The organism is Fluoribacter dumoffii NY 23 (assembly GCF_000236165.1).
GTDB classification, from domain to species: Bacteria; Pseudomonadota; Gammaproteobacteria; order Legionellales; family Legionellaceae; genus Legionella; species Legionella dumoffii.
This window is the reverse complement of sequence record NZ_CM001373.1, coordinates 3076383-3134053: the sequence shown is the minus strand read 5'-3', so window position 1 is coordinate 3134053 and position 57671 is coordinate 3076383. Positions and strand designations below refer to the sequence as shown.

The following is a 57671-nucleotide window of genomic DNA, read 5'->3' as shown; positions in this document are numbered from 1 at the left end:
CGCTTACCGGATTATTTTTCAATTCCTCAAGCTGATTAAGAAGACTGCTTTGCAAGTCATTAATTGTATGGCTTTGGTTGGGCGAACCATAAACAATAAACTGAGTTTGATACCGGGTGTAGGGGTTATAGTAGGCATCTGCATCATTCGCGATGTGCTTGCCACGAATCAGATTTTTAGAAAAACGCGCACTGTCACCTGCGTCCAAAATTCCGGAGATGACCTCCAAAGCATAAGGTTCATATGATTCTTTTGCGGTGTTTACGCTGGGAACTGAGTAACCTATCATCAGTAAAGGTAATTTTGCCGCAGCTTGGATATGAACAATTTTTTCCCCTAACTCCGGTGGTTCTCTTTTAAGTTTTCGCTCCGGAACAGGTTGTTTGGGCAACGCGCCAAAATAATTTTCTGCCAAAGCACGAACCTGTTCGGGATTCACATCACCGACAACAACTAAAGTCGCATTGTTTGGGGCATAATATTTTTTATACCATTCTCTCACATCCTCAACTTTCATTTGTTTCAAATCATTCATCCAACCAATGACCGGATGATGATAAGGGGCGCTTAAATGGGCAGTAGCCAAAAAACGTTCAAAAGCGAGAGCTTGAGGGTTATCGTCCGTCCGTAGGCGCCGTTCCTCCTGAATGACTTTAATTTCTTTGGCAAATTCGTTAGCATCAAGAAGTAAATGATTCATGCGGTCTGCTTCCAGTTCAAAGCTGGTAGCTAGTTTTGAAGCGTCGATTTTTTCAAAAAAAGCAGTATAGTCATTATTGGTAAATGCATTGGCTTGTGCACCCATTTCAGCTATAGTTTTGGAAAAGACGCCTAAAGGAAATTTTTCAGTGCCTTTAAACATCATGTGCTCTATCGCATGGGATACACCGGTAATTCCGCCGGGTTCATCTGCAGAGCCGACGTTATACCAAATCATCGATACGGCAATTGGAGCTCGATGATCTTCTTTGACCAATATTTTTAAACCATTATTCAAAATAAACTCTTGAACTTGGCTAAAGGTCTGGCAAGATAGTACCATGAGTAAAGTAAAGAGTATTTTGCGCACAACTTAACCTCAAAGTAAAAAAGATGATAGAATTTCATATTTTTCAGGATTTGTATACTCTATGATTAAATGGTTTAAACGAAATCATGATTCTACCTCCGCAGAGGCCGATCATTCACCAAGAGCTACTGACTCGTTGCCTGCTGCTCCTGTCGAAATAGCAGAACAACAGCAAGAGCCTGTAAAAGAAGGTATTTTTGCCCGGTTCAGGAAAGGATTAAGTAAAACACGCCATCAATTGGGTGATGGAATTGGCCGTTTGCTGTTAGGAAAAAAAGAAATCAGCCAGGATTTATTGGATGAGTTGGAAACTCTTTTAATCAGTGCGGATTTGGGGATGGAGACCACCCAGATAGTATTGAAACAGTTAACAGATAGCCTGGCCCGTAATCAATTATCCGATGGTAATGCTGTTTATGAGGCATTGAAATCGCACTTGCAAGCAATTTTAAGCCGTAACGATCAAGAGCTGACCTTAGAAACTGCAGACCATTCTCCATTTGTAATCTTGATGGTAGGAGTGAATGGCGCAGGAAAAACAACTACTATAGGAAAACTGGCAAAACAATTTCAGCAGCAGGGCAAGAAAGTAATGCTTGCTGCGGGAGATACTTTTAGAGCTGCTGCAGTGGAGCAATTACATGTCTGGGGTGAGCGCAATGACATCCCGGTGATTGCGCAGCAAACCGGCGCCGACAGCGCCTCGGTTATTTTTGATGCCTTGCAAGCTGCAAAAGCACGTAAAATAGATGTTTTAATTGCTGATACCGCAGGTCGGCTGCATACTCAAGGCAATTTGATGGACGAGTTAAAAAAGGTAAAACGTGTACTCCATAAACTGTGTCCTGAAGCTCCTCACGAGACGATGTTGATACTGGATGCAAGCATCGGGCAAAATGCTTTGGTTCAGGCACGCCAATTTCATGAAGCTGTAGGTTTGACAGGAATTACCATGACTAAATTGGACGGTACCGCTAAAGGTGGAATTTTATTTGCCATAGCAAATGAATTAGGCATACCCTTTCGTTATATAGGGATTGGTGAAGGGATAGAGGATTTACGCCCCTTTGATGCAGCGCAATTTGTTGGTGCACTTTTCAATGATCACATTTGACCAAGTAACTAAACGTTATCCAGGGGGTTTTGAAGCATTAAGTCAGGTGAACTTTTCCTTGCAAAAAGGAGAAATGGCCTTTCTTACCGGGCATTCAGGAGCAGGAAAAAGCACCTTGCTTAAATTGATCGCTCTTTTAGAATGGCCTACCTCAGGTCAATTAACCGTTAATGGTTTGCGTTTGAATCATTTAAAAAAACGCGATGTTGCTGCCCATCGCAGCCAGTTGGGAATTACCTTTCAATCCCCTTACTTGCTCAATGACCGTACAGTATTTGATAACGTTGCTCTCCCTTTGCAAATTCAGGGGATGTCCTACCCCATGATTGCCAAACGAGTACATGCTGCCTTGGATATGGTGGGGTTATTAAGTAAGGAAAGGATGCTGCCTGTGCATTTGTCAGGTGGTGAGCAACAACGGGTGGGAATTGCACGTGCTGTAGTGCATAAGCCTGCTTTACTATTGGCTGATGAGCCTACCGGTAATCTTGACCCCAAACTTTCGGCAGAAATCATGGCTATTTTTGAACAATTTAACCAAGTGGGGGTTAGCATATTGATTGCCACCCATGATTTGGCACTGATTGCAGGAATGAAGCACCGGATTGTGATGCTTAAAGGAGGACGAATGTGTTAAAACAGGCACAAGCAATCCTTTCTTATCATCTGCAGGCGGCAGTGCAAAGCTTAAACTCGTTATGTCGTAAACCTTTGGCCTCGATGATGACATCTCTGGTTATCGCTATTACCCTGGCTTTACCGGCTCTGTTTTGGGTGTTTTCAGATAACGTCGCTAAATTAACGGCAACTTGGCAGCGCGGCGGGCATGTTTCTTTATACCTAAAACCAGGATTATCTGAAGCAGAACAACAGCTTGTACTGCAAAAAGTCCGGGAAACGGATGGGGTCGCCCAGGTTTCTTTAAAATCCTCCACCGATGGTTTGGCAGAATTAACTCAGCAAGAGGGGATGCAAGATATCATGCATTATCTTCCTGAGAACCCTTTGCCGGCTTTAATAGATGTCGTCCCGGCTTTAACCATTGATTCACCCGCAAAATTGGACTTATTGGCACGCCAGTTACAAACGGTCGCACAAATAGAAAATGCAAAAGTAGATATGGAGTGGATAAGCCGCTTGCATGCCCTTTTAGGATTTGCAGCTAAATTTGCAGATGCTTTGCTGGCATTACTGGCAATGGCTGTAATTATGATTGTGGGAACTACTTTGCGCTTGGCGCTGCATAGCCGACAAGAGGAAATTCAGGTCCTGAAACTCATTGGGGCAAAAGATCAGTTTATTCTCAGGCCTTTTTTGTATGCCGGGGTATGGTATGGTGCCTTAGGTGCGGTTTTTGCTATATTTATGGTTAATATTTTTATTTTTAGCTTGGGTGCGGCGGTAAATCAGCTGGCGGTTGCTTATCAAATGCACTATCCGTTAACAGGATTGTCAATGCGACAGATCTTGCTACTTGTTTTGTTTGCAATTATACTTGGATGGATGGGGGCGCGTTTATCTGTAAAACGCCAACTGGCTTCCATTGAACCACAATTATGAGTAGTTGTCTTACATTCACCTAATTTGTACAGAGAAATTTTAGAGGAAGGAAGCATGAGTCAATATTTGCAACTTGCCGAAATGAATTTACCTGTGGGCAGTCTTGATTCTTACATTCACAGGGTTAATCAAATTCCTATGTTGTCTTTAGAGGAAGAGATTGCCTATGCTGAGCGTTTTCATACGGAAGGGGATCTTGATGCTGCACGCTGTTTGGTTCTTGCTCATTTACGCTATGTTGTCCGGGTAGCTCGTGGCTATTTAGGTTATGGTTTACCTCTGAATGACTTGATTCAGGAAGGTAATATTGGCTTGATGAAGGCGGTAAAACGTTTTGATCCCAAGATGGGCGTACGCCTTGTTTCTTTTGCCGTGCATTGGATAAAAGCGGAAATCCATGAATATGTTCTTCGCAACTGGCGTATTGTTAAAATTGCGACAACTAAAGCACAGCGTAAGTTATTTTTTAATCTCCGCCAAATGAAAAATCGTTTGGGGTGGATGAGTCCGGAAGAAGTAAGTGCTGTAGCCAACGATTTGGGCGTAAGCTGTGAAGATGTTCTTGTCATGGAACAGCGTTTGAATGCAATGGATACGCCTTACGATGCTCCTGATGCAGATGATCATGATGAATTTTATACAGCACCTGAACGCTATTTGTTTAATGCGAATGATGATCCTTCTGTATTACTGGAAAAAGAAAATGCCGGAGAGCATGGCCATGAAAAGCTGATGCTTGCTCTGGAGCAATTAGATGCGCGCAGCCAGGATATTTTACAACAACGCTGGTTAGCTGAAGACAAACTGACATTACATGATTTGGCCAAAAAGTATGGCGTGTCCGCCGAGCGGGTTCGACAGCTTGAAAAAAATGCAATGAAAAAATTGCGGCAATATATAGAAACTGAATAATGTCTTACAGGATCCTGGATGAAGTAAAGTAATCCGGGATTCTGATTTTAAACCAATTATCATAGAGCCCACTTTTTTTACGATACAGCTCCTCTCCCTTCCAAAAAATCACAAACCAAATGTTCTACTCGTTCATCAAGCAAAACGCTCACATGATTTGCCTCAGGGAGAAGACAAAGCTTTGCATTAGGGTATTTTTTACAAAATTCAATTGATTCCTTGGTACTGATCGTTTTATCAAGCTCCCCATGAATGCATAAAAAAGAAATATCTGGGGATTGGGAAATGAAATGGTGTAAACGAACCAGCTTGATATCAAAGCGTGCTTGCTGTTTCATTACCTGGCGCAAATACAAATAACCATGGCCGCTCAATTTGAATTTTTTTGCAATTCGGTTAACAGGACTGCGCATTTGCGTGGGTGAGGCAATCAGAATTGCTCGTTCCGGTTTATGGGCTAATTGCCATTCGGGAAGTTGGCCCGCAACATTCAAGGTATTAAGGAGCATAGAGCCGCCGAAAGAATGTCCAATAACAGCATAAAAAGGTCCATGCTCATTAATGGTATCCTTTAAAATAGCAACTGCATCCGTCCAGGGTAACTGCAACCCCTTTGCTTCGCCATGTGCGGGAAAATCAAGAGCATATACTTCATATCCTTGCTGATGCAGCGCATGGATTAAACGGGCCATGTATGCTGCCCGGGATATCCATCCATGAGTGATAAGTATTTTCTTCCCTTTTGAATTTTTTTGTGGGGCAAAACGATGCAACACATGGTGGCGTGGAAGTTCTTTATGAATTACCTCAGTACGCTTTCCCTCAATAAATTCACAAGCAAGTTTGGCGAAATCTCTATATTCCTTTTCCAAAGGAAGAAAGATAGGCGTTATAAACGCCTGATAACACAATTGAGCATGTAAAATATCTCGTACGTGGATTAATGATGAAGTAATCATGATTATATTCCCTTCAGAGTTTATTTTAATTTTAGCCTAAAACGGAACATATTATTGTTTCTTTGCTCTTCTAATCATTGACTACTATGGAGTAATGTCAAGTTAGAGTGTGAATAAAAAAAGACACTCTCTGGCAAAGGAATTAGGGGACTGGGGTTTATTCACTTCATTGGCTTTATCTCTTGGTCTCAATTTTATAAACTAGGGTCCGTTTAGGGAGTTCTAATTCGGCTGGTTTATTTTTAGGAGAGCTTGAGATGCACACATCAAATCATATTTATCATGATAACGGTCAGGAACTTAATGGCTTTATGGCTTATGATGAGTCCCTTGTCGGCTCTCGTCCTGCCGTTTTGGTCGTTCATGACTGGAGTGGCCGTAATGAGTTTGCATGTGAAAAAGCAAAATTACTGGCGCAGCTGGGTTACGTTGGTTTTGCTGTAGATATGTACGGTCATGCTCAACTGGGTTCTACTGTAGAAGAAAAGCAAGCTCTTATGAATCCCTTGGTAGCTGATCAAAGTTTATTACGCCGGCGGATTCAAGCAGGATTGGCCGCTGCATGTTCTTTATCTGAAGTCGATAGCAAGCGGGTTGCCATTATTGGTTTTTGTTTCGGGGGCATGTGTGCCCTTGAATTGGCCCGTTCCGGTGCCGAACTCAAAGGTGTAGTCAGTTTTCATGGTTTGCTGCATAAACCAGGCGAGCTAAAATCTGCGCCAATTAAAGCCAAAATTCTCGCTTTACATGGTTATGATGATCCTATGGTGCAACCTGACACGGTGCATGCATTTTGTAAGGAAATGACCGAAGCCCATGTTGATTGGCAAATGCATATGTATGGACATGTGCAACATGCTTTTACAAATCCACTTGCCCATGACCTGAAATTGGGTACGGTTTATAATGAAATTGCTGCTGAACGCTCCTGGCAAGCCATGACCCATTTTTTGCAAGAAATTTTTAGTAAATAATGGATAAACATGCTAAATCAGGTAAATGAAGCACATTTCAATAGAGCTTCATTTCGCATGGCTTTTCATGGGTTTCAAGACGGGTGGGAAGCCTGATTCTGATTAAAATCATAAAAAATTATCCTAAAGAGGCTCGATTGTAATGCGACAAACAATTATAATCTTTCGTAAAATAATCTTGCTTCTGTGTTTTTTTCCATAAGACTATTACTATTGATGCTAATTTAATATGAAAATAGCATTTTTTTGCTCGTTCGTTTGTTAAAAACAAACTTTGGAAAAAATGACGCAATGAGTAGGAGCCAACCAACTTGAGTTCTTCACCCGGTTTTAACACTATGCAATTGCATCATTTCTTCGAGCAATCCGTGGATAATTATCCAAGTAATATTGCTTTGATTTGCGATAATGTATTTATTTCCTATCAGGAATTGGAAAATCGCGCCAATCAATTAGCCCATTTTCTCTCTGAAAACCAGATATCGAAAGGGAGTATAGTAGGCATTTTATTAGAACGTTCTGTAGAAAGTTATGTTGCCATTCTTGCTACTTTAAAAGCGGGTGCTGCTTATGTACCTATTGAAGCAGATTATCCAGACGAACGCATTAACTATATCTTTTCCGATTTGCCTTTTAACGCTGTTTTAACATCTTCCATGCAATTGGAACAAAAAAACCTGTCATGGCCTACTGCCTACGCGCTTGACCTCCTTGCGGAAGAAATTTCTAAACGTCCTGCACACAGAGTAATTTTTCAAGAGAATTTAAGCGCTGCGGATTTGTGTTACATCATTTACACTTCAGGCTCTACAGGAAAGCCTAAAGGTGTGGAAATTACTCAACGCAGTATTTGCCACTATGTTGATGCTGCGAGCAAGTTATATGAGATCAGCAGCAATGATAAGGTATACCAGGGCTTTTCATTGGCTTTTGATGCTTCTTTGGAAGAGCTTTGGATGGCTTTTGCAAATGGGGCCTCGCTTATTGCGTGTACCTCAAAAGAGGTGCGCTCAGGTTTAGGTCTTATTTCTTTTTTACAACAACACCGAGTTAGTGTTTTCTCAACCGTACCTACTTTATTGTCCTCTTTGGAGGGACAACTGCCTGATTTACGCCTTTTAATTTTGGGCGGGGAAAGCTGTCCGCCCACTTTAGTTAAACGCTGGAGCAGAGAGGGATTGCGGATACTCAATACCTATGGTCCCACTGAGGCAACGATTATTGCAACTTATGCAGAATGCCATCCAGAAAAAGAAATCACTATTGGTAAACCCCTGCCCGGGTATGAGGTACTTGTTGTAAATGAGCAATTACAAGAAGTTTCAGAGGGTGAAGAAGGTGAATTGTGTATTGGGGGGATTGCTCTGGCTCGCGGTTATGTCAATCGGCCTGAACACACAGCAGAAAAATTTGTTTTAAACCCCGCAGATAACAGTCAACGCTTATATAGAACGGGTGATTTGGTTTCCAAAGATGCGCAGGGTAACCTTCGTTTTGCCGGACGTGTAGATGATCAAATTAAATTGCGCGGATTTCGCATTGAATTGAATGAAATTGAAACGGTCATCATGCACTATGCGGGAATAAAGCAGGCAGTCGCTGCTCTACAAATTCTGGAGCAACCTACGCTGGTTGCCTATTTAATTCTGGATAAAAATAGCGGATTTGACGTGAATGAACTTAAAGTTTTTTTAAGATCGCGTTTACCCGACTATATGGTGCCGGCCCTGATAGAGGTTTTAGAATCCTTTCCAGTGTTGGCGAGTGGAAAAGTCAATCGGAAAGAACTTCCTAAACCTGTACAAAAAATAGAAACTACTTTTAAGGCACCGGAGTCAGAGCTGGCTCAAAAAATTGCTCATGCCTGGGAACATGTATTTGATTGCAAAAATATTTCCATAACAGCAAACTTTTTTTATGATTTAGGCGGGCATTCTTTGCATGCTGCTAGAGTTATTTCCAATTTACGTCAAATCCCCGCCTTAAAAAATATTTCGATTCTGGATTTATATAAAAATCCTACAATAATCCAACTCGAAGAAAAATTTAGTGATTCGGATGACAATTTACAAGTAAGCGAAAATTCCCCTAGGCAAAAATACAAGCCGCCGCAGTGGAAATATTATTTATGCGGGATTGGCCAATTCTTTGGATGCTTATTGCAATATGCCGTAGGTACCTTACAGCTGCTCGCTGTGGTTTTGTGCTACAGCTGGGTAAGTTCTGAGTATTCAATTATTTCCAGGGAATCACAGCTTGCTTTTCTGGCTTTGTTTTTATCCATGCCTATCATTTCATTATTTATCACCATCTCTTTGAAATGGATATTGCTTGGGCGGGTGAAACCAGGAGAATATCCACTTTGGGGGTGGTTTTATTTTCGTTGGTGGTTGGTGCAAAGGCTGCTCAAGAATTTGTTTTTAGCCAAATTTTTAGTCGGTTCCCCCTTGGCTCCTATCTATTATCGCTTATTGGGTGCAAAAATAGGGAAAAATTGCTTTTTGGGATCCATGCAAGTTTCTGCCCATGATTTGTTAACTGTTGGTGATAACACTTCCATAGGTGCTGATGCCAGACTGAATGGGTATATAGTTGAAGACGGCTGGTTAAAAATTGGGACTATCAACATTGGCGATAATTGTTACATTGGTGCGCGTGCGGTTGTTGGTTTAAATACCCAAATCGAAGATAAGGGCATTTTGGATGAAATGTCCATGCTGCCTGATCAAGGGTTAATTCCTCAAGGAACTTATTTTGCCGGTTCGCCTGCACTACCAGGTCCCGTTCCTGCTGATCATATAACCAGGAAAAAAATAGCAATTGAAGAGTCTACTATGCTGGAAAATACCCTTTTTGGTATTTTGCATTATTTAGGTATTGTCTTTGTCATGATGGTGTATTATTTATGTTTAATCCCATCCATTTCTTTGATCAGTTATTACTATGATCAAAGCCATTATCTAACTACCATGTTTTTTGCCATCCCCCTGGGAGCAATTCTCTTTTTGGGATTGTATTATTTATGCATCGTTTTTTGTAAAAAGATCATCCTTGATAAAATAAAACCTGGCGAATATCCCATAAAGAGTTTTTATTATTTCCGCCATTGGATTCTGGTGAAATTACTGGATGGTGATGAAATATCAGTTATGGCAGATACTTTGTTTTTACCACTGTTTTTACGCTTACTCGGTGCAAAATTGGGTAAAGGGGTAGAAATGGGCGAAACGCCTCATATTATCCCTGATCTGGTGACCATTGAAGAGGGCGGTTTTACTGCCAGTTCAGTTGCTTTGGCGTGGCCTGGTGTGTGCAATGGTTTTATTTCATTTGCTCCGGTAACTATTGGACGCAGGGCTTTTGTAGGTAATGTAAGTTTATTATCTGGTGGAAAATCAATTGGTGAAGGAACCTTATTAGGATGTTTATCGGTGACGCCTCCAGGAGACAAAGCCAAGGAGCCATTCTCTGCCTGGTTGGGTTCTCCTGCTGTTTTTCTTCCCAAACGGGAATTATTTGTCGGGTATTCTGATAAAGAGACGTTTTATCCCTCTAAAAAACTCTATTTCACGCGCCTAGTCATCGAGTTTATCCGTATTATTTTGCCCTCGACATTTTCCTTGATTGCATTATTCAATCTGCTTTATGTACTGGACTATATGTTGAGCGAATACTCCTGGGGTATTACGGCCCTGGTCTTGCCTCCAGCGGAAATGTTCTTTACGGTTTGTCTGGTGGGGGTATTGGCTGCTCTTAAATGGCTAATGCTAGGTAAATTAAAACCCTTAACCAAACCGATCTGGGATCCATTTATTTGGAAAAATGATGTTATTGAGTATTCGTACAACTACTATACGAATCCTCATTTAACCAATAAAGTTTTAGGAACACCTTTCGCACTGTGGATACACCGGTGTTTAGGAACTAAAGCCGGTAAAAGGGTTTTTACCGATAGTGCTGAATTTTCAGAGTTCGACTTGATTACCATAGGTAATGATGTATGCATTAATGCCGAGACCATCATTCAAACCCATCTTTATGAAGATAGGATATTCAAAGTTTCTAACGTTACGATAGGTTCGGGTTGCAATGTTGGGGTAGGCTCAATTGTTCTCTACAATACCTTAATGGAAGAGAATTCTTCTTTGGGAAGCTTGTCATTATTGATGAAAGGCGAACGTTTACCCGCAAATACTCACTGGGCAGGTATTCCCGCACAATCCACAGCGCTCGGAGCTCTGTACCCACAAGTTGCGGATCAAACTGCGGCTGCAAAAGAGGCTCCAGAGGAAGCAATACCAGAGTTATTGTAAGGAGTGCCGGGTTAGGAGAGAAACCCCTAACCCGGTAACGGAAGCAGGTCGAGAACTGCCTGCATTTTCGGATAAATCACCCTAAAAATAGAGTTTATCCTAATAAATAATTATCAATTAACCGGATCTCCCCAATCCGTACTGCGGCAAACCGACGCCCCTGATGCTCTTCTACATATTCTACCGTAATCTCTTTTGCCGTTAACTGCGCGACGATTTGCTCACAAGTTAAATCTTTTTGTTGAAAAAGTGTAGCAAATTCTTCTGCTAAAGCTTTTTGTTCTTTATTGAGTCGATTATTGCGTGAACTGAAAGCCAAACCACTTGTTTCGCGAATGGTGGGACAGGCTTTAATTTCTATGTCCATAAAAAATGCCTTCGCCATCCCCTCAATTAACAGGTATTGTTGATAATCCTTTTCTCCAAAATAAGCACGCTGCGGCTTCACCAGGTTAAATAACTTCATAACCACAGTTAAAACCCCGTTAAAGTGCCCTGGTCGGTGTTTTCCTTCCATTAATTGACACAGATGCTTTTCAAGAACCTGATACTTGTATTGATCTGCGTACATTGATTTTTCATCTGGAAGAATGCAAAAATCAACACCGCAGTTCTTCATAATTTCAAGATCTGCCTCCAGGGTTCTTGGATAATTTTTAAAGTCATCCGCTTGATTAAATTGGGTTGGATTAACAAACAAACTTGCAACCGTATGGGAGTTTTCTTGTTGGCTTGCTAGAAATAAGGATGCGTGTCCTGCATGTAAATTACCCATTGTGGGGGCAAAACCCAAGGTTAGTTCGGAGGATAAAGTTTTACGAAACCTAATCCATTCGTTCAAATCATGAAAGATGTGCATCAGTTACGGCTCCTAAGAATAATGGCTGAATAGTAAAAAATTGGCTGTTCCCATCAAATACTGCAGCGGCAGAATGCAAAGCTGCATCCAGGGGCACTGTGCCAGGATGCAACTTATGTGTTCCATGGAAATCCCTTTAAAACAGTTGTGTTTGCTGGTCAACTGGGGAAATTATTCTGCCCCCTTGCTTAAAATGAGTGTTCAGCAGTGGGAAAACTCATTTGCTGAACCTGTTGTGCATAAGCATTTAATGCATTCAACAGAATTTCTTTGCCTTGGGCATAACGTTTGACAAACTTTGGATTAAAATCAGTTTGTAGACCCAGCATATCATGCCAAACCAGAACCTGCCCGTCTGTAGAAGAACCGGCACCAATCCCGATAGTGGGTATCGTCAAGGATTGGGTTACCGTTTGGGCTAACTGTTGGGGCACGCATTCAATGACCAGCGCAAAGCAGCCGGCAGCTTCCAAAGATAATGCTTGCTGGATCAGTTTTTCTGCTTGTTCCTGATTTTTTCCTTGTACTCTAAAACCACCCAATTGATGTATCGATTGGGGGGTTAAACCGATATGACCTATAACAGGAACCCCTGAATTGACTAAATAGGAAATAGTTTGGCAAGTATCTGCATCAGCTCCTTCAATTTTCACTGCATGGGCGCCTGCCTGTAAGAGATTTTTTACATTTTCTACAGTTTGGGCCAGGGAGGTTTTATGGCATAAAAAAGGGAGATCACTGATCAGAAATTGCTGTTTTAATCCCCGTGCTACAGCTTGGGTATGAAGTATCATCATCTCCATGGTTGCCATGATTGTCGTTTCATGGCCATGCACTGCCATAGCCACGGAATCTCCGACAAGAACACAATCAATATTGGATTCAGCAACTATGCAGGCCGAAGGATAATCGTAACAAGTAATCATGGAGATTTTTTGTTGTTCTTCTTTTTTACGTTTGAAATCATGAATTTTCATAGGGCCTTACTCCTTAATAAGATGAAGCAAGGATTATGGGGAAAAAAGGGAAGCACTACAGGTACCTGTCGCATGGATCAAGTCCTCCAAAAAAAGTTGAAAAAAAAGTCACTGCCAGCTTGGGTCAGTGCATTAGGCCTTTACCTGCTTAGCAAGTTTGGGTCTAAACGGAGCAGGCATTGGGCTTACTCACAGGAGCTATCATATTTCAAATTCAGGAAGTTGAGAAGTGCTTGCTTTTTTGGAAGGCGGCCTAAGTAAAAATAAAAGAGGAAAAGCAAATAATACTACCCACATCATCAAACGAAAGTCTTGCAGGTAAGCAAGTAATACCGCCTGCTGGGTCACGGTTGCATCAAGAAGGGCAAGTCCGTGGCTTGAATGTAAATTAAAGGCTCCTGATTGGCTGGCTTGATTTAAATTAATGTTAAACGGGGTAATAAAATGCGCGAAGGCTGAATGATTTGCTTGAGTATTTTGAGCAAGTTTGGTCATGACAATAGAAATACCAATGCTGCTGCCTATATTGCGGAGCAAACTAAACAATGAGGTGCCATCATTCCGATATTGTGGCGGTAATGTGGCAAATGTGAGTGTTGATAATGGAACAAAAATAAAACCTAACCCTAGACCCTGGATAATTCCTGAGGAAATGATGTCGCTGCTGCAAATCTCCGCATTGAATAATGTCATCGACCATAACGAGTAATCGGTCAGAATCAACCCTAAGCCAATTTGATAACGGGCATCAATCTTTCCGGATAACTTGCCGACAATCATCATCGCGGTCATCGTGCCTATTCCTCGGGGAGCCAGGAGTAAACCTACGTCAATTATTGGGTAATTCATTAAACTTTGCATGTAAGGGGGTAGCAGTGCCATGGTAGCCAGCAAAATAATGCCGATAATAAAAATGAAAATAAGGCCAATGCTGAAATTACGGTCTTTAAACATGGATGGGTCGATAAAAGGATTTTTTGTCGTGAGGATATGAGCAACAAACAAATACAAACAGCCCAGGGCAACGATTCCTTCAATAATTATTTCACTGCTATTAAGCCAATCCAGCGATTCGCCCCGATCCAGGAATAGCTGGAATGCACCTATCGCAATACTTAAAAAGGCAAAACCCATTAAATCAAAATGTTTTTCGGTTTTTAGTTTATTTTCCCCAAGAAACAAGGTTAAACCGATCCTGGCAAGTACTCCAAAAGGCAGGTTAATGTAAAAAACCCATCGCCAATTGTAGTATTCAGTAAGCCATCCCCCCAGAGAGGGGCCAAGTATTGGTCCCACCATGACCCCCATGCCCCAAATAGCCATGGCAGAACCATGTTTTTCCGGAGGATTAGAATCCAGGAGTATGGATTGGGAGATAGGAATCAGACTTGCGCCGCAAATTCCCTGCAGTAAACGGAATAAGACAATTTGCGGCAAACTCTGGGCCGCGCCACATAACATGGAGGCCACGGTAAATCCAATAACTGACCCGATAAAAATTCGTTTTCTTCCAAAGCAATCACCTAAAAACCCAGTCAAAGGGGTAAATATTGCTGCTGCCACAATATATGAGGTAAGTACCCAGGAAGTTTGTTCCTGAGTTGCTCCCATACTCCCTTGCATGTGGGGTAGGGCCACATTGGCAATGGTGGTATCCAATGATTGCATCACTGTGGCAAGCATCACAGATAAAGTAATAAACACTCTTTCTGAACCTTTAGGTGGTTGATATGTTTTTAGCATCGATTGCACTCGTTTATCCAAAGGTTAAAAGCACACAAGAATATATAAGGTTTCCTCATCCCCCTATACGGCTTGACTGCGGTATAGTGTATCAGGAAGATTTCGTCTAATCCCCTGACAAGCCGCAAGGGCTCCTCAAGGGCCGCTATGAGGTTTAACCCTCCCCGACTTTGGGAAAGGAGGAGTTATGAAAAGAATATCGTTTATGTTTGGTATCTATTTTTACCCAGGAGCTAAGCCCAGAACGTAGTAAAGGACTGTCTGATTCGGGATCCAATTGAATTCGTACCGCAACTCGCTGGGCGATTTTAACCCAATTTCCTGTCGCATTTTGTGCCGGAATGATTGAGAATTCGGAACCGGTTGCAGGACTTAGGCTTTGGACTGTCCCTTTCCATTTTTTTCCTGGATAAATATCAATGGTGGCAATTACCTTTTGTCCCGGGCGGACATAGGTCAACTCTTTCTCAGTAAAGTTTGCTTCAATCCAGGGATGCTCATTGGCAACCAAGGTCATGGTAATCGCGCCTCTACTTACAAATTGTCCTTTTTTGGGAGGGGCGCTGATGGTTCCTGACAAGGGCGCTTTGATTTCAGTATGCGCCAAGTCCAGTTTTGCTTGTTCATATTCGGCCTTGGCCATTAAATAGGAAGGGTGTTTCTCCACTGGCTCATCAATACTCCCCGCTAGAGACGCGGCTAACCCTTGCAGGTTATGTTCTGAAGTAACGATTTGTTGGGCGGCAAGTTCGGCACCTTCATTGGCATCATCCAGGCTCGAAAGAGAGGCGAAATGCTTTGCCGCAAGATCCATTTGGCGCTTTTTATTGCGCAGGGAAAAATTATATTTAGTACGGACAAGCTCCAATTCCGCCTGTTTTTCCCGGTAATTTGCTTTCATTGCTAAAATATCAATGCGGACTTGAGCTAATTTGGATTCAGCTTTAGTCAAGGCGACTTGAAAGGGAGTGGCATCAATACGATAAAGAAGCTGATTTTTTTTTACATGTTGATTTTCAGTAACAAAAACCTCTTGTACCACCCCAGCTACTTGTGGGCTCAGGGGGATCATATCTGCCTTGACGTAGGCATTATCGGTGGCCACATAACGGCCGCCAAGCAGATAAAAAATGGTGCCGATTATCACCAAAATAACCGGGATAACAACTAAAAGAATAAAGCGGCGGGAAAATGGAAGAGGTTTTGATATTGGCATTGGCTCTTTTTGCTCTTTATGCATTTTGTTCATCTATAATTCGAGTTATCATTTATGCTTCATGCAAGAGCCTTCTTTTGCAGAACGCTCAGAGTTATTGCTTGAAATAGATACTATGATAACAGGTTTTTTATGCAAATCACTGAAAAATTAGCGCTCCCAGGAGAACATCCTTTATTATTACAGGGGGCTGTGGGGAGGTTGGAAGCTGTTCTAACTGTCCCGGAACAAAATCATTCTGCTTTCATTGCCTTTTTGGGGCATCCGCATTCGCTGCAAGGCGGTTCAATGAGTAATAAAGTAGTGACTACTTTGGCACGTGTTTTCAGGGAGTTGGGCATTCCTTCTCTCCGCTTTAACTTTCGCGGCGTAGGCCACTCAGAGGGCAGCTATGATGCGGGGCTGGGTGAAAGTGAAGATATGCTTGTTTTAGTTCGTGAATGGCAAAAGGAACAGCCTGAGAAGAAACTTATTTTTGCCGGCTTTTCATTTGGCTCCTATGTGGCTTATCGCGCAGCTGCCCAATCTGATGCACATTTGTTGATTACAGTGGCGCCTGCAGTAAATCATTATAACTATTCTGAATTTGTCCCACCACCTCACCCCTGGCTCATTGTGCAAGGTGATGAAGACGAGGTGGTGCCTTCCAATCAGGTTTTCGAGTTTGCAACCCAGGCTGTTCCCGAAATCCCGGTGCTTCCCTTTGCCAACACGGGCCATTTTTTTCATGGGAAATTGATTGAACTGAAAGCAAAACTTATAGAATACATTCATTCCCAGGCTGTTTTATGATGGATTTGATTACCCAATATGAGGCTGCACTTGCCCGCGGTGAGATCGATGATGATCGGTTGCAGAGAGAAATATTGACTCATATGCAAAACCTCGCTAATGAGGTAAGTAAATCCAACTCCTCCTGGCTGTTTCCCTTTATTAAACCCCGGATAAAGGGAATATATCTTTATGGCCCTGTGGGTGTTGGGAAAACTTATTTAATTGATTTGTTTTATGATGGTCTTGAAGAAAAAAAGAAAGCGCGTTTTCACTTCCATCACTTTATGCAACAAGTTGATTTTCAGCTAAGGCGGTTGCAAGGACAAAAAAATCCGCTGCACAAAATTGCTAAAGAATTGGCAAAATCAACAAAAGTCCTCTGTTTTGATGAATTTATGGTCCATGACGTTGCTTATGCCATGATCTTGGCGGAATTATTGCAAGCCTTGCTGGCCAATGGGGTAATTTTAGTTATTTCTTCGAATATACCTCCAGATGATTTGTATAAAAGCGGTGTGCATCGAAAAAGGTTTTTACCTGCCATTGCGGCTATCAAAGAACACTGTAAGATCTTGCATTTAAATGAGCAAAGAGATTATCGGGTAGGGCGAGCTCCTTTGTTCGATGCTTATTTATTTCCTTTAAATGCCAATACAGCTTCTACCATGGAAACACAGTTCTCACTTTTAGCCAGCGAATATCAGGAAAATGGTTTTATTACAATACAAAATCGTGAAATCCCTTTTCTCAAACTTGCTGAAAATACGGTTTGGTTTTCTTTTGATATTTTATGTAATTTGCCCCGCAGTCAACTGGATTATTTGGAACTTGCAGAAAAGTTTGACACCATTTTTTTAAGCGACATCCCTGCATTAACAGTTAATCATACGTTACAGGCAATTATGTTCATTCACTTTATCGATGTGATGTATGATCGCGGCATTAATATTATTATTTCCGCAGAAGTGGCCGTTGAAGAGTTATATCTTGAAGGAGAAATGAAAGATACTTTTAAGCGTACTTACAGCCGCTTGCTGGAAATGCAGTCAGTTGATTATTTGGCACGCCATCCTAAAAGAGAGCTTAAAGAATTCATCACGGGCAATCCCTAGTTGAACTTGATGGCATAATAAACGAGCTGTAAGTTGATTCAAAATTGAAATAATGTATAATTTTTCTCTTAATTGAGAATGATTCTCGATTTCATTTGTGCTAAAATCATAATAATTTCACTATTTGCTGTTAGGACATGATCAAAATTACAGAATTAGTAGCAGGCGATAGAGTAAGGTTAACCAGTTTTGGTGCTACAGATATGCAATATAGACGCAGGCTTTTGTCTTTAGGTGTTACCTGTGGGACTGAGCTTTTGGTTGTTCGCACTGCTCCTTTAGGATGTCCTATACAAATTGAAGTCAGAGGAACTGCTTTGACCTTGCGTAAAGAAGAAGCGGGCCAATTGCTTTTGGAGCGTATATGACTCATGTGTTGTTGGTAGGCAATCCTAATTGCGGCAAAACCACCTTGTTCAATGCATTAACCGGAGACAACCAGCGGATAGGGAATTGGCCCGGAGTTACGGTTGAAAAGAAAACAGGAGAGTTTTTTGCAAGTCATCAACGCATCGAAGTGACTGATTTACCCGGGGTTTATTCGTTAGTAGCCCATGCAGAAGGCATGAGTCAGGATGAGCATATTGCTGCGCATTCCGTGGCCACTATGAAAGCTGATTGCATTATTAATGTGATTGATGCTTGTCATCTGGAACGGCATTTATATTTAACCACCCAAATTTTGGAATTAGGTAAACCCGTACTGCTTGTATTGAACATGATGGATATTGCCGAGCAACGAGGTATCTCCATAGATATAAATGCATTGTCCCAACAATTGGGGTGTCCTGTTATCCCTATCCAGGCGCACAAAAAGATAGGTATTCCGCAATTAATACACTCAATAACCCAACCTCAAAAGCATATCCCCTGGAAACTTCCTGTTCCCAAGCTGGTGCAATCTACATTAATGAGTTTGGAAAATATCCTGGTTCAAAAAGGGTATAGCCAATCCCTGGCTTATTATTACGCACGCCGAGTCGTCGAGGGAGATGAGTTGCTACTCGATGAGGCACTCACCAAAGATTTGACCTTACTCAATGAAACCGAGTCGGGCCTTGATATCCTATTAGCTGATGCCCGCTATCAGAAAATACACGAGGTGGTGAGGGCGGTACAAAAAAAACAAAGTGATGCCAGCGAGGATTTTACGGCAAAGCTTGATAAAATTATGTTGCATCGTTTTTTTGCCTTACCTATTTTTTTTGCGATGATGTATTTGATGTTCTTGTTCGCGATTAATATAGGGGGCGCGTTCCAGGACTTTTTTGATATCAGTACCGACACCATATTTGTTCAGGGTACTGCCTGGTTATTACAACAGCTTCATGCCCCTAATTGGCTGATTGCTTTATTGGCAAATGGTGTGGGGAAAGGCATTAATACTACCCTGACTTTTATTCCGGTCATTGCGGCTATGTTTTTCTTTTTATCTTTACTTGAGACATCGGGCTATATGGCGCGGGCAGCCTTTGTTGTTGATAAAGCGATGCGTACGCTGGGACTTCCTGGCAAATCTTTTGTGCCAATGATTGTTGGTTTTGGCTGCAATGTTCCAGCGATCATGGCTGCCCGGACATTGGATTCAGAGCGTGATCGCTTACTCACCGTGATGATGAGTCCTTTCATGTCATGCAGTGCGCGTCTGGCGATTTATGCAGTTTTTGTTGCTGCTTTTTTCCCGACGGGCGGACAAAACATTGTATTTTCATTATACCTGATTGGCATTTTAATGGCGGTATTTACAGGGTTCCTCTTGCGCAAATCTGCTTTAAAAGGCCATGCTTCACCCCTGATTTTGGAGTTGCCTGCTTATCATAAGCCCGCCCTGAAGCGGTTATTTAAAGAAACCTTCATGCGATTACGCTTTTTTGTAGTGCGGGCAGGAAAGTTAATTGTTCCTATTTGTATTATTTTAGGTGGTTTAAATGCCATAACGGTGGAGGGAGGAATAAACTCCGGTGAAGCAAGTACCCAATCGTTGCTTTCTTTAATGGGGCAATGGATTACTCCTCTGTTTACCCCCATGGGAATTCATCAAGACAATTGGCCTGCAACCGTAGGATTATTAACAGGTATGCTTGCTAAAGAAGTGGTAGTGGGTACGCTGAACTCCCTTTATGCCCAGGCTGCGCATGTGGGAGAAATTGCCGCGGCCCACTTTGATTTTTGGGCAGGCATCAAGGCCGCTTTTTGGTCTGTTCCTCAAAATTTATCCCAATTGGGTTCTGCTTTGGCCAACCCTATTTTGGCTAGTGCAGCGGATAATCCTGTGTCTCAAACGGTATATGGAATTATGGCGCAGCGTTTTGATGGTAAGATAGGTGCCTATGCATATCTTTTGTTTGTGCTTCTTTACATTCCATGTGTCTCGACAATGGCGGTAATTCGTCAAGAAGCAAATAAAAAGTTTATGTGGATTTCAGTTATTTGGTCTTTTGTTATTGCCTATGTTACAGCAGTTTTATTTTATCAAGGTGCTAAATGGATTCAGAATTCTGAACACAGTGTTTTGGGGATTTGTTTGTTTCTAACGATTTTATTAGGCGGTGTAGGGTTACATCATTTTATGAAACGAGCCATACGGAGGAATAATGCTGTTGCAAATACGTGATTACATTGGTCGTGCAGGAGTGGTTAGCACTCAGCAATTGACTCGAGAATTTCGTTTGGATCTGCCGGCATTGCAGCCTATGCTTGATTTATGGATTGGTAAAGGTGTAATCGGTAAATGCCAGGGACGCACCAATTGTCAAAGTACATGCTTTAAGTGTCGTTCGGATGCCCCAGAATATTATCAATATCTTCTTTAAGGACAAGGTGTTACAACCCTGATTCCCTAATTTTTAATGCCGTTATGCAGACTCGCCACTTTTCCTGGCGTTGACTTTTTTGCTGCAACTGGTGATTTGCAATACCTTTGGTTTAGCATTCCTCCAACTTTTACAGGTTTTTTACTTAAGTGAATTAACTTTCGTGCTCATTCATTAAATTTGGGCTAATATAATCGTATAGGCTTGATTTACATGTGGTACGCAAATGGCTGATGATTCCGATTTCCCTACTACTGATGAGATACCAAAATTTATCGAGGCCGTCGACAATCTCGATAACAGTATGGATTTGCGCAAGTTGCAAATGGAAGAGGATTTAAATGATCCGGTGACTTTAGTTGAGCGGGTTTATCAAATCTGGTGGCATTGGGCTGACTTCCAGCTTTATATTGTGTCTCCACCCATTGATCCAGTTTCACCTCCGAAAATCATCAAACCTGAACCCATCCCAGGAACAAATGACTTGGAGTTTGTATATCCCATTCTCGACTCCGGCTCCAAACTATCTACTTCCAAAAGTGAGGAGATGTTATCTGCCGGGATGTCCATGTATAAACTCTATATGACAATTGAAAAAATGATTTATATATTGGTTGAGCGTTTAAAGGAAGGAGGCATTGATAAGGAAACTGAAGTACAAGTCTCTTTTGGCGGACATTTACTCCCGCAAAGAAAGGCTTTTGAATCGATAATCAATTTACCTTACAACGTAGTAGTAACTAATTTTGATCCCGGTGCCTGGGGCGAACGGTATTTACAAATTGTCAAACAAAATGCCGAAAAATACGGATATCCGCTGGAGGCACCCCGAGATACGTATAAACAACCCAGAACCTCTTCTGTACGACCCAAATAAAAACCCTCTAAGAGGGTTTTATTTTATTAATCCTTTGGGTTTCAATGAATGAGATTCCTCGCTGTTAGCATAACGATCTGCAATATAGTCTACGCAACCGCGTAACTCTTTGTTGCTTCCCATCACTTTACGTAAAGACTCGATTACAGCAAATATAATTTGCGCGTTATCTCCATGTCCGTGCGCTAATTCACTCTTTATGCGGGAAAGAATTTTGTTCACCTCTTTTACTTGAGTTCCAAATAAACTACTTCCTGGAAATGAGTTATCCACAAAATTCTGCAGAATGGCCTTTGTAAGTGCCAAAGGTTTTTTGTTCAAATTATTTTGATGCAAGAGTTCACATGAAAGGTAACTTGCAATTTCAGGGTGTCCACTTTTTTTTGCTTCCTTCACGGCTCTTTTAATGCCGCTTACTCCAGGAACATTTTCTTGGGATAAATTGCAAAGCTGTCTGACCGCATCCATTTGCCCTGCTTTTACTGACATCATGAGTAATTGACCTGCCATTCTCCAGTCAGGCTGTTGATAACTCAATAGCTGGGCAAAGTTCTTCCACAACTTGTCTGCTGCGGCAGCTCTTAAAAAGTACCCTATAATAGCCTGGTTTGGTATCACCTTATTTTTTTCTATAAAATCAAAAATAGTGTTCCAATCATTTACATTCATCTTTTGGTTGGGTATTAACGTAATAAGGATTTCATTTAAGTGCTTCTGTAATTCTGTTTCTAGAAATTTGAGAGCAGGTTCAGCGGGTTTTCCCCATAACTTACATAAAAGGTTAAGAATTTCTTTCCGTTTTGTAATTTGTTCGATTGATAATTTTCCGGATTTTGCTGCTATTACGATGCTTTCTATCGCTTGGTCAACTGCCTCCGGCTGAATTTTTTCCCGGTCATCCTCATCCCTTACCATGGTATGTATTGTTCTAACAAGTCCTTTCGAGACACAATAGAGAAGGCGCTCATTTGGATTTTTAGATATAGGCATAATTACAACCTTGATGAGTAAAATATAAATTAATTATACCATAAGGAGTCATGTTGAATAAAAACAAACCAACCCAATTCATTCAGCTAGTCACAAGTTATAAATAGTTTTATATTATGGTGCTTCCGTAAAGAATCGAATCGGGGAAAGAATTCAATTGGATGCGGGATGAAAATTAAATTTTGCTCAGATTCCATATCTTGTTCATCTTGCACGATAGAAACAGAGTGCTATACTTCGCATTTGTGCTTTATTTAAATAACTTTTCTAATTAAGGAAGAAACTCACAGTGAACAAAAAAAGACCCGTTAATCTGGATTTGGGTAGTTTAAAATATCCCCCTATGGCAATAGCTTCCATTTTGCATAGGATTTCAGGGGTAGTTTTATTTTTACTGTTACCCATAATGCTATATATTTTTGGCCAATCAATACAATCGGAAGAAACCTTTATCCAAGTGAAAGGTTTGTTGGCTCAGCCTGCTTATAAAATGATTCTATGGGCATTTGGAGCTGCAATGATATATCACTTGCTTGCAGGGATTAGGCATCTTTTAATGGATATGGGATTTGGTGAGCATCTTGATGCGGGTCGGCGTTCTGCTGTTATAGTCATTATTCTTGCCGTTATTTTGTCAATTTTTCTAGGAATCTGGATATGGTAAATAATGTCACCAGTTTAACAGGTAATGGTTTAAAAGATTGGTTGGTTCAACGGGTCACAGCAGTTTATTTTGCTGCTTATTCTTTTTTTATTATTGGATTTTTATTATTGCATCCTGAACTTGGTTTTGCCCAATGGCATGCTCTTTTTTCCAATACTTTATTTCGGATCGCGTCACTTATTGCCTTGTTTGCGCTTTCATTGCATGCATGGGTAGGCATTTGGACAGTGACTACAGATTATATGAAATGTACTGTTCTGCGTTTATCAGTACAAATGTTAGTCCTTTTATGGCTCCTGAGTCAATTTATCTGGGGCTTAATGATCCTTTGGGGGCAGTAGCATGGCAATTGCACGTAACAAATTTGATGCAGTAATTATTGGAGCAGGCGGGGCTGGAATGCGTGCGGCACTGCAAATGGCAAATTCAGGTTTAAAAGTCGCGCTTTTATCTAAAGTGTTTCCAACCCGTTCACATACAGTATCAGCTCAAGGCGGAATTACTTGTGCCCTGGGTAATGCGCACGAAGATGATTGGCGCTGGCACATGTATGATACAGTGAAGGGTGCCGATTATATTGGTGATCAGGATTCAATCGAATATTTGTGTAAAACAGGTCCTGAAGCAGTATATGAACTCGAACACATGGGATTGCCTTTCTCTCGTATGGATAATGGAAGGATCTATCAGCGTCAGTTTGGGGGCCAATCCAAAAATTATGGTGGAGAACAGGCTGCCCGCACTTGCGCCGCCGCAGATCGAACCGGGCATGCTTTATTGCATACGCTGTATCAGCAAAATCTGAAAGCAAAGACCCACGTATTTAGTGAATGGTATGCCCTTGATCTCGTTAAAGACGCTCATGGCCATATATCCGGTGTGACTGCCATGTGCATTGAGACTGGAGAAGTAGTATTTTTCCAATCAAGAGTATGTATTCTGGCAACAGGTGGTGCAGGTCGTATTTACCAGTCCACCACCAACGCATTCATCAATACAGGTGACGGCTTTGGTATGGCGCTTAGAGCCGGGATTCCTTTACAAGACATGGAAATGTGGCAATTTCATCCCACCGGCATTGCGGGAGCAGGGGTTTTAGTTACTGAAGGATGCCGTGGTGAGGGCGGTTATTTGATTAACAAGGATGGCGAGCGGTTCATGGAACGCTATGCTCCGCGCGTTAAGGATTTAGCTTCCCGAGATGTGGTTGCTCGTTCGATGGCTCTTGAAATACGTGCCGGTAAGGGTTTTGATCCCAAAGGTATTGATCACGTTAAGTTAAAATTGGATCATTTAGGCGCTGATCTTATTAAGTCACGTTTGCCGGGGATTCGTGAACTATCCATAAAATTTGCTGGAGTGGATCCCATTGTTGAGCCAATCCCGGTAGTTCCTACGTGCCATTACAGTATGGGCGGGATACCCACGAATATGCATGGCCAGGTCCTCACCAAAACCAATGGTGTAGAACATGTTGTTAATGGCTTGTATGCAGTAGGGGAATGTGCTTGTGTTTCTGTACATGGAGCGAATCGTTTAGGCGGTAACTCATTACTTGACCTGGTAGTTTTTGGTCGTGCAGCCGGGTTGCATGTTGAGCACTTGTGGCAGTCAAATGAATTGCCTGATATGAGCTACATTAGTGATGATGATATTGCTCCATCATTACAGCGATATAATCGATGGAATGACTCGGCAGAAGGTGAAAGCCCCGCTGTAATTCATGATGAAATGCAACGTGTAATGCAAGAGGACTTTGGCGTATTTCGTACAGGTGAAGTCATGGCCTCTGGCTTAAAGCGGTTACAGGCTTTACGTGAGCGGCTGGCCCATGCCAAATTGGCAGATAAAAGCAAAGTGTTCAATACAGAACGCGTCAGTGCATTGGAGCTGGATAACTTAATGGCAACTGCCTATGCTACTGCACATTCTGCTATTGTTCGCACAGAAAGCCGTGGTGCCCACAGTCGTGAAGATTATCCAAAACGCGATGATGAGAATTGGATTAAACATACGCTTTATTTTGAGGAAGGTGAGAAAATTGATTTTCGTCCGGTTAATGCATCACCTAAGCATGTCGAGCCCTTTGCGCCGAAAGAACGCGTTTACTAAAGAGGATAGATTACATGGCAGATAGTAGAAAATTGACCTTATCAATATATCGCTATAATCCTGAGGTGGATGCTAAGCCTTATATGAAAGATTACGAATTAGAGATCCCGGTAAAAAGCGATCCCATGCTGCTCACCTTGCTTGAGCGTTTGAAGGCAGAACAGGATCCTTCCATAACCTACAGACGTTCTTGTCGTGAAGGGGTATGTGGCTCAGACGGTATGAATATTAACGGGACTAATGGCTTGGCGTGCATTACCCATGTTTCCCAGCTGAAGACTGACAAAATAGTGATTCGCCCTTTACCCGGATTTCCGGTAATTCGTGATTTGGCTGTTGATATGTCGCAATTCTATCAACAATATGAGCGGATAGAGCCTTATTTACAAAATGATGAAGTTCCTCCTGCTCGCGAGCGGTTGCAATCTCCGGAAGAGCGGTCACAGCTTGATGGGTTATATGAATGTATTTTATGTGCGTGTTGCACGAGTTCATGTCCTTCATTCTGGTGGAATCCGGATAAATTTGTGGGCCCCGCTGGATTATTGCAGGCAAGACGCTTTTTAGCAGACAGTCGGGATACAGCGACAACACATCGCCTGGATAAACTACAGGATCCGTTCAGTGTGTTCCGTTGCCGAACCATTATGAATTGCACCAATGTATGTCCGAAAGGCCTCAATCCCTCGAAAGCGATTGGGGAAATTCGCCTACAAATGTTGGGACAAGAAACCTAAGTGTTTTTCTTTTAGTTTTGGTAGCTGGTAAAAGCCCTAAGCTTGGACAATTGAATTTCCCTCTGGGGGAATCCTATCCTGAAGTGAGCTTAAAACCAGCATAAGGATGAATCCCCGCTATTGCGGGGATAGCTGTTTTATCCACGGGGATGAGTGGAATAGCCAATTTAATGGTGTTAGTGATTAATACCCCTTTGGAGAGAATGAAAATGAGCAGTTCCGATCTGCAAAAAGAATGGGCTTCTTCCTATTTATCTGGCGGAAGTATGGCATATGTGGATAGTCTCTATGAAGATTATCTGGCTGATCCAAGTTCGGTTTCATCCGATTGGCGTGCAGTCTTCAGTGCTTTACCCAAAGTTAATGATGCTGAAAAGGAACGTTCACATAGAGAGATCCGCGAATATTTTTTACAGAATGCGGATAAAAAAGTAATCCCTGTAGTGCAATCTTCAGATAGCCAGCAATTTCGCATTGCCGATCTCATCAATTCATATCGCTCTTTAGGGCATCATGCCGCTAAGCTCGATCCCCTCGAAATGACAGCGCGTACTCCTGTCCCGGCGTTGGAATTGGATTATCACCACTTATCTGATGCAGACAGAAACCGGAAATTTTTTGCCGGCACGACCTTTAATGGTCCTGAAATGACTTTGGATGAGATTCATCAAGCCTTGCTGGAAACATATTGCGGCAGTATTGGTATAGAATACATGCATATTTCTAATACCGAAGAAGTGGAATGGCTGCAAGAGCGGATGGAGTCTGTACGTGGGCGGCTCAAACTGGATGCAAGCAAAAAGCTACAGATTTTAAAAGACTTAATTGCAGCAGACGGTTTAGAGCGTTACCTGGGCACGAAGTATGTGGGACAAAAACGATTCTCTTTGGAAGGTGGGGATGCCCTAATTCCCATGATGAAAGAAATTATTGATTGTGCTGGACGAGATAACGTTAAGGAAGTGGTCATTGGAATGGCGCATCGAGGCCGTTTAAATGTACTCGTTAATGTGTTGGGCAAAGAACCTAATCAGCTTTTTCAGGAATTCGAAGGAAAAATAAAATACGAGCGCACAGGCGACGTTAAATATCATTTAGGTTTTTCTTCAGATATAAGAACAGGTGCAGGTTCAGTAGTACACCTGGCTTTGGCATTTAATCCCTCACATCTGGAAATTATTGGGCCAGTAGTAGAGGGCTCGGTTCGCTCCCGCTTGGGTCGGCGCAATGATCTGGTTAAAAAGGAAAAAGTTGTCCCTGTTGTGATTCATGGTGATGCTGCATTTGCCGGACAGGGAGTGGTGATGGAAACCTTCAATTTCTCCCAGGCTCGCGGCTACAGTACCGGGGGTACAGTTCACATCGTGATTAATAACCAAATAGGGTTTACCACCAGTAATCCACTGGATTCACGCTCAACCCTGTATTGTACCGATGTTGCGAAAATGGTGCAGGCGCCTGTTCTCCATGTAAATGGAGACGATCCTGAGGCTGTGGTGTTTGCGACCAAATTGGCATTTGATTTCAGAATGAAATTTAAACGCGACGTGGTTGTTGATCTGGTGTGTTACCGACGTCATGGCCATAATGAGGCAGATGAGCCGGCAGTGACTCAACCTTCCATGTATCGAAAAATTAAATCCATGCGTCCATTACGCGAAATCTATGCAGAGCGCCTAGTCCAGGAAGGAATACTGACCAGTAAAGATTCTGAGAAACTAGTCGATGCCTATCGTGATTCTTTGGATCAGGGCAAAGCCGTGGTGGATTTGGTCCATGGTGATTATGAAGGTAAATATGCTGTTGACTGGACCCCTTATGTAAATGCCAAATGGACAGATAAAGTTGATACCACTATCACTAAAGAAAACTTAAAAAAACTAGCATACCAATTAAATCAATTGCCGGAAGGATTTACCTTACATCCAGTAGTTCAGCGTTTGTTAAATGAACGGGATAAAATGACAGCCGGTGAATTACCAATGAACTGGGGTTATGCTGAAACGATGGCATATGCCAGTTTAATTCAGGAAGGTTATGGGGTACGTTTGTCCGGTCAGGACTCCGGAAGAGGAACTTTTGCTCATCGTCATGCAGTATTGCATGATGCGGAAACAGGTGAAACCTTTGTGCCTCTGGAGCAAATAAAAAATGAATTGAACCGACCTTTCTCTGTCATCGATTCAGTGCTTTCAGAAGAAGCAGTTTTAGCGTTTGAATATGGTTTTGCTGCCTCCGCCCCAAATTTTCTGGTACTTTGGGAAGCCCAATTTGGCGATTTTGCGAATGGTGCCCAGGTAGTAATTGATCAATTCATTAGTTCCGGTGAACAAAAATGGGGACGTCTTTGTGGTTTAGTAATGCTGTTACCGCATGGATATGAAGGACAAGGCCCAGAGCATTCCTCTGCGCGCCTGGAGCGTTACATGCAGCTGTGTGCCCAGCATAACATGCAAGTTTGTACGCCCACTACCCCAGCCCAAATTTTCCATTTGTTAAGAAGACAAGTGATTCGTAATTTCAGGAAACCATTGATTGTCATGACTCCCAAGAGTCTTTTGCGTCATAAATTGGCTGTTTCTCCTTTAGATGATTTATTTAAAGGAAAATTCCATAATATTATCCCTGAAATTGATGCCCTGGATGCCAAGAAAGTCACCAAAGTGGTACTGTGTTGTGGAAAAGTTTATTATGATCTATTGCAAATGCGTCGTGATAAAGAGCTGAACCACATTGCTATAGTGCGGATTGAGCAATTGTATCCCTTCCCCAAAAAGGCACTTACGACTGAGTTAAATAAATATCCTCAGGCCAAGAAAGTAATTTGGTGCCAGGAAGAACCGCAGAACCAGGGAGTATGGTTCTCTTCTCAGCATAATATAATTGATTGTTTACTACCTGAACAAACCTTACACTATGCCGGAAGAGAGTTTGCCGCTGCACCTGCTGTAGGAAGCCCTGCGCTGCATGCACAGCAACAACAAGCTTTAGTAGAGCAAGCTTTATTGGACTGAATTTAAATTTATCGTAGCCTGGGAATGGACATGTTTTACCTCAGGCTGCAATGTGTTAACGAAATTAATAAAATAAGAAGGTATAACCATGTCTATCGAAGTCAAAGTACCTGTTTTGCCTGAATCCGTTGCTGATGCGACTGTAGCTGCATGGCATAAAAAAGTAGGTGATAAAGTTACCCGGGATGAAAATTTACTGGATTTGGAAACAGATAAAGTTGTGTTGGAAGTTCCAGCTCCAGCTGATGGGATATTGGAAGAAATCAAATTCCAAGAGGGGGATACGGTACATTCAGGCCAACTATTGGCAATAATTAAAGAAGGTTCTGGTTCTGAGGTCAAAGAAGAAAAGAAAGCGGCAGCTACAAAACCCAGCGAAGAAGAAAGTGATAAAGTAAGTGCCAAGGAAGATAAGTCAACGAGCCCTGTAGTACGCCGAATGATGGCAGAACATGATCTGCAACCAGGACAAATTCAGGGTAGCGGTAAAGATGGCCGAATTACTAAAGAAGACGTACTTGCCTACATTGAATCCAATAGAGAGAAATCGTCTAAATCTGCTGAGAGCCAAAAAGAGCAGCCACAAAAAGCGCCAATGGGTTTACGTGAAGAGCGCAGAGTTCCCATGACCCGTTTAAGAGCTAAAATTGCAGAGCGTTTATTGGAAGCCCAGCATAATGCAGCGATGTTGACGACCTTTAATGAAGTCAACTTGAAAGCGGTAATGGACATGCGCGCCCAGTACAAAGACAGTTTTGAGAAAAAGCATGGAGTAAAACTCGGATTTATGTCCTTTTTTACTAAAGCGGTTGTTGAATCATTAAAGCGTTTCCCTGCCGTAAATGCTTCAATCGATGGACAAGATGTCGTCTATCACGGTTTTTATGACATAGGAATAGCCGTTTCTACTGAGCGGGGATTGGTCGTCCCGGTAATTCGTGATGCGGATCAAATGAGCATGGCTGAAATTGAAATGGCCATAAATGATGCCGCATTAAAAGCACGACAAGGCAAATTAGCAATGGAAGACATGCAAGGAGGAACATTTACTATTACTAATGGCGGTGTGTTCGGTTCTTTATTGGCTACTCCGATTATCAATCCCCCGCAAACCGGAATTTTGGGAATGCATAAAATTGAAGAGAGACCTGTAGTAGAGAAAGGGCAAATTGTTATCCGTCCAATGATGTATGTGGCTTTGTCTTATGATCATCGATTGATTGATGGAAAAGATTCAGTACAGTTTTTGGTAAGCGTTAAAGAGTTATTGGAAGATCCTGCGCGTCTTTTACTTAATGTTTAATGTAATGTAACAGCAAAGTTCGTGCGGACGAATTTTGCTTTTTTAGAAAGGTAATTGCAATGAATTTACATGAATACCAGGCTAAACAATTGTTTGCCAGCTACAATTTACCAGTTCCTAAAGGTGAGGTTGCCTATAATGTCGAAGACGCAATCCAAGTCGCGTCACAATTATCTACTGCTCGTTGGGTAGTCAAGGCACAAGTTCATGCCGGGGGTAGAGGAAAAGCCGGTGGTGTAAAATTAGTATCGAACAAAGATGAATTGGCACAGGCGGTAAAATCATTATTGGGTACACGCCTGGTTACCTACCAAACTGATGCTCATGGCCAGCCCGTCAACGCTGTATTGATCGAAGAAACCTGTGATATTGGCAGAGAGTTATATCTGGGCGCCGTTGTTGATCGTGCTACTCGACGCGTAGTATTCATGGCTTCCACTGAAGGTGGTGTTGAAATAGAAAAAGTAGCTGAAGAGACACCCGAGAAAATTTTTAAGATTATAGTAGACCCGTTAGTTGGTGTCATGCCGTTTCAATGCCGTGATGTAGGTTTTAAATTGGGTCTGCAAGATGAGCAAATGAAGCAATTTACGCATTTGATGATGGGATTGGGTAAAATGTTTGTTGATTGTGATCTGAGCCTTCTGGAAATTAATCCTTTGGTTGTCACCAAGCAGGGCCAATTAATTTGTCTGGATGGAAAGATCAACATTGATGGTAATGCATTATATCGACAACCCAAATTGAAAAGCATGCGCGACACATCTCAAGAAGACGAGCGAGAAAATCGCGCCAGTGACTGGGAATTAAATTATATTCCTTTAGATGGAACCATTGGATGTATGGTAAATGGTGCCGGATTGGCAATGGCGACTATGGATGTAATCAAGTTACATGGTGGCGAACCGGCTAACTTCCTTGACGTAGGGGGTGGTGCTACCAAGGAACGAGTCAGTGAAGCATTAAAAATTATTGTTTCTGATGAAAAAGTTAAAGGTATTTTAGTAAACATATTTGGTGGTATCGTTCGTTGCGACCTCATTGCCGATGGTATTCTTGCTGCAGTGAAAGAAGTGGATGTGAAAATCCCTGTAGTAGTACGCCTTGAGGGTAATAATGCGCAACTGGGTGCTGAGATTTTAAATAAAAGTGATTTGAATGTAATTGCTGCAACCAGTTTAACTGATGCTGCGAAAAAAATTGTGGCAGCTGTTGCTTAATTACTAAATTTCGAGGTTAATAATGAGTGTATTGGTAAATAAAAATACTAAAGTACTGTGCCAGGGTTTTACGGGAAAACAAGGCACTTATCATTCAGAACAAGCGATAGCTTATGGTACGCGTATGGTTGGTGGGGTTACACCAGGAAAGGGCGGGCAAAAACATCTGGGCTTACCGGTTTTCAACACCATGCGTGAAGCAGTGGAAGAAACTCAAGCCGAAGCCAGTGTGATTTACGTTCCAGCGCCATTTTGCAAGGATTCCATTCTGGAAGCTGCAGATGCCGGAATTCAATTAATTGTTTGTATCACCGAGGGTGTTCCTGTACTGGATATGTTGCAGGTAAAAGTCTATTTGGAAAACAATACTCAGGCTCGTCTCATTGGTCCAAACTGTCCCGGAATTATCACCCCTGGCGAGTGTAAAATAGGTATTATGCCCGGTTCCATCCATTTGCCTGGAAAAGTAGGTATTGTTTCACGTTCAGGTACTTTAACTTATGAGGCTGTGAAACAAACTACAGACAAAGGTTTTGGCCAAAGTACCTGTATTGGTATTGGAGGCGACCCTATTCCTGGAACCAGTTTCATTGATGCTTTAGCTTTATTTGAGCAAGACTCCCAAACTCAGGCTATTATCATGGTAGGTGAAATCGGTGGATCTGCAGAAGAAGAAGCTGCGGAATACATCAAATCGCACGTGAGCAAACCTGTAGTGTCCTATATTGCCGGGGTTACAGCACCCGCTGGAAAACGCATGGGACATGCAGGGGCGATTATTTCCGGAGGTAAAGGGACTGCGGCTGAAAAATATAAAGCTTTAGAGGCTGCCGGGGTTAAAACAGTACGTTCACCAGCTGATTTGGGTGATGCAATTGCCGAAGTAACAGGCTGGTAAACCCTAGATACTCTGTGAGGGCAAAATTGCACTGCCCAAGCAAAGAATAAATAATAAGCCTCGTCCTGCGGACAAGCCGCAGGACCTATCCTGCATAACAATTCTTTTTAATGGTATTTCATGACAAATTTTCGAAGCATAGCGGACATACGACGAGAATATGGGGAACTGAATCTAAGTGAAAAATCACTTCCGGAAGATCCACTTGTTCAATTTAAGCTTTGGTTTGAAGATGTATTAAAAAATGAAAAAAATGACCCCACTGCCATGGTTCTTTCTACAGTGGATAAACGGGGTTACCCAGACTCCAGGGTTGTGCTGTTAAAAGGATTGGATGAGGGAAGTTTTGTTTTTTATACCAATTATAACAGTACGAAATCAAAACAAATTCAAAACAATCCTCATGTGGCGTTAAATTTTTATTGGCCACAAATGGCAAGACAAGTACGTGTACGCGGGCAAATCCAGAAAGTAAATGAGAAGCAATCGGATGAATATTTTTCCTCAAGACCAATAAAAAGCCAGTTCAGCGCTATAGTTTCTCCCCAAAGTCATGAAATTCAAGGAAGGGAATTATTGGAAAAAGCCCTGAATGATTTAATTCAAGAACATGGGCAAGAACCGGTATTACGGCCAACTTTTTGGGGCGGCTATAAGGTACTTCCTGATGAGATTGAGTTCTGGCAAGGACGGGATAATCGTTTGCATGATAGAATTCATTACTACCAGCATGATGGGCAGTGGATGTATCATCGTCTAGCCCCATAAATCATAGGCTAAAAACGTGCGGCAAAATTTGCCGGCAAAAAGTTATGTTCTGCCATAATTTTGCTTTTTTTCTCTCTTTGTGTCCTTACTCTATTTTTTTTGTTTTTTAAAAAGACAAAAAATATATTGGCATAGTAATTGCTTAATATAATTATAGAAATAAACAACCAAAACGATTTTTTCAAAGTTATATTTCTGTGTTAGAGAAATTTGTCAAGAATTAGTAAATGTTTTTATTTGGTAAATAAGCGTTAACTTAAAGTCGTAAAATTAACATTAATGTTGAAATTATTAACAGTATGAAAATTGAAGATACTGTATATAAATATAGAGGGTAAAATCATGAACGACATAACAGCCTTACTACCACATATTAAATTACGCTTTAACATCGAACATCCAACTTATGAAGACAGCTATGCATACGGTTATGAGTGTGCGCTTGCTGATGTTGCGGAAGAGGATAACCCTTTCCAAAAAGGGACTCAACAAGCAGAGCATTGGCTGGAAGGTTGGTGGGATGCGATTGAGGGTGAAGCTCCCTTGTTTGAATTAAATCCCCTGGATAAAGAAGAGGTCGCAGCAACCGCAGAAAGGGCTGCAAATGACCAAGAGTATTGCCAAAAGCACAGTTTTTTATCACTGGTTATTGAAATCAGTGGGGCAATAGCCGCTTCGGCAATAGTTGGCTATCAATTGTTTGAATTAGTAGCCTAGAAAGTTGGAGCGCTATTAACGTCACCTGGTTGTTAGTTGATGCCTGCTATGACCCTCAATACTTCCTTCTCCCCGTATGGGGGAGGGAAGTTCAAAATGTTTAATCTTTGAAAAATTTCAAAACCATTGAGCGCATTCGCGCGATCTCTGAGGGGTTAAATTCCTTGTAGAGGGCACTGCCTATATTGAGACACACCGTTACGTGTTCACCAAGTCCCTTGAGTAAATCGACTCCTGATAATTTAAGAAGATTGATTTCATCTGCAATATCGCAAGCCCATGCATCAAGATAGGTCATTTCAGAGAAGACCGGGAGAAAAATCGAACCTTGTTCTTGTAAATACAATACCCGCGGTTGTTCATCTCCAGAATTTTTTTCTACGGGGACAATAAAGTTTGCTTTTATAAACTCGAGATAGGCTTTGTTCGCTTCTTTGTTGTTTCCTGCAGAATCAAGCGCTTCTTTTATTGCAAGGTCAAGGGCATTCATTCTAGGCCTTAGTAAATTTTGATCAAATAGTTGGCAGCATGCTTTTGTAATACACAAGAAAATCGTGTTTGCACTCATGCTGATGGATTGCATCCAATTATAACCATTTTCTGAACCTATGAAAATGAAATCAAACTATGTGTTGAAATAAATGACAACACCAGTATAATGTAGGTTTTGTTTTGCAGATTTATTGCCCATTTTTTGATTAAGTATGTTAGGGTTTGATTCCATTTCATACCGTTAATGAGGTACTGGTGAACTCGGAATATAAATTGAAATGCTAACGACCTCTATTCTGGAGGTTTGTTTTTATCCCTTCAATTAAACAAAGCCAATTAGGATTATTATTAGCGTAGAGAGTTTATGAACAAAATACATGAGTCTAGGGTAGAGATTTATAACCGTAAAAGTTATTTAGGATTTGCTTGGTTAGTATGGGGGTTGGCAGCTGCCTTCTATTTTTCTGATTATATGGCTCGTGTTGCACCCGGCGTAATGCACCGTTACTTGCAAATTGATTTTGGAATTAATGAAGCTGGTTTTGGTATTTTAACTGCATCTTTCTATATTCCCTATATATTTATGCAAATTCCAGTTGGACTCACAGTGGACCGTTTAAGTATCCGTTGGTTACTCACGGTAATGTCTTTGGTCACCGCCTTTGGTTGTTGTGTTTTTGGTCTGGCAGACGGTTTGCTCATGGGCTCAATAGGAAGAATGCTCATTGGTTTCAGTGCTGCTTTCGCTTTTGTTTGCTCCCTAAGATTGGCCACTTCCTGGTTCCCACCCACCATGTTGGGTTTACTCGCTGGTTTAACCCAAGCGTTGGGAATGTTAGGTGCAGCTGCTGGAGAAGCACCGGTATCCTTTTTGGTTACTAATGTAGGATGGCGCCACAGTATGCTGATTATCGCCTTCCTATTCATTGCTCTTGCAGCATTACTGTATCAATTTGTCCAAGATAAACCCGGTGAACACCGTAGCGAAGTACGCTCCGTTAATCAGCTCAGCATTCTGCAAAGTTTAAAGGTTATATTATCTTGCAGACAAACCTGGCTTAATGCGTTGTATGCTGGATTTTTATTTGGGCCAACCGCGGTGATCGGTGAAGCAATTGGACCTGCATACTTGCAATTTGGCAGGGGACTTGGGGCTCATGCTGCTGCTTTTGCCACCGGATTGATTTTTATTGGTTGGGGAATCAGTGGGCCTTTATCCGGGTGGCTTTCCGACAAAATGGGACGCCGTAAGCCGTTAATGATCCTTTCTGCAATGTTTGGGATTATCTTTACCTCTTTATATGTATTTAGTCCTACTCTCAGTCAAAATTACGCTTACCTTCTCTTCTTCCTTTTTGGATTAACGAACACCGGTGTTGCTATTGCTTATGCTGTATCAACTGAAATACATGATAGAAATGTGATTGGAACCTCTATTGCATTTACCAATATGATATCAATTTTTGTAGGTGCTTTATTGCAACCTCTGGTTGGACGGTTGGTCGATATGGTCTCGGGAGCTCGTGCGTATAATGTTGAAACTTTATTGCTCTCTGATTTTCAGGCTGGATTGAAGTTGTTGCCGTTGTGCTCGGTCGTTGCCTTAATATTGGCTTTCACAGTGAAGGAAACGTATTGCAAGCCAATCAACCATGCCTAATGGATTAATATTTTGGCGATATTACTCATAGATATTACTGTTTTTTTATAAGCTTATCGCACTCTGATGTTATTTGCTGTTATACTTTCAGCTGCAGTTTTGCTGCATGCGTATTAATAACATGGAGAACAGAATGAAAAAATTTACAGGATTAGTAATTATCCTGGCCGTTCTAATTCTAGGCGGGTATTATGGCATGGGAGTTCTTACTGAAAAAACAATCAGGAAGAACATAGAAGTAATTGACCAGTCTAATGGACTATATGCTGAAATTCAGAAATATAATAAGGGATTGTTTAGTTCTGAAGCCCAAATTAAATGGAATTTACATATTCCAGAACGCGTAGTAAAAGATGAAAATGGTCAGCCTAAAACTCTTCCTGCCCAAGATTTTACTATGGAAATGCCCTTAACAATCCACCATGGTCCTGTTATTTTCACCAACAAACGCGTCCATTTTGGATTGGGATATGCTGAAGCTGTTTTCCCATTTCCTCCACAATATAACGAGCAATTTAATGCTCAATTTACCCCGGATTCAGTTAAGCCCCAGTTGGATTTAAGTATTTTTGTGAATTATCTGAATGAAAGTACTGTAAATTTCCAGGTACCCAATTTTAAATTAATGGCTAAAGATGGTACAGGCAATTTCGAATGGCTGGGTATGGACTCAAGCACAACCATGTCATCCGGAATGCGTAAGGTTGAAGGTAAAATCAAGCTCAATGGTTTGAATGCGACTAAAGACGATACTAAAATCATGTTAAGCAAAGTATCGAGTGACTATGATTTGCATGAAACACCTGCTGGATTGTACTTGGGGGATGCGAATTTCTCATTACCCATTTTTGATGTTTTCGTTAAAGATCAAAAAATGTTTGAAATCCTTGATCTGAGTATTAAGTCAGATAGTGATATTGAGCAACATCTGTTTAACACACATTTTAATGTCACCGTTAAATCTATATTAGCCAACGGTCAGAATTATGGCCCGGGGGATTTGGAGGTTGCTTTAAGAAATCTGGATGCTGATGTGTTAGCTAAAATAAATCAGCAAACCACTGAAATGCAAAATGGTAATGATATTCAACGCCAACAAGCGATGCTTGCCCTTCTTCCTGAACTGCCCAAATTATTCAATAAGGGTGCTGAATTTGAAATTTCCAAACTCAGCCTCAGAATTCCTCAGGGACAGATTGAAGGAAATCTATTTATTAACTTGCCAAAAGGCGAGAACGCCAATCCTTTTGAAATGATGCAAAAAATTCAAGGGAAAGCGAAATTGCAAGTTCCTGCAGAAGCAGTAAAAGCGATTATGAAGCAATCAGTAATCCAACAAATTGCTAAAAAGCCGGAATTACAACAAACCCTGACTGAACAATTGCAAGCTAATCAAACTGCTGCTCAGACAACTCAGCCTGCTCCAACGGTTGAGCAATTAGCTGAAATGCAAGCTACCAAACAGGTCAATGCTTTACAACAAAGTGGTTTGATTACTGTCCAGGGAACTGACTATGTTATTGAAGTCAGTCTGGATCAAGGCAAATTCACAATCAATGGCAAACCATACGATCCTTCCATGATGAAATTTTAAGGACTAATTGGAATAATTTTGTAAGGAGTAGGTTAGAAAAAACAACCTACTCTTTATAAAACCTTCTTGCATTGTATATGAACATTATATATTGATTTTTAATGTAGATTTTTCTGTTCTGCCCTTGTCTCTATGGGCTTGTTTCGGTAATATACTGTTTTTAAAAGGAGGAGCTAATAATAATGACAACAATCAGTAATGAAGTAGTGGATAACACCGCTTCTCTGGCCGAAAGCGTAACTCTATCAGTACAAAAATATTTCTCAGAACTTAAAGGAACTGATCCTGTTGACCTATACCAGTTTGTACTTGAAGAGATTGAGACACCATTGTTTCGTGCGGTTATGGAACATTGCAAGTACAATCAATCACGTGCAGCAATCATGTTAGGAATTAGCCGTGGTACATTGAGAACCAAACTGCGCCGTTATTTCGATGATAAATATGTTGGTACACGTGACTAACAGAAATTTTATCCCCCAAGGGAGCTCAGAGGCTCCTTTTTTTTTGCTTGTTTTTCCGCAATGGTTAAAGCAGTTGCATACAAGTTAATGCACTAATTGGTAGGAGAGGTGAGAGAATGAAGGGGGTATTAAAGAACCTGGGCATGTGTTACTTGCCCAGGTAAGTATGGAGAATTTTATTCAGCAAACATAGAGCTTACGGACTCTTCAATATTAACTCTTTTGATTGCTTGCGCGAGCATGTCAGACAAGCTTACAACGCGAATTTTTTCACATTGCAATGCTTCATCTGATAAAGGAATCGTATCAGTAACTACAATTTCATCAAGTCCTGAGTTTTTAATGTTATTAACCGCAGGGCCTGATAGTACCGGGTGAGTGATATACGCTCTAACGCTATGGGCGCCGTTTTTCTTGAGCTCGTGGGCAGCAGAGCAAAGTGTACCCGCAGTATCCACAATATCATCAACGATGATGCAATGTTTATTTTTCGGCTCACCGATAATATGCATTACTTCAGATTTATTCGGACCGCTGCGACGTTTATCTATAATACATAACTCTGCATGATCAAGACGTTTGGCTACAGCCCGCGCTCTGACTACGCCTCCTACATCAGGAGAAACGACCATAATATTTTTTAAATTTTGTTTTTTGATGTCTTCCAAAAGGATTGGCGTTGCATAGACGTTGTCTACAGGCATGTAGAAAAAGCCCTGGATTTGATCTGCATGCAGATCTACCGTCAGAACCCTGCAAATTCCAACTGAGGCCATCATATCAGCCACCACTTTGGCAGTAATGGGTACGCGTGCAGAGCGCACTCGCCGATCCTGACGGGCATAACCAAAATACGGAACGACGGCTGTGATGCGAGAGGCAGAGGATCTTCTTAGCGCATCCGCCATAGTCAGGAGTTCCATCAAGTTATTATTTGCGGGAGCACAGGTGGATTGAATTATGAAAACGTCTCTACCTCGAACATTTTCGAGAATTTCAATCATTGTTTCTCCATCGCTAAAAGTACCAACAGTAGCCTGGCCTATAGGTATTTTTAAATGAGAAGAAATTTGTTGAGCCAATTCCGGATTTGCATTTCCGGCAAAAATCATCATTGTGGACATGTGTAAAAAGCCTTTAGATTTAGGTTTAATCATTAACTTAAACACATAGCAGAAGACAGCCAAAAAGATATTATTATTATTTGAGCATTACAAGAACGCATCCTTCCAGGTTATCTTCTGCTGTCTGTTTACTTGAATCAACAAGAAAGTGGCAGGGGTGCTAGGATTCGAACCTAGGTATGCAGGGATCAAAACCCTGTGCCTTACCGCTTGGCGACACCCCTAAATAATTTGCAGATTCTTACAATCATCCATTATAAAATTGCGTTCATCCCTGCAAATGTGTTGCGTATTTTGCAGTGCTTTTGAGAACATGTCAACTTTGAAAGCAATAATTTTTTTGTTTTTTTAATGAGAAGTGGGAGTTGACATTATTAGAGGAATATGCTGCCCTTGGTGATTTTGGTGAAGGCGAAACCTGTAAAAAATTTACAAGCTTCGCTGTTCAATTTTCCAAAAGGAGGGCGGGTTAAACCGTCCAATTCTGAATAACTACTTTCACCATAGCTCCATTTCCTTCCAGGCGAATCATGCTTGGTAAGTCAATACCTTTAACCGAGGTATATTTAGTGAAATTAATGGTGTAGCCACTTTGTTTCAATTGGACCAAATGGTTGTACTCATCCCGGCGTTCGCCTTGAACGGGACCTGGGGCAGGAAGTCCTCTAACCCAGTAATAAAGATTGTTTACAGGCAGACGAATTCCAGTTTGCTCTGCTAATAATTTATCTGCATCGTGGGAGGTGATTTTTTTAGAGCCATCTTGATAGGCAATGGTATCCCCTTTCTTATCTATTAAGACGGTACCGCTTCCCAAGGGGCCCATGAGGCGGATGTGATAGGCGCCTGGACCACTTTGTTTCCAGTTCAAGGCAGCTGACCATCCTTTGTTTTTATTTTTTGCTGCCATAGCGCCCCGTATTTCCCAGGAAGAAATAGTTGCTGTTTTGGCTTTACGCTGTTCCACGGGCATAACTTTATTTTCAGGTAATTCTACTGCAGGTCGAGGGGGGGCGCAGGCAGTTAATAAGAAAAAGGAAAATAGTACTATAGAACGATTTATGCTAGTCATTGGTCACCTCAAGTCCTTTTTTGTAGTTTTTCAATTAACAATACGCTAGACTGTTCGCATATGCAATTAGTCTTAATCATAATGAAATTAAAAGCAATTTATCCAGGTACTTTTGATCCCGTTACCAATGGCCATGTTGATATTATTAGTCGTGCGGCCAAGATTTTTCCTGAAATTATTGTTGCTGTGGCAAATAACAAGGCAAAGCGTCCTTTTTTGCCTCTGGAGACAAGGATTCAATTGGTTGAAGAAGCAACTGCCGATTTATCCGGAGTGCAAGTGCTTGGGTTTGATAATCTTTTAATTGATTTTGTACTGGAGCAAAATGCGGGAATTGTTTTACGTGGATTGCGTGCAGTATCTGATTTTGAATATGAATTTCAATTGGCGGGAATGAACCGGAAATTGTCAAAACAGGTTGAAACAATTTTTTTAACCCCGTCTGAAAATTTCATGTACATTTCTTCTACCTTAGTGCGTGAAATTGCTCTATTAAATGGAGATATTTCTCAATTTGTTCCTGCTTGTGTTGTCAGAGAATTACATAAAAAACAAAAAGACCATGGAAATTAGAAAACTCTTTCAGGCCTTTTGCCTGATAATTTGCAGCATCCATTTCTTGCTTTATTTCCCACTCACTGCGGTGGCCAAACAAACCAATCTTCTTCCACCTGGTTATGCCATAGCCAGTGCAAACCCTTTGGCAACTAATGCAGGGTTGGAAATTTTATCTCAGGGAGGAAATGCTTTTGATGCGGCAGTTGCGGTATCGGCAGTATTGGCTGTCGTAGAACCATATCATTCAGGATTGGGTGGCGGAGGATTTTGGTTACTCCATCAAGAAAAGGAACATAAAAATATTTTTATAGATGGGCGAGAGACGGCGCCTCTAGCAGCGAAAGAAGACATGTTTTTAGCATCTGATGGCCGTTTAATCCCCGAACTTTCCTTAAACGGCGGCTTAGCCGCTGCAATTCCTGGTGAGCCCGCAGCTTTGGTGTATATCGCCAAGAATTATGGGCGCCTACCCTTGACGAAAACCCTGGCTCCTGCCATTAAACTAGCAGAAGAAGGATTCTTGGTTGATAAACAATTAAGTTCATTTTTGAAAAATAAAGATCGGTTGGAGCAAATCAGGAAATATCCGTCCACAGCTAAAATTTTCTTAAACAAGGGGCAGCCTTTCCAAATTGGCGAACGTTTCATTCAAAAAGATTTGGCTAATACCTTAAAATTACTCGCGATGAAAGAGAATCAAGGATTTTATGCCGGTGAAGTGGCTCAACGTCTGGTTAAAGGAGTAAATGCTGCAGGGGGAATTTGGACGCTTGAAGATTTGGCCCGTTATCGCATCAAAGTCAGGGAGCCCTTAATAGGTGCTTTCCATAATATGCTGATTATAACCTCACCTCCGCCATCTGCTGGCGGGATTGCCTTATTGACCATGCTCAATATTCTGTCTCATTATCCCTTGTCTTCGTATTCAAAAATTCAATGGATACATTACTTGGCAGAGTCAATGCGCCTGGCCTATTGGCAGCGCGAACGGTTTTTAGGCGATCCTGATTTTATCTCAATCCCCGTTGAGCGCTTACTTTCTGCGGAAAATGGAAAACAGTTAAGTAGCTTAATTCCAGCTCATAAAGCGCTCCCCAGTGATGTTTTGCGGGGGAAAGTCAAACAAAAAACCTTAAAACCAGCTCATTCTTCGAATACAACACATTTCTCTATCATTGATGGTGAGGGAAATCGTGTTTCGGCAACCATGTCCATAAACTATATTTTTGGCTCCAGTGTTGTCGCCGAAGGAACTGGTGTTTTGTTAAACGATCAAATGGATGATTTTGCTACTAAGCCGGGGGAAGAAAATGTTTTTGGTCTTGTCGGCGGCAATAAAAATGCGATTGCCCCAGGAAAAAGGCCATTATCCAGCATGACTCCCACTTTTCTTGAGTTACCAGACCGGGTGGCCATTTTGGGGACGCCTGGAGGAAGCCGCATCCCTACCATGATTTTAATTGCCTCATTGGTTTTTCATGATACATACGGGGCAATCAGTATGGTTTCATCTATGCGTTTCCATCACCAGTATTTACCGGATGTGTTGCAGTTTGAACCAGACACTTTTTCTCCTGCAATCCAGGACGCATTAAAAAATATGGGATACCATCTACTGCCGTTAAAGCGGTATTATGGGGACATGCAAGCGATTACATGGGATAAGTCAACCAATATGCTGACCGCGGCCTCGGATCCAAGAGCGATAGGGTTAGCGGCTGCAATAGTGAGTACCCCAAGCGGCTATGGGCATGGAGCACAGTTTTAATTAACGGAATAGATATCATTTGTATGGCGTTCCAGCCCACTCGCTAGGCGGATGGGTTTTCTCCAACCAGTTCTTTGATTACTTCATAAGTATGACGAATCAGTTGTTCTTTATTGTCAATGCTAAACTGCGAGGCATCGATTGGCTTGCCGATGTGGATTTCGGCTTTTTGCTTCAGGTGCAAATTAAAGGTTCTTGCCGGCAAAATACTATTAGCGCCGCGAATACCTATGGGGATGATGGTGGCTTTGGATTGAATTGCAGTAATAAAGCCGCCTTTTTTAAAAGATCCAAGCTTCCCATCTTTGGAACGAGTTCCCTCGGGAGCAATCCACATGACAATCCCGCTTTCCATTAATTTTTGGGCATAGGCTAAATCTTTTATGGCTTGATATTTATTTTTTCGGTCTATAAAAGGAAACTCTGCTGCTGCCATTGCTTTACCCATTAAAGGTATTTTCGCCAATTCTTTTTTAGACAACATGCGAATGGAATGTTTTGGAAAAGCTTTAAAAGCAAGAGGAATATCGTAAGCACTGGAGTGATTGCACATAATAATTGTAGCTACCCCAGGCTGTGGCTGAACATTAAAGGGGTTTATAACCTTATATTCAACCTGGACTTCATTCAACAATTGATCAACCCAGTGATGGAGAACTTTATCAGTCCAGTCGCGAGAAATGGTGCTAAAAAAATATTTAAAAATACAGCGCGTGCTATCAATTGCTGTATACCACATTAAAGTAGCAAGAACCCATGCGGTTCGTAATTGATTTATTTTCATTGGCATTAGGGTTAACAAAAGTAGCGCTAATATAACGCAAGTTCATTCACTTGCCCAGTTTTAAAGTGCCCTGGAGCAAGGAATGTCGGCTTTCTATAAATAGTTTAGTCCAGGAAAGCTCATTTAGTGTTATAAAAGAGAACTATTATTCAAATAGCCCTATTGTTCTCCCGATAGAGCGTACCAGTGACTTCTCCGGATGAACCTCATGAATATCGAAGCCCTTGGACATGATTACATCCTCACTCCAACGCTCGACCATATAGTTATTGTATTTCATCTCGTGCAAGTAGCCTATGGCGGCTATTTTTTTCCGAATAGCAAATCTTCTGTTATCTTCGATCATTTCAAAATAACGCAAGAGATAATACAGATTTTCCGGCATCAGTTCTTTGGCTCTTTTGAAGTAAGGAATGGCTTCGTTTATTTTATCTTCAAAATAGACAAGGGTATCAGCCAATAAATAATAGATTTTTGCCAGTGTTTTTTTCATGGCTGGTTTTTTTTCATTAGCCGAAATGAATACGGTCAACTCCTTTTTTAATGCCTCTATTTCCTGCTTATGCTCCTGTTGGAATTCACTACGGAGTTGCCGATTGTCATTGTAGTCAATGGGTACCGCAAGGCGAGCAATAAGACAATCAATCTTCCTTAATAATAATTGATTATAAACATCGCTTACTGCAGAATTACTGCCGAGAAATAAGTACTCAGCAAGACGACACTGGGCCTTATTCAATTGGATACGATTGGCATCCCTGGCAGGGTATTTTAGCACATCTACAGCCACAACGGTTGAGGCATAATTTACAATCGCATCCCTAATAAGCGAATCATGAGGCTTAATGCGCACGATTTTTTTAGCTAACTCTATTTGCTCCTCGGCCAATTCGATCGTGGTTTCGATTTGGTGGCTTGCCAGGTCTTCCGCTATTCTTAGTGCATTTGCCTTGAATTGAAGGCAGTATTCCTCTCGCAAGCGTTCAAGTTTCTTTTCAGCAAAGGAAATATCAGGATTTTTTTTAAACAGGGCATCAGCATCTTGAAATCGGTTATTTTCGATCGCGAAGTCAAACTGCTGGAGGATCAAATCCTTTTTTATCATAAGGCCTTCCCTTGAAGAATCCTGCTCCAAGACTTCAGGGTCAAGTCTTTTGGACTGGGATACAAACTTCATGGTTTGATTCCCTATGAGCCATTTGGTAATGCCCCATTTGTTTAATTCACGTTTAGCATCTTCCAGGTAAGCTTTGGCTACTTCAGTACGCAAATGGGGGAGGGATGTTAGTAAAGTATCTTGCTCTGCATCGTTAAAATAGTTTTTGATGTAAGCAACTGCTTCCTTTTGATCATCGGGGTTTGATGATAAGAATAATTCGGCAATGAGCTCCATCGCTTTTTCGGATGCTTTAAGGGTAGTGTCTTTTTGACCCAAATAAAAATCTATAAAGTGTTCTTTAAATTTCCATTTGATGCCTGGAGACCAATACAACGCTTCTTCCGAACGATTTTGCTGCACCAGGAAGTGCGAGTATGCTTCGGCAAAAGTACTGAGGCGGTAACAATCGGATTTACTGACTGATTGCCCAAAATAATATATCTGGTTGATTAAACTATCAATAATGGTAGTGTTTTGAGGATCTATTGAAGGAGCTAAATAACCCAAATGCTCTTGGAAGAATGTTTTGCCAAAAGGGTAATTTTCATGAATCGATTCATTGAATTCTGGAAAGGCTTGAGAGTGATTAATAAAATACTTCATTAACAACTGTTGCAGTTCGGCGGATGTTTGGTTCGTTCTGGGAGAGTGGACCAGGTTTATAAAGCGGTCGGAAATTGAGGACATATCGACATTATAAAATAATGATTGCGATTTATATCCCTTCATATAGCCCGCATAGGCAATTTTACCTAACGTCATTTCCACCCGGTTAGGATGGCAATGATTTTCAAACCCTAACCAACCTTTAAACGATTCAAAAAAATACCGCACCCAATTGACTGGAAAAACATCAATTCCATCAGTATATAATTTTTGTCTCGAGGATGATGCAATTTCCTTCCAAAATGATTTGTATTCCTCTTCATCAAAATCATAAACAAGGAAATCTGGAAGATGAACGATACCTTTTTTTTGATACTTTTCAATTACATGTCGAGCCAGTCTTAAACGGAACATATAACAATCTCATTAAAATCGAGCAATTTGTATGGTAATTGAAAATCAAGACTTGGGCAATTGAGTTAGATAATGAGCAAATTGTATGTGCCCATTTTAATTTTGGCATGCGGGACAGAAAAATGAACTACGTCCGGCAATCACGAGAGATTCAATAGGATGCTGGCACCGCAGGCAAGGCTGCTTTGTCCGGCCATATACTTTGAGCTCTATACTGAAATACCCGGGTTTCCCGTCAAAAGCGTAAAAATCGCGCAGTGTGGTACCTCCAGCCAGTATCGCTTGTGTGAGCACTTCCTTAATATGTGTGGTAAGCGCGTAACAGGTTGCTTCCGATAGCTTTTTTGCGGGAGTACCCGGATGAATATTTGCTAAAAAAAGACTTTCTGAGGCATAAATGTTGCCCACACCAACCACGATGTCACTATCCATAATGAATGATTTCACGGACTTATTTTTATTTTGAGCTCTTTGAGCTAGGTACTGGCCATTGAATTCATTAGATAACGGCTCAGGGCCTAAATGCCTGAGAAGTTGGTGTTGGTATGGATTCTCCTCAATGTAAAGAAACAAACCAAAACGTCGGGGATCACAAATTCGTAGCATGAGGCCGTTTTCCAGCAACAACATCACGTGATCATGTTTTTCAGGCTTTTTTTGCACCGCTTCAATGCGTAAGTGTCCTGACATGCCCAAATGAATTAAAAGATATCCTTTTGTGAGTTGAATTAAAATATACTTTGCCCTACGGGAAACACTGAGAATTTTTTTACCGACGCACAGTTCATCCAGGTTTGCAGGTACCGGCAGGCGGAGCTTGGGATTACGTACAATAACCCCTTGAATTGTTTGTCCTTCCAGATGAGGTTTAATTCCTTCCTTTGTAGTTTCAACTTCGGGTAATTCAGGCATTATTTTCGGTCATCATGTTCAATGATTCTGCCCTGGCTTTTTTTAATTACTTCGGTTTTAGCCTGGCGACGGGGGAACAGGTATTCTTTAATAGTGGCTATCAACCACAAAAGACCTCCTATAAGCAATCCCCAAACCAAAACATAGGAAAATACAAATAAAAGACCCAAAAAGAGAGCAATCGCAACGCCTGCTACGATAAAGGGGATCAAATTGTCAAAAATTTTCCCAAACGGGAATTTATCGCTCATAACATCAATCCGTAGTTTATTTCTTTATTAATTATCGGCTACATAATGAAATGTTGCAACGTAAAGAGTAAAATTGTGGTATCCTTAGTATGATATAAGGATTTTCTGTAATAAGGTACCCGACTAAAGGATGAGTTTTTTCTTAATTTGCAATTGTGCATTTAAAGTGGAGCTATTATGGTTTTTGGTTATTTAAACCTGTCTTTTTGGGGATATGTGGTTGCGACATTGATCCTGACGCAAATTACTATTGCAGCAGTAACGCTGTATCTTCATCGCAATCAAACCCATCGCGCCCTGACTCTGCATCCAATTATCAGTCATTTTTTCCGTTTATGGCTGTGGATGACTACCGGGATGGTTACTGCAGATTGGGTTGCTATCCACCGTAAACATCATGCATCAGCAGATGTTGAGGGTGATCCTCATAGCCCGGTTGTTTTCGGCATTAAAAAAGTATTTTGGGAAGGCGCTGAGCTCTACAAAACAGCTCGTAAAGATAAAGAGATGGTTGCTAAATATTCTCATGGCACACCCACTGATTGGCTGGAACGAAAAGTTTATTCCCCTCATTCATCCAAGGGAATTATTCTCATGTTGTTAATTGATTTATTCCTGTTTGGTGTTCCGGGAATTACTATTTGGGCAATTCAAATGATGTGGATACCCGTTCATGCTGCTGGAGTGATTAATGGAATCGGCCATCACTGGGGATACAGAAATTTTGAATGTCCGGATGCTGCAAGGAATATTTTTCCCTGGGGTTTTTGGATAGGCGGTGAAGAATTGCATAACAACCATCATACTTTTGCCTCATCAGCCAAGTTTTCTGTTAAATGGTGGGAATTTGATATTGGCTGGATGTACATTCGCATTCTTTCCTTTTTAGGTCTTGCCAAGGTGAAAAAATTACCCCCTAAACTGGCAATGGATGAAGGCAAACTGCAAGTTGATTTGGATACCGTCAAAGCAGTAATTTCGAATCGTTTTCAAGTGATGTCCAATTATTATAAAAGCGTGATTCGCCCCATCCTCAAGCAAGAAAAAAGTAACAGCATTGAAACTAAAGAACAGAAGAGGCTTTTTTCGCGAGCCGGTAGTTTATTACGTCGTGAAAATTGTTTGTTGAGTTCAAAAGCAAAAATGCGGTTATCCAATTTATTGGAAGCACGTGAACAATTACGTGTTGCCTATGCATACAAGCAATCACTACAAAATATTTGGTTAAAAACTGCATCTACCCAAAAGGAATTAATTGAGGCACTGCAACAATGGTGTCGGCAGGCAGAAGAATCAGGGCTTGAAGTCTTAAAGCAATTTGCCCAACAACTAAAAGGGTATGTTCCAGTATACAGATAATTCTTTTATAATTTTTATTCGTTCCCCCATCTCAGCGGATGAGATGCAGGGAATGATAAATAAGTTTGATTTTTCGTATTAATTTTCTATAGTAGTATTTTATTACCGCAATAACAGGGAGTGGTTATGATGAAAGGTGTAGCAATAGTTACTGGTGGAACTGGTGGTATCGGCTCAGCCATTTGTCAACGTTTAGCCGCCGATTTTCAAGTTGTCGCGTGCTATTTCAAACATGGAAAACATGAAGAAGCAAAACAATGGCAAGAGGAGCAAAAAAAGCTCGGCTTTGATATCGATATCGTGTATGGAGATATCGCAAAATTTGCAGATTGTGAAAAAATTATGGCCCTAATCATGGAGCGTTACGGCCGTGTTGATGTTCTTATTAATAATGCGGGCATTACCCAGGACTGTAGCCTGCGGAAAATGACCTCTGATCAATGGCAACAAGTTATTGATGCCAATCTAACCAGCGTATTTAATATGACCCGCAATGTCATTCCAGTCATGATTGACAGAGGTTATGGACGAATTATCAGTATTTCTTCCATTAACGGACGCAAAGGGCAATTTGGTCAATGTAATTACGCTTCTACCAAGTCTGCACTCTTTGGCTTTAGTAAAAGCTTGGCTTTGGAAGTTGCAAATAAGGGCATAACAGTAAATACAGTTTCTCCTGGTTATATAGAAACCCCCATGCTGACTTCTTTAAAAGAAGACGTTTTAAAATCTATTATTTCAAGCATTCCTGTTGGTCGTTTGGGACAAGCAAAAGAAGTTGCTGATGCAGTTGCTTTTCTGGCTTCTCCTGATAGTGGATTTATTACGGGCGCCAACCTGGATATTAATGGCGGACAGTATATGTAAACAAATACCCAGGATGATGGAAAACCATGGGTATTTTGTTGATTTCCTTTATTTTCATTACTCCTAACTTAAAGAGAATTGTATGCAACATAATAATGTCGTTTTGATTACTGGCGGTACTGGAGATATAGGCACGGCAATTGCCAGGGAATTGAATTCTTCTTACAAACATGTTTTTGCACTGGATTTAATTTCGGAAAAAGATGGCAATGCCTGGAAAAAAGAACTCCTGGATGAAGGGCATAAGAACATTGATTTTCGCCACATGGACGTAACCGATTTTGATCAATGTGGAGAGGTAATTTCCGACATTATTAAAGAATTTGGTAATATTGATGTGCTGATTAACAATGCAGGCATTACCCGGGATGCCGTATTTACCAAAATGACTAAAAAGCAATGGGATGAAGTATTAACGGTGAACCTTGACGGAATGTTTAATGTAACTCGGCATGTTGTTGAAAATATGAGAGAACATGAGTCAGGGCGAATTGTTAATATTTCTTCGGTAAACGCTCAAAAAGGTCAATTCTCGCAGGCCAATTATGCCGCATCAAAGGCTGGTGTTTATGGGTTTACCAAAAGTTTGGCACAGGAGTTAATGAGTAAAAACATCACTGTGAACAGCCTTTCTCCAGGTTATGTTGATACGCGCTTAATGAAGGGGATCAGGCCCGACATTCTGGAATCTATTATTGCCCAAATTCCTGCAAAGCGTTTGGCGCAAACCCAGGAGATTGCATGGGCCGTAGAGTTTTTAATCAGTGAAAAGAGCCGGTATATTACTGGAGCAAACCTAAGTGTTAATGGTGGTCTCCACATGTATTGATTTTATTCATTTCCCCCTGAGGAGAACAGGAGTATCGCTATCTCAGGGTTCATAGAATGCGCTAGATGCTGTATCCTTTACTTGTTTGCTGTTCCCTGTGAGTATTCACTATACCTGTCTCCTGCAAAAAATTGCAAAGGCAGATTAAGAAACTTGGTTCCTGATTTAATGAGTAAATGAATCAGATGGAACTATTTACAAGGTGTAATCACCCATTATCAAGAGAAAAAAATGACTCGATTAATTAAAAAATACAAAAATCGCCGGCTTTACGATACAGAGACAAGTCAGTATATCACTCTTGAAGAATTACAGCGTTACGTGGTAGATGGAGTGCAATTTAAGGTGGAAGACTCTTTAACTGGAAAAGATTTAACCAACTCCATTTTGTTACAAATTATTGTCGAGATGGAAGCGGGCTCGACCCAATTTTTGTCTTCCGATATTTTGCGCCAGCTTATCTCGCTGGCGAAACACCCCATGCATGCTTCTTTAAAACAAATGATGGAGCAAATGTTTCAAGTCATGGAAAAACCCTTACAAAATAACCCCTATCTTCAAGCAACTGAAAATTGGAATCAACAAATGCAGAAGATGATGCAACAATGGCAAAACATATTCAAAAGTTAAGGAGAATTACCTGTTGATTCCGAGTAATTATTTATGTTGCATTGCAAAAAAAAATCGCTTAAGTCATTGACAAAATTCTTCTCTATGTACTAATATTAAATTGTGCAATGCAACATAGAGGAGACTTATCATGACTCAACAAAATTTTGAAAGATGGACTGAAATGGCTAAAAAATTCCAGGAACCATTTCAAGCCATGGCTGAATTAAATGTGAAAACGTTACAAAGTATGAATTATCTCAAACCTGAAGAGATTTCAAGTATTAAAAAACCTGAAGAACTTTTGGAAAAACAAATTAATTTGGCTGTTGAAAATGGCCATAAAACTTTGGATTACATGCAAAAGTCTTTTCAGATTATTGAAAAAGCAATGTTAGGTTTTGTTCAGGAAGCTAAAAAAGCTTCTGAGCTAAAGCATTAATTCATTCATTACTTAATTTAAGAGCAGTTTAAGCAGATGCTTAAGCTGCTTTTTTTGTTAGGGAATTCCTCAATTTGGGTTTCTTGCAATCCCTGCATTGTTCCTAAAACCTAGAACCCTTTGGTTTTTAAAAACATCTGTTCGAAAAAGTTGTTATTTCCCTAAGCAAGCCCCCTAAATTGTGCTCCAAAATTGTCTGGGGAGACCTTGAAAAAAATCTCTGTGCATTTAGCAGGCCTACTTGAGTTGCTTTTTCCTTGGATGGGGGCAAAGACGCGTATGAAGCAAAATAGCATTAAATTTGCTTAATGTTGTTTTAGCTGCAGACAAAAAGACTTTTTTAGTTTCCCACAAGAAGATACAATGCCTCAAGATGAGAATGATTCTGTAAATGAGATTACTAAAATAGGGGCATTGGGTGATCATTTTTCGTTATTTAGCCAAAGAAGTGTTTCTCACTCTAATTGCGCTCACCTCCATACTCGTATTAATTTTTCTGAGTAATCAGCTTATTCAATATCTCAATCGAGCTGCTTCCGGGAGTATTCCAGGCGTCATCATTATGAAGCTAATGATGCTGGAATTGCCTACTTTATTGAGTTTACTTGTTCCTTTAGGATTTTATATTGCGATGTTGCTTGCCTATGGGCGCTTATATGCTGAAAGTGAGATGACTGTTCTGCGTGCATGCGGCTATGGTCCCAGCCAGTTGTTAAAACACAGTTTCATCATGGCAACAGTTGTAGCTGTTGTTGTGGCTGTGGTCATGATTTGGGGTAGCCCTTTAATTTATGTTGAGCGCGCCAAACTGCTGCGCACTACAGGTATAAAAACTTTGGTACAAACGATTATGCCTGGACGCTTCCATGCGATTAATGAAGGTCAGGAAGTATTCTATGTACAATCGATGAGCCGGGATCATACGAAGGCAGAACAAGTTTTTTTGGCAAAAAGAAGCTCGATAAATGAGCAAATACGGTGGGATATTTTATGGGCTGACCAGGCCTTTGCAGAGACGGATCCTGCCACCGGTGAAGATTATATTATTCTGCAAAAAGGTAAGGAGTATCAGGGAATACCAGGTCATGCTGATTATCAAATAGCAGAATTTGACCAGTATAAAGCACGCTTACCCCATCCTGTTGTAAAAGTATCGTCGGACCTACGTACAGCAAGCACCGCGAGTTTATTGCCTTTAAATAATAAAGACCCCGCCAAAGCAGCTGAATTACAATGGCGCTTGTCCGTACCTCTTATGGTTTTGACTTTGACGTTGGTTGCTGTCCCTTTAAGCCGGATTAATCCGCGTTCAGGAAAATATGCCAAGTTGTTCCCGGCGATTATTATTTATATTTTATATGCAAATTTTTTGTTTATAGCCCGCGATGCAATGGTTTCAGGCAAAACGCCCCAATGGATAGGCTTGTGGTGGGTTCATCTTATCGTAATTGCCTTTGGATTATTTTTAATTTGGCGTAATCAGGCGAAGTTGGCATGAGTATGAAAATATTAGAGCGCTATATTGCGAAAACTGTTCTCGGCTCTATTGGGTTGGTCACCCTCATGCTGGTAGGCTTGCAAATTTTTATTTTATTTGTTGATCAAATAAGTGATTTGGGGCGGGCGGATTATGGGATTACCCAGGCTGCGTTATTTGTCTTATTACAGATGCCCTATGAAGTTTACCTATTTTTTCCTATGGCAAGCCTGCTTGGGTGTTTGATTGGCCTTGGAATTTTGGCAAATCATAGTGAATTGGTGGTAATGCGTGCCTCAGGAATGTCGATAGGGCAAATTACCTGGGCCGTTTTAAAAGCATCAGTCATTCTGATTGTGCTGGTTACTGCATTAGGGGAAACGCTGGTTCCCTATTTATCGCATTACGCCAATGATTATAAGACAGCCTCAGTGAGTGGGGGACAAACATTAAGGACTTCGAAAGGCTCGTGGCTGCGGTATGGTAATGATTTCATTTCTGTAGGAGTAATACTTCCTGATAATATCCTGAAGGACATTTATCAATTTCGTTTTGATGTCCATCATCATTTAAAAATGTCCCGTTTTATCGGCGAAGCACGTTACACCCCTACAGGTTGGATGGCGTATAACATTCAGCAGACCGAATTTGAAACCAATAAAACCAAAGTACAAACATTTGCATCCCTTCCCTGGGATGTTGCCGTGAAACCAAAAATTTTGATGATCAGCAGTATCGAGCCCGATGAAATGACTTTACATGAATTAAGACGCTATGTCCGGGAACAAAAACGCAATCATCAAAATGTCCATAATTATCAATTTGCTTTTTTACAACGGCTTATTCAACCATTTACGACAATGGTTATGATGATCCTCTCAATCCCTTTCATTTTTGGTCCTTTACGCTCAACGACAATGGGATCAAAGCTGTTAGTGGGTGCGGCAGTGGGATTCAGTTTTCATATTTTAAGTCGTTTTTTTGGCCCCCTCAGTACCGTATTTCAATTACCACCTGAATTGGCTGCTTTAGGACCTACCTTTATTTTTGCCCTTTTGGGTGTGTATTTGATGAGAAGAGTCAAATAATAAAGCATCTTAACTTACCTGCCTTAATCTGTGGTAAAATATTACTCACAAAATATCCAAAGCCTATAAAATGAAAATTCAATGTAAGTTTTGCAGGCAGCGTATGGAACCCACTGTGTGTTGGGAAAAAAGATTAGTGACTACTGATCAGGCTGTTTATTATTGCAGTTTATGTAAGAAGCAATTGTTTGTTTTAGGTGGCTTCCTGGATAAACCATTTTGGCAGCGTCCTGCATACTTATGGTTTTGTGGCTCCCTCCTTATCGATTTGATTGATTATTGGGAAAAAGCAAAAAATCTTTTAAGCGACATGCATCTAGGGAAATTGGCCTACCTTATTGTATCCATTGTTTTGACGGTAAGTGCTTATTTTCTGTTGAAATAAAAGGGTTGCATTGGATTAGACTATACCGCTTGCCCTGCCGCCCACCCCGACGACCAAGCCCATTGAAAATTATACCCACCTAACCAACCTGTTACGTCCAGGGCTTCGCCAATGAAATAAAGGCCGGAAACTTCTTGTGCCTCCATTGTTTTGGAAGAAATTGCATTACAATCAACACCGCCTATCGTTACTTCCGCAGTGCGATATCCTTCAGTACCATTGGGCTTCACAACCCAAGAGTTTAATTGTTTTGCTACCGATTCCAAATCACGATTTGCCAGTTCCGCAAGTTTTTTGTCAAATAGGGTCGGCGCAATAAATTGTTCGATGACCCTTTTGGGTAAGTGCAGCGATAAAATTGAATTTAATTGTTTTTGTGGTTTTTCCTTCCGGACTTTTTTTAAATAGTCTAGAAGGTCTATTTCGGGCAATAAATTAATACAAATACTCTCTCCTGCATTCCAGTACGAGGACAATTGCAAAATTGCAGGGCCACTCAAACCCCGATGAGTGAATAAGGTATGTTCGCGAAATTCTACGCTGGCATTTTTAACTAAACTGTCCACACCAATTCCGGAGAGGGGGGAGATTATTTCTTTTTCCGCAACATCGAGAGTTAAAGGGACCAATCCTGCACGAGTTGGCCAGATCTTGATACCAAACTGTTCTGCTACTTTATATGCAAAAGGGCTTGCACCCATAGTGGGTATGGACAATCCGCCACTGGCTATGACCAGGGAGTTACACTGAAAAACTCCTTTTGTAGTGTGTAACCTGAACCCGGATGTTCTTTGTATTTTCTCAATGCTGGTATTTAGCTGGATTGTAACTCCTGCAGCCTCACATTCTTTGAGAAGCATGTCGACAATATCTTTTGATTTATTGTCACAAAACAATTGTCCCAGAGTTTTTTCATGGAAAGGAATTTTATGTTTTTTGACCAGTTCAATAAAATCCCATTGGGTATAACGTGTTAAAGCGGATTTAAAAAAATGAGGATTATGGGAATTATATTTTTCAGGTTCGATGTAATAATTGGTGAAATTACAGCGGCCACCTCCGGACATTAGAATCTTTTTGCCTGCTTTATTGGCATGATCCAGGACCAAAACTTTACGGCGGCGTTTGCCTGCTTCGAGAGCACACATTAACCCTGCAGCACCGGCACCTACAATAATGACATCAACTTCTTCCATCGCGGACAGACTTGTTCGTATAAACCCGTGCAAGGGTATCATGCATCAAGGCTAATGCAAAGTTTGAACCTTGATCGTATTGAGATTTTTTTATACGCTAATTGACTCATCCTTTGTAAAAGCATTGTTATGTCTTTTTTGAAGCATTTGTGGGCAATATTATTGGGTATTACCCTGTTACCCTTGCGTGTATTGGTTAACAATGCTTTTTATGCCCTCGGAGCAGTGATTTTAGGAGTCGTCGCTGCACTAGGTGTCCCGATTTATTTAGCTGAGCGATTAAAAAAAATGGGTATTTCACACCCGGGTAATTTTCTATTTGCAGCACTGGCTATTTTTCCAATTACAGTCCTATTGAGTACGATAGCGCTGGTTGGGTTAATGAGTTATTTAATTTACGACACGATAACCAATATGCTGGGGTCGCTGTGGCTTGGTTTTAAAAATGGTTTGTTTGGTGGGATGGACGGTTTTTTTAATGCTTTGGATGCGCAGCCTCTCTTAAATCCAGTTCCTTATATGAAGTCTTTGCGGAGCAGAGTAAACCATAATCCCCTGATTGTAGTGGTGCGGGAGTCTTTGGAGATTGCCCAATTACAGGAGAAAGAACCTCCTTGTCCCTCCGAATTATTGACTGACTTGCAACTCCTTGAGATCGCTGATCTGATAAAACAGCTTGGTCTCGATACAGAAGTTATCAATTCGGATGCAAAATTGAAACTGGAAGCATTAAAAACTTTATACACCCAATATGAAGATTTGCAAACGAAGCTTGAGGACGTGCGTTTAGCCTTAGTGGATGATGATAAATCTCGAATTAAAGATGAAATGATTGCATATAACGAAGTGGAAACGCCTGTTTTGTTAGTCAAACAATATAAAAAAGCCGAAAAATGGCATAATGTCCCGGCTGCCAGTTATATCACAGATAAAGAAACTCTATTGCACTTGGCAAAAATAAACCCCAAGCATCCTTTAAACAATGATCTTATAAAAGCGCCCCAGCCTTATAACGGGATGGAAAGCAGATACATTTGGTATGAACTGAGCGAACATCAGTGTTCTTCCCAAGAATTAGGTGAGGCTGCAGCTGAAATGCGTGTTTTAATGAAAAGTTTGCTTTCTTTAGCGGTTAAAAAAAAATTTGCTGCAGACTTGGGAACTCATCATCAAACTTTTTTTGGTGCTGGCGGCGGTGCTCCTGATTCTGAAAGTCAGGTTCACACCCTCCAGAAAGGCTCCTATACGCGGACACAGTAGATAAAAATCTGTATAAGTTAAACCATTACCCTAAACTTGCAAAAAGTAACTAAATTAAGCTTATACTATAAGTAAAATCATTTCTCTTAAGGACAATCATCATGAATGAACTTGATATTCTACAATTATTTTATGATGAGATGAAAAACCGTGGCGTGACTCGGGATCAGGTGTTTTTAAGTATCGAAGAGGAAGCTGCCGCAATGCTTTCTCAAAAATTAGGACAACCTGTTTCAGTGGAACAAGCACAAAAATTGACGGATATATGCATTGCAAATGAATGGTTGGAGCGGACCACAGCGGATCCTCATTATAAATATTTATCGCTGACAGAAGCCGGATTACAAATAATTTTAACCAATCGTTACAGTTAATTATGCCTAAAGGGTATAAACTTTAAGCAAAAGTAGGTAAAATATATCAATTTTATTCTTTTTTTGTTGTCGATATGCCAAAACGAACCGATATTAAATCCATTCTTATCCTTGGAGCAGGCCCTATTGTTATAGGACAAGCTTGTGAATTTGATTACTCTGGTACCCAAGCGGTACGCGCCCTTAAGGAAGAAGGGTATAGGGTAATTCTGGTAAATTCTAATCCAGCCACCATTATGACCGATCCTGAACTTGCAGATGCAACTTATGTTGAACCTGTTTCCTGGAAAGAAGTAGCACGCATTATTGAAATTGAACGGCCAGATGCTCTTTTGCCCACTATGGGGGGACAAACCGCTTTGAATTGTGCGCTGGATTTAGTGCGTGAAGGGATTCTGGCTCAATATAATGTGGAAATGATTGGTGCAACACGAGAAGCAATCGATCGTGCCGAAGACAGGGAAAAATTTCGCCAATTAATGATTAAAATTGGTTTGGATATGCCGCGCTCTGCAATTGCCCACAGCATGGAAGAGGCCATCCAGGTTCAAGCTCAATTAGGTTACCCGGCAATTATTCGTCCTTCCTTTACTATGGGGGGCAGTGGCGGCGGTATCGCTTATAACCGGGAAGAGTTTGAAGAAATTTGTACCCGTGGCTTGGAATTGTCACCTACCCATGAACTATTGATCGATGAATCAGTGCTTGGCTGGAAAGAGTTTGAAATGGAAGTGGTACGCGACAAGAATGATAATTGCATTATTGTCTGTACTATAGAAAATTTCGATCCTATGGGGGTGCATACCGGTGATTCAATTACTGTAGCTCCTGCACAAACGCTTACTGATAAAGAATTTCAACGCATGCGCGATGCCGCTATTAAAGTATTAAGAGCTGTAGGCGTGGACACAGGGGGGTCAAACGTCCAATTCGCAGTTAATCCCGAAGATGGACGGATGCTCGTTGTGGAAATGAACCCCAGGGTTTCTCGAAGTTCGGCTTTAGCGTCCAAGGCAACAGGTTTCCCCATCGCGAAAGTTGCCGCAAAACTTGCTGTAGGCTACACCCTTGATGAGTTAAAGAATGAAATCACCGGAGGAAAAACCCCTGCTTCATTTGAACCAAGTATTGACTATGTAGTGACTAAAGTACCTCGGTTCAATTTCGATAAATTCCCCCAAACTTCAGTTACACTGACAACTCAAATGAAATCAGTTGGCGAAGTGATGGCC

General features: G+C 41.2%; 53 protein-coding genes and 1 tRNA gene (2 of these 54 cut by a window edge). 38 read left to right on the top strand and 16 right to left on the bottom strand.

Going from position 1 to position 57671, the window contains the following annotated elements; genetic code table 11:
* A protein-coding gene (locus KYQ_RS14235; protein ID WP_010652472.1) for a M16 family metallopeptidase crosses the window boundary here: on the bottom strand, window positions 1–1069 show its 5' portion. 254 nt of this gene lie to the left of the window's left edge; 1069 of the gene's 1323 nt are visible here — the first part of the coding sequence; the start codon lies at window positions 1067–1069; the stop codon falls past the left edge of the window.
* 61 nt (window positions 1070–1130) lie between these two features.
* Here KYQ_RS14235 and ftsY point away from each other — a divergent pair, with 61 nt between their 5' ends.
* Genes ftsY through rpoH form a run of 4 tightly spaced genes read left to right on the top strand, consistent with a single transcriptional unit; the run spans window position 1131 to window position 4655 of the window.
* Window positions 1131–2183, top strand: coding sequence for a signal recognition particle-docking protein FtsY (gene ftsY / locus KYQ_RS14230; protein WP_010652473.1), 1053 nt, complete (start codon window positions 1131–1133; stop codon window positions 2181–2183).
* Window positions 2170–2820, top strand: a complete 651-nt coding sequence (gene ftsE / locus KYQ_RS14225; protein ID WP_010652474.1) for a cell division ATP-binding protein FtsE — start codon at window positions 2170–2172, stop codon at window positions 2818–2820. Before ftsY ends, ftsE begins: the two co-directional genes overlap by 14 nt.
* Entirely contained in the window at window positions 2814–3743 is a 930-nt protein-coding gene (gene ftsX / locus KYQ_RS14220; RefSeq protein ID WP_010652475.1) for a permease-like cell division protein FtsX, read from the top strand. Before ftsE ends, ftsX begins: the two co-directional genes overlap by 7 nt.
* A 54-nt stretch (window positions 3744–3797) precedes the next feature.
* Window positions 3798–4655, top strand: coding sequence for an RNA polymerase sigma factor RpoH (gene rpoH, locus KYQ_RS14215; protein WP_010652476.1), 858 nt, complete (start codon window positions 3798–3800; stop codon window positions 4653–4655).
* A 77-nt stretch (window positions 4656–4732) separates the two neighbouring features.
* Here the strand turns inward: rpoH and KYQ_RS14210 are convergent, their stop codons facing one another.
* The gene (locus KYQ_RS14210) at window positions 4733–5614 is read right to left on the bottom strand and encodes an alpha/beta hydrolase (protein ID WP_010652477.1); all 882 of its coding nucleotides are present in this window, start codon (window positions 5612–5614) and stop codon (window positions 4733–4735) included.
* 257 nt (window positions 5615–5871) lie between these two features.
* Here KYQ_RS14210 and KYQ_RS14205 point away from each other — a divergent pair, with 257 nt between their 5' ends.
* Complete coding sequence (locus KYQ_RS14205) at window positions 5872–6588, top strand: dienelactone hydrolase family protein (protein ID WP_010652478.1); 717 nt, start codon at window positions 5872–5874, stop codon at window positions 6586–6588.
* Window positions 6589–6899: 311 nt separating this feature from the next.
* A complete protein-coding gene (locus KYQ_RS14195) occupies window positions 6900–10901 on the top strand; it encodes a Pls/PosA family non-ribosomal peptide synthetase (protein WP_231294563.1) in 4002 nt (1333 codons plus the stop codon).
* A gap of 94 nt (window positions 10902–10995) precedes the next feature.
* Here the strand turns inward: KYQ_RS14195 and panC are convergent, their stop codons facing one another.
* The 4 genes from panC to KYQ_RS14170 form a co-directional block, all read right to left on the bottom strand.
* Window positions 10996–11760, bottom strand: coding sequence for a pantoate--beta-alanine ligase (panC, locus tag KYQ_RS14190; RefSeq protein ID WP_010652481.1), 765 nt, complete (start codon window positions 11758–11760; stop codon window positions 10996–10998).
* Between the two features lie 188 nt (window positions 11761–11948).
* A complete protein-coding gene (gene panB / locus KYQ_RS14180) occupies window positions 11949–12737 on the bottom strand; it encodes a 3-methyl-2-oxobutanoate hydroxymethyltransferase (RefSeq protein ID WP_010652482.1) in 789 nt (262 codons plus the stop codon).
* Window positions 12738–12938: 201 nt separating this feature from the next.
* The gene (locus KYQ_RS14175; RefSeq protein WP_019350197.1) at window positions 12939–14480 is read right to left on the bottom strand and encodes a DHA2 family efflux MFS transporter permease subunit; all 1542 of its coding nucleotides are present in this window, start codon (window positions 14478–14480) and stop codon (window positions 12939–12941) included.
* 154 nt (window positions 14481–14634) lie between these two features.
* Window positions 14635–15696: an HlyD family secretion protein gene (locus tag KYQ_RS14170; RefSeq protein ID WP_231294562.1), complete on the bottom strand. Its 1062-nt coding sequence runs from the start codon at window positions 15694–15696 to the stop codon at window positions 14635–14637.
* Window positions 15697–15828: 132 nt separating this feature from the next.
* On the opposite strand from KYQ_RS14170, the gene KYQ_RS14165 reads away from it, so the two are divergent.
* The 6 genes from KYQ_RS14165 (at window position 15829) to KYQ_RS14140 (ending at window position 21272) form a co-directional block, all read left to right on the top strand.
* Window positions 15829–16488, top strand: a complete 660-nt coding sequence (locus tag KYQ_RS14165; RefSeq protein WP_019350196.1) for an alpha/beta hydrolase — start codon at window positions 15829–15831, stop codon at window positions 16486–16488.
* Complete coding sequence (gene zapE / locus KYQ_RS14160) at window positions 16488–17582, top strand: cell division protein ZapE (protein ID WP_010652486.1); 1095 nt, start codon at window positions 16488–16490, stop codon at window positions 17580–17582. The genes KYQ_RS14165 and zapE overlap by 1 nt, the downstream gene beginning before the upstream one ends.
* 137 nt (window positions 17583–17719) lie before the next feature.
* The gene (locus KYQ_RS14155; RefSeq protein ID WP_010652487.1) at window positions 17720–17950 is read left to right on the top strand and encodes a FeoA family protein; all 231 of its coding nucleotides are present in this window, start codon (window positions 17720–17722) and stop codon (window positions 17948–17950) included.
* Window positions 17947–20196: a Fe(2+) transporter permease subunit FeoB gene (gene feoB, locus KYQ_RS14150; protein ID WP_010652488.1), complete on the top strand. Its 2250-nt coding sequence runs from the start codon at window positions 17947–17949 to the stop codon at window positions 20194–20196. The genes KYQ_RS14155 and feoB overlap by 4 nt, the downstream gene beginning before the upstream one ends.
* Window positions 20177–20395, top strand: a complete 219-nt coding sequence (locus tag KYQ_RS14145; protein ID WP_010652489.1) for a FeoC-like transcriptional regulator — start codon at window positions 20177–20179, stop codon at window positions 20393–20395. Before feoB ends, KYQ_RS14145 begins: the two co-directional genes overlap by 20 nt.
* Before the next feature lie 226 nt (window positions 20396–20621).
* Entirely contained in the window at window positions 20622–21272 is a 651-nt protein-coding gene (locus KYQ_RS14140; RefSeq protein WP_010652490.1) for a hypothetical protein, read from the top strand.
* Between the two features lie 18 nt (window positions 21273–21290).
* On the opposite strand, the gene KYQ_RS14135 is transcribed toward KYQ_RS14140, so the two are convergent.
* The gene (locus tag KYQ_RS14135; protein WP_010652491.1) at window positions 21291–22262 is read right to left on the bottom strand and encodes a hypothetical protein; all 972 of its coding nucleotides are present in this window, start codon (window positions 22260–22262) and stop codon (window positions 21291–21293) included.
* Window positions 22263–22551: 289 nt separating this feature from the next.
* Here KYQ_RS14135 and sdhC point away from each other — a divergent pair, with 289 nt between their 5' ends.
* The 10 genes from sdhC to KYQ_RS14085 all read left to right on the top strand — a co-directional run bounded on the left by sdhC (window position 22552) and on the right by KYQ_RS14085 (window position 33695).
* Complete coding sequence (gene sdhC / locus KYQ_RS14130; RefSeq protein WP_010652492.1) at window positions 22552–22926, top strand: succinate dehydrogenase, cytochrome b556 subunit; 375 nt, start codon at window positions 22552–22554, stop codon at window positions 22924–22926.
* The gene (sdhD, locus tag KYQ_RS14125; protein WP_010652493.1) at window positions 22920–23267 is read left to right on the top strand and encodes a succinate dehydrogenase, hydrophobic membrane anchor protein; all 348 of its coding nucleotides are present in this window, start codon (window positions 22920–22922) and stop codon (window positions 23265–23267) included. Before sdhC ends, sdhD begins: the two co-directional genes overlap by 7 nt.
* 1 nt (window position 23268) lies before the next feature.
* Window positions 23269–25038: a succinate dehydrogenase flavoprotein subunit gene (gene sdhA, locus KYQ_RS14120; RefSeq protein WP_010652494.1), complete on the top strand. Its 1770-nt coding sequence runs from the start codon at window positions 23269–23271 to the stop codon at window positions 25036–25038.
* A gap of 14 nt (window positions 25039–25052) precedes the next feature.
* Window positions 25053–25775, top strand: a complete 723-nt coding sequence (locus KYQ_RS14115) for a succinate dehydrogenase iron-sulfur subunit (protein WP_010652495.1) — start codon at window positions 25053–25055, stop codon at window positions 25773–25775.
* Window positions 25776–25984: 209 nt separating this feature from the next.
* The gene (locus KYQ_RS14110) at window positions 25985–28789 is read left to right on the top strand and encodes a 2-oxoglutarate dehydrogenase E1 component (protein ID WP_010652496.1); all 2805 of its coding nucleotides are present in this window, start codon (window positions 25985–25987) and stop codon (window positions 28787–28789) included.
* Window positions 28790–28877: 88 nt separating this feature from the next.
* Entirely contained in the window at window positions 28878–30092 is a 1215-nt protein-coding gene (odhB, locus tag KYQ_RS14105; protein ID WP_010652497.1) for a 2-oxoglutarate dehydrogenase complex dihydrolipoyllysine-residue succinyltransferase, read from the top strand.
* Between the two features lie 59 nt (window positions 30093–30151).
* Window positions 30152–31312, top strand: a complete 1161-nt coding sequence (gene sucC, locus KYQ_RS14100) for an ADP-forming succinate--CoA ligase subunit beta (protein WP_010652498.1) — start codon at window positions 30152–30154, stop codon at window positions 31310–31312.
* Window positions 31313–31334: 22 nt separating this feature from the next.
* Complete coding sequence (gene sucD, locus KYQ_RS14095) at window positions 31335–32210, top strand: succinate--CoA ligase subunit alpha (protein WP_010652499.1); 876 nt, start codon at window positions 31335–31337, stop codon at window positions 32208–32210.
* A 120-nt stretch (window positions 32211–32330) separates the two neighbouring features.
* Window positions 32331–32978: a pyridoxamine 5'-phosphate oxidase gene (pdxH, locus tag KYQ_RS14090; protein ID WP_010652500.1), complete on the top strand. Its 648-nt coding sequence runs from the start codon at window positions 32331–32333 to the stop codon at window positions 32976–32978.
* A 342-nt stretch (window positions 32979–33320) separates the two neighbouring features.
* Complete coding sequence (locus tag KYQ_RS14085) at window positions 33321–33695, top strand: transmission trait enhancer protein LetE (protein ID WP_010652501.1); 375 nt, start codon at window positions 33321–33323, stop codon at window positions 33693–33695.
* Window positions 33696–33795: 100 nt separating this feature from the next.
* Here the strand turns inward: KYQ_RS14085 and KYQ_RS14080 are convergent, their stop codons facing one another.
* Window positions 33796–34185 (bottom strand): SseB family protein, encoded by a 390-nt coding sequence (locus KYQ_RS14080; protein WP_010652502.1) that lies wholly within the window; start codon window positions 34183–34185, stop codon window positions 33796–33798.
* A gap of 366 nt (window positions 34186–34551) precedes the next feature.
* Between KYQ_RS14080 and KYQ_RS14075 the strand changes: the two genes are divergently transcribed.
* The 3 genes from KYQ_RS14075 to KYQ_RS14065 all read left to right on the top strand — a co-directional run bounded on the left by KYQ_RS14075 (window position 34552) and on the right by KYQ_RS14065 (window position 37905).
* Window positions 34552–35847: an MFS transporter gene (locus KYQ_RS14075; protein WP_010652503.1), complete on the top strand. Its 1296-nt coding sequence runs from the start codon at window positions 34552–34554 to the stop codon at window positions 35845–35847.
* A gap of 133 nt (window positions 35848–35980) precedes the next feature.
* The gene (locus KYQ_RS14070; RefSeq protein WP_010652504.1) at window positions 35981–37441 is read left to right on the top strand and encodes a YdgA family protein; all 1461 of its coding nucleotides are present in this window, start codon (window positions 35981–35983) and stop codon (window positions 37439–37441) included.
* 182 nt (window positions 37442–37623) lie between these two features.
* The gene (locus KYQ_RS14065) at window positions 37624–37905 is read left to right on the top strand and encodes a helix-turn-helix domain-containing protein (protein WP_003633193.1); all 282 of its coding nucleotides are present in this window, start codon (window positions 37624–37626) and stop codon (window positions 37903–37905) included.
* Window positions 37906–38081: 176 nt separating this feature from the next.
* On the opposite strand, the gene KYQ_RS14060 is transcribed toward KYQ_RS14065, so the two are convergent.
* The 3 genes from KYQ_RS14060 to lolB all read right to left on the bottom strand — a co-directional run bounded on the left by KYQ_RS14060 (window position 38082) and on the right by lolB (window position 40101).
* A complete protein-coding gene (locus KYQ_RS14060; RefSeq protein ID WP_010652505.1) occupies window positions 38082–39029 on the bottom strand; it encodes a ribose-phosphate pyrophosphokinase in 948 nt (315 codons plus the stop codon).
* Between the two features lie 149 nt (window positions 39030–39178).
* Window positions 39179–39253: transfer RNA gene (locus tag KYQ_RS14055), tRNA-Gln, on the bottom strand.
* Window positions 39254–39498: 245 nt separating this feature from the next.
* Window positions 39499–40101, bottom strand: a complete 603-nt coding sequence (lolB, locus tag KYQ_RS14045; RefSeq protein ID WP_010652506.1) for a lipoprotein insertase outer membrane protein LolB — start codon at window positions 40099–40101, stop codon at window positions 39499–39501.
* A gap of 60 nt (window positions 40102–40161) precedes the next feature.
* On the opposite strand from lolB, the gene coaD reads away from it, so the two are divergent.
* Both coaD and ggt read left to right on the top strand, forming a co-directional pair.
* Window positions 40162–40674 carry a pantetheine-phosphate adenylyltransferase gene (gene coaD / locus KYQ_RS14040; protein WP_010652507.1) on the top strand — a complete coding sequence of 171 codons (513 nt, stop codon included), beginning with the start codon at window positions 40162–40164 and terminating at the stop codon, window positions 40672–40674.
* Window positions 40664–42427, top strand: a complete 1764-nt coding sequence (ggt, locus tag KYQ_RS14035) for a gamma-glutamyltransferase (protein WP_010652508.1) — start codon at window positions 40664–40666, stop codon at window positions 42425–42427. The genes coaD and ggt overlap by 11 nt, the downstream gene beginning before the upstream one ends.
* A 43-nt stretch (window positions 42428–42470) precedes the next feature.
* On the opposite strand, the gene KYQ_RS14030 is transcribed toward ggt, so the two are convergent.
* The 4 genes from KYQ_RS14030 to KYQ_RS14015 form a co-directional block, all read right to left on the bottom strand.
* Window positions 42471–43211, bottom strand: a complete 741-nt coding sequence (locus tag KYQ_RS14030) for a lysophospholipid acyltransferase family protein (RefSeq protein WP_010652509.1) — start codon at window positions 43209–43211, stop codon at window positions 42471–42473.
* A 145-nt stretch (window positions 43212–43356) separates the two neighbouring features.
* A complete protein-coding gene (locus KYQ_RS14025) occupies window positions 43357–45390 on the bottom strand; it encodes a hypothetical protein (RefSeq protein ID WP_010652510.1) in 2034 nt (677 codons plus the stop codon).
* Between the two features lie 96 nt (window positions 45391–45486).
* Complete coding sequence (gene mutM, locus KYQ_RS14020; protein ID WP_010652511.1) at window positions 45487–46302, bottom strand: bifunctional DNA-formamidopyrimidine glycosylase/DNA-(apurinic or apyrimidinic site) lyase; 816 nt, start codon at window positions 46300–46302, stop codon at window positions 45487–45489.
* Window positions 46302–46553, bottom strand: coding sequence for a hypothetical protein (locus KYQ_RS14015; RefSeq protein WP_010652512.1), 252 nt, complete (start codon window positions 46551–46553; stop codon window positions 46302–46304). The genes mutM and KYQ_RS14015 overlap by 1 nt, the downstream gene beginning before the upstream one ends.
* 177 nt (window positions 46554–46730) lie before the next feature.
* On the opposite strand from KYQ_RS14015, the gene KYQ_RS14010 reads away from it, so the two are divergent.
* The 8 genes from KYQ_RS14010 to KYQ_RS13975 all read left to right on the top strand — a co-directional run bounded on the left by KYQ_RS14010 (window position 46731) and on the right by KYQ_RS13975 (window position 53609).
* Window positions 46731–47912, top strand: a complete 1182-nt coding sequence (locus tag KYQ_RS14010) for a DesA family fatty acid desaturase (RefSeq protein WP_010652513.1) — start codon at window positions 46731–46733, stop codon at window positions 47910–47912.
* A gap of 126 nt (window positions 47913–48038) precedes the next feature.
* Window positions 48039–48779 (top strand): acetoacetyl-CoA reductase, encoded by a 741-nt coding sequence (gene phbB / locus KYQ_RS14005; protein WP_019350191.1) that lies wholly within the window; start codon window positions 48039–48041, stop codon window positions 48777–48779.
* Between the two features lie 82 nt (window positions 48780–48861).
* Window positions 48862–49608 (top strand): acetoacetyl-CoA reductase, encoded by a 747-nt coding sequence (gene phbB, locus KYQ_RS14000; protein ID WP_010652515.1) that lies wholly within the window; start codon window positions 48862–48864, stop codon window positions 49606–49608.
* 231 nt (window positions 49609–49839) lie between these two features.
* The gene (locus tag KYQ_RS13995; protein WP_010652516.1) at window positions 49840–50238 is read left to right on the top strand and encodes a polyhydroxyalkanoate synthesis regulator DNA-binding domain-containing protein; all 399 of its coding nucleotides are present in this window, start codon (window positions 49840–49842) and stop codon (window positions 50236–50238) included.
* A 130-nt stretch (window positions 50239–50368) separates the two neighbouring features.
* Window positions 50369–50659 carry a phasin family protein gene (locus KYQ_RS13990; protein ID WP_010652517.1) on the top strand — a complete coding sequence of 97 codons (291 nt, stop codon included), beginning with the start codon at window positions 50369–50371 and terminating at the stop codon, window positions 50657–50659.
* 418 nt (window positions 50660–51077) lie between these two features.
* On the top strand, window positions 51078–52157 hold the full coding sequence (gene lptF / locus KYQ_RS13985; RefSeq protein WP_010652518.1) for an LPS export ABC transporter permease LptF: 1080 nt from the start codon (window positions 51078–51080) through the stop codon (window positions 52155–52157).
* A complete protein-coding gene (gene lptG, locus KYQ_RS13980; protein ID WP_010652519.1) occupies window positions 52154–53224 on the top strand; it encodes an LPS export ABC transporter permease LptG in 1071 nt (356 codons plus the stop codon). Before lptF ends, lptG begins: the two co-directional genes overlap by 4 nt.
* A gap of 115 nt (window positions 53225–53339) precedes the next feature.
* The gene (locus tag KYQ_RS13975; RefSeq protein WP_231294561.1) at window positions 53340–53609 is read left to right on the top strand and encodes a hypothetical protein; all 270 of its coding nucleotides are present in this window, start codon (window positions 53340–53342) and stop codon (window positions 53607–53609) included.
* Between the two features lie 20 nt (window positions 53610–53629).
* On the opposite strand, the gene KYQ_RS13970 is transcribed toward KYQ_RS13975, so the two are convergent.
* Entirely contained in the window at window positions 53630–54805 is a 1176-nt protein-coding gene (locus KYQ_RS13970) for a BaiN/RdsA family NAD(P)/FAD-dependent oxidoreductase (RefSeq protein WP_010652521.1), read from the bottom strand.
* Window positions 54806–54934: 129 nt separating this feature from the next.
* On the opposite strand from KYQ_RS13970, the gene KYQ_RS13965 reads away from it, so the two are divergent.
* The 3 genes from KYQ_RS13965 to carB form a co-directional block, all read left to right on the top strand.
* A complete protein-coding gene (locus KYQ_RS13965) occupies window positions 54935–56065 on the top strand; it encodes a hypothetical protein (RefSeq protein WP_010652522.1) in 1131 nt (376 codons plus the stop codon).
* 101 nt (window positions 56066–56166) lie between these two features.
* On the top strand, window positions 56167–56439 hold the full coding sequence (locus KYQ_RS13960; RefSeq protein ID WP_010652523.1) for a hypothetical protein: 273 nt from the start codon (window positions 56167–56169) through the stop codon (window positions 56437–56439).
* Between the two features lie 74 nt (window positions 56440–56513).
* On the top strand, window positions 56514–57671 hold the 5' portion of the coding sequence (gene carB, locus KYQ_RS13955) for a carbamoyl-phosphate synthase large subunit (RefSeq protein ID WP_010652524.1). It continues 2046 nt past the right edge of the window; the window shows 1158 of its 3204 coding nt (coding positions 1–1158); the start codon lies at window positions 56514–56516; the stop codon falls past the right edge of the window.

What these genes read in the sequence shown, in the direction of transcription:
- lptG (WP_010652519.1), top strand. Translation starts at nt 52,154, where the DNA reads ATGAGTATGAAAATATTAGAGCGCTATATTGCGAAAACTGTTCTCGGC.
- KYQ_RS14210 (WP_010652477.1), bottom strand. Translation starts at nt 5,614, where the DNA reads ATGATTACTTCATCATTAATCCACGTACGAGATATTTTACATGCTCAA.
- KYQ_RS14145 (WP_010652489.1), top strand. Translation starts at nt 20,177, where the DNA reads ATGCTGTTGCAAATACGTGATTACATTGGTCGTGCAGGAGTGGTTAGC.
- coaD (WP_010652507.1), top strand. Translation starts at nt 40,162, where the DNA reads ATGCAATTAGTCTTAATCATAATGAAATTAAAAGCAATTTATCCAGGT.
- KYQ_RS14175 (WP_019350197.1), bottom strand. Translation starts at nt 14,480, where the DNA reads ATGCTAAAAACATATCAACCACCTAAAGGTTCAGAAAGAGTGTTTATT.
- rpoH (WP_010652476.1), top strand. Translation starts at nt 3,798, where the DNA reads ATGAGTCAATATTTGCAACTTGCCGAAATGAATTTACCTGTGGGCAGT.
- KYQ_RS14205 (WP_010652478.1), top strand. Translation starts at nt 5,872, where the DNA reads ATGCACACATCAAATCATATTTATCATGATAACGGTCAGGAACTTAAT.
- panC (WP_010652481.1), bottom strand. Translation starts at nt 11,760, where the DNA reads ATGCACATCTTTCATGATTTGAACGAATGGATTAGGTTTCGTAAAACT.
- sdhA (WP_010652494.1), top strand. Translation starts at nt 23,269, where the DNA reads ATGGCAATTGCACGTAACAAATTTGATGCAGTAATTATTGGAGCAGGC.
- KYQ_RS13990 (WP_010652517.1), top strand. Translation starts at nt 50,369, where the DNA reads ATGACTCAACAAAATTTTGAAAGATGGACTGAAATGGCTAAAAAATTC.
- KYQ_RS14060 (WP_010652505.1), bottom strand. Translation starts at nt 39,029, where the DNA reads ATGTCCACAATGATGATTTTTGCCGGAAATGCAAATCCGGAATTGGCT.
- odhB (WP_010652497.1), top strand. Translation starts at nt 28,878, where the DNA reads ATGTCTATCGAAGTCAAAGTACCTGTTTTGCCTGAATCCGTTGCTGAT.
- ftsY (WP_010652473.1), top strand. Translation starts at nt 1,131, where the DNA reads ATGATTAAATGGTTTAAACGAAATCATGATTCTACCTCCGCAGAGGCC.
- KYQ_RS14080 (WP_010652502.1), bottom strand. Translation starts at nt 34,185, where the DNA reads ATGAATGCCCTTGACCTTGCAATAAAAGAAGCGCTTGATTCTGCAGGA.
- KYQ_RS14065 (WP_003633193.1), top strand. Translation starts at nt 37,624, where the DNA reads ATGACAACAATCAGTAATGAAGTAGTGGATAACACCGCTTCTCTGGCC.
- KYQ_RS13995 (WP_010652516.1), top strand. Translation starts at nt 49,840, where the DNA reads ATGACTCGATTAATTAAAAAATACAAAAATCGCCGGCTTTACGATACA.
- pdxH (WP_010652500.1), top strand. Translation starts at nt 32,331, where the DNA reads ATGACAAATTTTCGAAGCATAGCGGACATACGACGAGAATATGGGGAA.
- feoB (WP_010652488.1), top strand. Translation starts at nt 17,947, where the DNA reads ATGACTCATGTGTTGTTGGTAGGCAATCCTAATTGCGGCAAAACCACC.
- lolB (WP_010652506.1), bottom strand. Translation starts at nt 40,101, where the DNA reads ATGACTAGCATAAATCGTTCTATAGTACTATTTTCCTTTTTCTTATTA.
- sucD (WP_010652499.1), top strand. Translation starts at nt 31,335, where the DNA reads ATGAGTGTATTGGTAAATAAAAATACTAAAGTACTGTGCCAGGGTTTT.
- KYQ_RS14030 (WP_010652509.1), bottom strand. Translation starts at nt 43,211, where the DNA reads ATGAAAATAAATCAATTACGAACCGCATGGGTTCTTGCTACTTTAATG.
- KYQ_RS14165 (WP_019350196.1), top strand. Translation starts at nt 15,829, where the DNA reads ATGCAAATCACTGAAAAATTAGCGCTCCCAGGAGAACATCCTTTATTA.
- KYQ_RS13965 (WP_010652522.1), top strand. Translation starts at nt 54,935, where the DNA reads ATGTCTTTTTTGAAGCATTTGTGGGCAATATTATTGGGTATTACCCTG.
- KYQ_RS14115 (WP_010652495.1), top strand. Translation starts at nt 25,053, where the DNA reads ATGGCAGATAGTAGAAAATTGACCTTATCAATATATCGCTATAATCCT.
- KYQ_RS14135 (WP_010652491.1), bottom strand. Translation starts at nt 22,262, where the DNA reads ATGCCTATATCTAAAAATCCAAATGAGCGCCTTCTCTATTGTGTCTCG.
- KYQ_RS14140 (WP_010652490.1), top strand. Translation starts at nt 20,622, where the DNA reads ATGGCTGATGATTCCGATTTCCCTACTACTGATGAGATACCAAAATTT.
- KYQ_RS13960 (WP_010652523.1), top strand. Translation starts at nt 56,167, where the DNA reads ATGAATGAACTTGATATTCTACAATTATTTTATGATGAGATGAAAAAC.
- KYQ_RS14015 (WP_010652512.1), bottom strand. Translation starts at nt 46,553, where the DNA reads ATGAGCGATAAATTCCCGTTTGGGAAAATTTTTGACAATTTGATCCCC.
- sdhD (WP_010652493.1), top strand. Translation starts at nt 22,920, where the DNA reads ATGGTAAATAATGTCACCAGTTTAACAGGTAATGGTTTAAAAGATTGG.
- KYQ_RS14085 (WP_010652501.1), top strand. Translation starts at nt 33,321, where the DNA reads ATGAACGACATAACAGCCTTACTACCACATATTAAATTACGCTTTAAC.
- zapE (WP_010652486.1), top strand. Translation starts at nt 16,488, where the DNA reads ATGGATTTGATTACCCAATATGAGGCTGCACTTGCCCGCGGTGAGATC.
- KYQ_RS14170 (WP_231294562.1), bottom strand. Translation starts at nt 15,696, where the DNA reads ATGCCAATATCAAAACCTCTTCCATTTTCCCGCCGCTTTATTCTTTTA.
- mutM (WP_010652511.1), bottom strand. Translation starts at nt 46,302, where the DNA reads ATGCCTGAATTACCCGAAGTTGAAACTACAAAGGAAGGAATTAAACCT.
- KYQ_RS14110 (WP_010652496.1), top strand. Translation starts at nt 25,985, where the DNA reads ATGAGCAGTTCCGATCTGCAAAAAGAATGGGCTTCTTCCTATTTATCT.
- ggt (WP_010652508.1), top strand. Translation starts at nt 40,664, where the DNA reads ATGGAAATTAGAAAACTCTTTCAGGCCTTTTGCCTGATAATTTGCAGC.
- KYQ_RS14025 (WP_010652510.1), bottom strand. Translation starts at nt 45,390, where the DNA reads ATGTTCCGTTTAAGACTGGCTCGACATGTAATTGAAAAGTATCAAAAA.
- panB (WP_010652482.1), bottom strand. Translation starts at nt 12,737, where the DNA reads ATGAAAATTCATGATTTCAAACGTAAAAAAGAAGAACAACAAAAAATC.
- phbB (WP_019350191.1), top strand. Translation starts at nt 48,039, where the DNA reads ATGATGAAAGGTGTAGCAATAGTTACTGGTGGAACTGGTGGTATCGGC.
- KYQ_RS14010 (WP_010652513.1), top strand. Translation starts at nt 46,731, where the DNA reads ATGGTTTTTGGTTATTTAAACCTGTCTTTTTGGGGATATGTGGTTGCG.
- sucC (WP_010652498.1), top strand. Translation starts at nt 30,152, where the DNA reads ATGAATTTACATGAATACCAGGCTAAACAATTGTTTGCCAGCTACAAT.
- KYQ_RS13970 (WP_010652521.1), bottom strand. Translation starts at nt 54,805, where the DNA reads ATGGAAGAAGTTGATGTCATTATTGTAGGTGCCGGTGCTGCAGGGTTA.
- KYQ_RS14155 (WP_010652487.1), top strand. Translation starts at nt 17,720, where the DNA reads ATGATCAAAATTACAGAATTAGTAGCAGGCGATAGAGTAAGGTTAACC.
- ftsE (WP_010652474.1), top strand. Translation starts at nt 2,170, where the DNA reads ATGATCACATTTGACCAAGTAACTAAACGTTATCCAGGGGGTTTTGAA.
- phbB (WP_010652515.1), top strand. Translation starts at nt 48,862, where the DNA reads ATGCAACATAATAATGTCGTTTTGATTACTGGCGGTACTGGAGATATA.
- KYQ_RS14070 (WP_010652504.1), top strand. Translation starts at nt 35,981, where the DNA reads ATGAAAAAATTTACAGGATTAGTAATTATCCTGGCCGTTCTAATTCTA.
- KYQ_RS14075 (WP_010652503.1), top strand. Translation starts at nt 34,552, where the DNA reads ATGAACAAAATACATGAGTCTAGGGTAGAGATTTATAACCGTAAAAGT.